Annotated in this window: 38 protein-coding genes and 1 tRNA gene (1 of these 39 running past the window's edge); 21 read left to right on the forward strand and 18 right to left on the reverse strand. The window is 63.8% G+C overall.

What is annotated here, in order from left to right:
* Positions 1–312: 312 nt before the first annotated feature.
* The 4 genes from KF886_23890 to KF886_23905 all read left to right on the forward strand — a co-directional run bounded on the left by KF886_23890 (position 313) and on the right by KF886_23905 (position 4311).
* Positions 313–401, forward strand: a tRNA-Leu gene (locus tag KF886_23890).
* 186 nt (positions 402–587) lie between these two features.
* Positions 588–1016, forward strand: a complete 429-nt coding sequence (locus tag KF886_23895) for a GntR family transcriptional regulator (protein ID MBX3180403.1) — start codon at positions 588–590, stop codon at positions 1014–1016.
* 129 nt (positions 1017–1145) lie between these two features.
* Complete coding sequence (glpK, locus tag KF886_23900) at positions 1146–2636, forward strand: glycerol kinase GlpK (protein ID MBX3180404.1); 1491 nt, start codon at positions 1146–1148, stop codon at positions 2634–2636.
* Between the two features lie 115 nt (positions 2637–2751).
* A complete protein-coding gene (locus tag KF886_23905; protein ID MBX3180405.1) occupies positions 2752–4311 on the forward strand; it encodes a glycerol-3-phosphate dehydrogenase/oxidase in 1560 nt (519 codons plus the stop codon).
* Positions 4312–4697: 386 nt separating this feature from the next.
* Here the strand turns inward: KF886_23905 and KF886_23910 are convergent, their stop codons facing one another.
* Entirely contained in the window at positions 4698–5732 is a 1035-nt protein-coding gene (locus tag KF886_23910) for a low specificity L-threonine aldolase (protein ID MBX3180406.1), read from the reverse strand.
* A gap of 74 nt (positions 5733–5806) precedes the next feature.
* Entirely contained in the window at positions 5807–6973 is a 1167-nt protein-coding gene (locus KF886_23915; protein ID MBX3180407.1) for a hypothetical protein, read from the reverse strand.
* Positions 6974–7176: 203 nt separating this feature from the next.
* On the opposite strand from KF886_23915, the gene KF886_23920 reads away from it, so the two are divergent.
* The 4 genes from KF886_23920 (at position 7177) to KF886_23935 (ending at position 13025) form a co-directional block, all read left to right on the forward strand.
* Positions 7177–7566 carry a hypothetical protein gene (locus KF886_23920; GenBank protein ID MBX3180408.1) on the forward strand — a complete coding sequence of 130 codons (390 nt, stop codon included), beginning with the start codon at positions 7177–7179 and terminating at the stop codon, positions 7564–7566.
* A gap of 61 nt (positions 7567–7627) precedes the next feature.
* Complete coding sequence (locus KF886_23925; GenBank protein ID MBX3180409.1) at positions 7628–12181, forward strand: hypothetical protein; 4554 nt, start codon at positions 7628–7630, stop codon at positions 12179–12181.
* Positions 12182–12379: 198 nt separating this feature from the next.
* Positions 12380–12685: a nucleotidyltransferase domain-containing protein gene (locus KF886_23930; GenBank protein ID MBX3180410.1), complete on the forward strand. Its 306-nt coding sequence runs from the start codon at positions 12380–12382 to the stop codon at positions 12683–12685.
* Between the two features lie 46 nt (positions 12686–12731).
* A complete protein-coding gene (locus KF886_23935) occupies positions 12732–13025 on the forward strand; it encodes a DUF86 domain-containing protein (protein MBX3180411.1) in 294 nt (97 codons plus the stop codon).
* 780 nt (positions 13026–13805) lie between these two features.
* On the opposite strand, the gene KF886_23940 is transcribed toward KF886_23935, so the two are convergent.
* The 5 genes from KF886_23940 to KF886_23960 form a co-directional block, all read right to left on the reverse strand.
* Entirely contained in the window at positions 13806–14039 is a 234-nt protein-coding gene (locus KF886_23940) for a hypothetical protein (GenBank protein ID MBX3180412.1), read from the reverse strand.
* A gap of 13 nt (positions 14040–14052) precedes the next feature.
* Positions 14053–16089: a threonine--tRNA ligase gene (gene thrS / locus KF886_23945; protein MBX3180413.1), complete on the reverse strand. Its 2037-nt coding sequence runs from the start codon at positions 16087–16089 to the stop codon at positions 14053–14055.
* Positions 16090–16264: 175 nt separating this feature from the next.
* Positions 16265–16795, reverse strand: a complete 531-nt coding sequence (locus KF886_23950) for a hypothetical protein (protein ID MBX3180414.1) — start codon at positions 16793–16795, stop codon at positions 16265–16267.
* A gap of 78 nt (positions 16796–16873) precedes the next feature.
* Complete coding sequence (locus tag KF886_23955; GenBank protein ID MBX3180415.1) at positions 16874–17398, reverse strand: hypothetical protein; 525 nt, start codon at positions 17396–17398, stop codon at positions 16874–16876.
* A 385-nt stretch (positions 17399–17783) separates the two neighbouring features.
* A complete protein-coding gene (locus KF886_23960; GenBank protein MBX3180416.1) occupies positions 17784–18008 on the reverse strand; it encodes a type II toxin-antitoxin system Phd/YefM family antitoxin in 225 nt (74 codons plus the stop codon).
* Positions 18009–18209: 201 nt separating this feature from the next.
* On the opposite strand from KF886_23960, the gene KF886_23965 reads away from it, so the two are divergent.
* The 4 genes from KF886_23965 (at position 18210) to KF886_23980 (ending at position 25574) form a co-directional block, all read left to right on the forward strand.
* A complete protein-coding gene (locus tag KF886_23965; protein MBX3180417.1) occupies positions 18210–19544 on the forward strand; it encodes a sulfatase in 1335 nt (444 codons plus the stop codon).
* An 83-nt stretch (positions 19545–19627) separates the two neighbouring features.
* Positions 19628–21478, forward strand: a complete 1851-nt coding sequence (locus KF886_23970; protein ID MBX3180418.1) for an alkaline phosphatase D family protein — start codon at positions 19628–19630, stop codon at positions 21476–21478.
* An 895-nt stretch (positions 21479–22373) separates the two neighbouring features.
* Entirely contained in the window at positions 22374–24884 is a 2511-nt protein-coding gene (locus tag KF886_23975) for a DEAD/DEAH box helicase (protein ID MBX3180419.1), read from the forward strand.
* Between the two features lie 540 nt (positions 24885–25424).
* The gene (locus KF886_23980; GenBank protein ID MBX3180420.1) at positions 25425–25574 is read left to right on the forward strand and encodes a hypothetical protein; all 150 of its coding nucleotides are present in this window, start codon (positions 25425–25427) and stop codon (positions 25572–25574) included.
* 81 nt (positions 25575–25655) lie between these two features.
* On the opposite strand, the gene pheA is transcribed toward KF886_23980, so the two are convergent.
* On the reverse strand, positions 25656–26723 hold the full coding sequence (pheA, locus tag KF886_23985) for a prephenate dehydratase (protein MBX3180421.1): 1068 nt from the start codon (positions 26721–26723) through the stop codon (positions 25656–25658).
* Positions 26723–28858 (reverse strand): UvrD-helicase domain-containing protein, encoded by a 2136-nt coding sequence (locus KF886_23990; GenBank protein MBX3180422.1) that lies wholly within the window; start codon positions 28856–28858, stop codon positions 26723–26725. Before KF886_23990 ends, pheA begins: the two co-directional genes overlap by 1 nt.
* 323 nt (positions 28859–29181) lie before the next feature.
* Between KF886_23990 and KF886_23995 the strand changes: the two genes are divergently transcribed.
* On the forward strand, positions 29182–29943 hold the full coding sequence (locus tag KF886_23995) for an HD domain-containing protein (GenBank protein ID MBX3180423.1): 762 nt from the start codon (positions 29182–29184) through the stop codon (positions 29941–29943).
* A gap of 6 nt (positions 29944–29949) precedes the next feature.
* On the opposite strand, the gene KF886_24000 is transcribed toward KF886_23995, so the two are convergent.
* From KF886_24000 to KF886_24030, 7 genes are all read right to left on the reverse strand, one after another.
* The gene (locus tag KF886_24000; protein MBX3180424.1) at positions 29950–30672 is read right to left on the reverse strand and encodes a TlpA family protein disulfide reductase; all 723 of its coding nucleotides are present in this window, start codon (positions 30670–30672) and stop codon (positions 29950–29952) included.
* A gap of 1229 nt (positions 30673–31901) precedes the next feature.
* A complete protein-coding gene (locus KF886_24005; protein MBX3180425.1) occupies positions 31902–33239 on the reverse strand; it encodes a hypothetical protein in 1338 nt (445 codons plus the stop codon).
* Between the two features lie 288 nt (positions 33240–33527).
* Positions 33528–34223, reverse strand: a complete 696-nt coding sequence (locus KF886_24010) for a transposase (GenBank protein ID MBX3180426.1) — start codon at positions 34221–34223, stop codon at positions 33528–33530.
* A 150-nt stretch (positions 34224–34373) separates the two neighbouring features.
* Complete coding sequence (locus KF886_24015; GenBank protein MBX3180427.1) at positions 34374–35933, reverse strand: arylsulfatase; 1560 nt, start codon at positions 35931–35933, stop codon at positions 34374–34376.
* 37 nt (positions 35934–35970) lie between these two features.
* Positions 35971–38982, reverse strand: a complete 3012-nt coding sequence (locus KF886_24020; GenBank protein ID MBX3180428.1) for a c-type cytochrome — start codon at positions 38980–38982, stop codon at positions 35971–35973.
* A 188-nt stretch (positions 38983–39170) separates the two neighbouring features.
* Positions 39171–40541, reverse strand: a complete 1371-nt coding sequence (locus tag KF886_24025; protein ID MBX3180429.1) for a hypothetical protein — start codon at positions 40539–40541, stop codon at positions 39171–39173.
* Positions 40542–41092: 551 nt separating this feature from the next.
* Positions 41093–42580 (reverse strand): PilT/PilU family type 4a pilus ATPase, encoded by a 1488-nt coding sequence (locus tag KF886_24030; GenBank protein ID MBX3180430.1) that lies wholly within the window; start codon positions 42578–42580, stop codon positions 41093–41095.
* Between the two features lie 226 nt (positions 42581–42806).
* Between KF886_24030 and KF886_24035 the strand changes: the two genes are divergently transcribed.
* Positions 42807–43814 carry a sulfotransferase gene (locus tag KF886_24035; protein MBX3180431.1) on the forward strand — a complete coding sequence of 336 codons (1008 nt, stop codon included), beginning with the start codon at positions 42807–42809 and terminating at the stop codon, positions 43812–43814.
* 1 nt (position 43815) lies between these two features.
* Here KF886_24035 and KF886_24040 read toward each other — a convergent pair whose 3' ends face one another.
* Positions 43816–46107 (reverse strand): glycoside hydrolase N-terminal domain-containing protein, encoded by a 2292-nt coding sequence (locus tag KF886_24040; GenBank protein MBX3180432.1) that lies wholly within the window; start codon positions 46105–46107, stop codon positions 43816–43818.
* Between the two features lie 121 nt (positions 46108–46228).
* Between KF886_24040 and KF886_24045 the strand changes: the two genes are divergently transcribed.
* The 5 genes from KF886_24045 (at position 46229) to KF886_24065 (ending at position 51669) form a co-directional block, all read left to right on the forward strand.
* Entirely contained in the window at positions 46229–46582 is a 354-nt protein-coding gene (locus KF886_24045) for a hypothetical protein (GenBank protein MBX3180433.1), read from the forward strand.
* A 4-nt stretch (positions 46583–46586) separates the two neighbouring features.
* Positions 46587–47999: a hypothetical protein gene (locus tag KF886_24050; protein ID MBX3180434.1), complete on the forward strand. Its 1413-nt coding sequence runs from the start codon at positions 46587–46589 to the stop codon at positions 47997–47999.
* A gap of 128 nt (positions 48000–48127) precedes the next feature.
* On the forward strand, positions 48128–48952 hold the full coding sequence (locus KF886_24055; GenBank protein MBX3180435.1) for a hypothetical protein: 825 nt from the start codon (positions 48128–48130) through the stop codon (positions 48950–48952).
* 104 nt (positions 48953–49056) lie between these two features.
* Positions 49057–50037 (forward strand): ABC transporter substrate-binding protein, encoded by a 981-nt coding sequence (locus KF886_24060; GenBank protein ID MBX3180436.1) that lies wholly within the window; start codon positions 49057–49059, stop codon positions 50035–50037.
* A gap of 48 nt (positions 50038–50085) precedes the next feature.
* Positions 50086–51669 (forward strand): glycosyltransferase family 2 protein, encoded by a 1584-nt coding sequence (locus KF886_24065; protein ID MBX3180437.1) that lies wholly within the window; start codon positions 50086–50088, stop codon positions 51667–51669.
* Between the two features lie 169 nt (positions 51670–51838).
* Here the strand turns inward: KF886_24065 and KF886_24070 are convergent, their stop codons facing one another.
* Positions 51839–54892 carry a sulfatase-like hydrolase/transferase gene (locus KF886_24070; protein ID MBX3180438.1) on the reverse strand — a complete coding sequence of 1018 codons (3054 nt, stop codon included), beginning with the start codon at positions 54890–54892 and terminating at the stop codon, positions 51839–51841.
* Positions 54893–55362: 470 nt separating this feature from the next.
* Between KF886_24070 and KF886_24075 the strand changes: the two genes are divergently transcribed.
* Positions 55363–56355 carry a glycosyltransferase family 2 protein gene (locus tag KF886_24075; GenBank protein MBX3180439.1) on the forward strand — a complete coding sequence of 331 codons (993 nt, stop codon included), beginning with the start codon at positions 55363–55365 and terminating at the stop codon, positions 56353–56355.
* On the forward strand, positions 56352–57671 hold the 5' portion of the coding sequence (locus KF886_24080; GenBank protein MBX3180440.1) for a bi-domain-containing oxidoreductase. Its footprint extends 873 nt past the window's final position; only the first 1320 of its 2193 coding nucleotides appear in the window; its start codon is at positions 56352–56354; its stop codon lies beyond the right edge, outside the window. The genes KF886_24075 and KF886_24080 overlap by 4 nt, the downstream gene beginning before the upstream one ends.

Here is a 57671-nt window from a genome sequence, read left to right on the forward strand (position 1 = left end):
CTTTTTTGGTGGGTTTAGGCTGGAGGGCAGTTGAGAGTTGACAGTTGACAGTTGACAGTTGACAGTTGACGGCAGGGGCGGCAGGCGCGGCAGGGGCGGGGTGGACAAGGGACAGCTTGACGCCTAAAGCCTCCAGCCTCCAGCCTCCAGCCTCCAGCCTACAGCCTACAGCCTACAGCCTCCAGCCTACAGCCTACAGCCTGACGCCTCCAGCCTCCAGCCTCCAGCCTACAGCCTACAGCCTATTCGCGCATCTCCCCACAACAAAAAGTTGATCCGGCGCCCGTCCATTGAGTAGACTATGCGTCCCTTGCCGGAGTGGTGAAATTGGCAGACACGCATGGTTCAGGTCCATGTGCTCTTTACTGGGCGTGGAGGTTCAAGTCCTCTCTCCGGCACCATTATTGACATTGCAGGCCCCAGGGTGGCATAACCACCTTGGGGCTTGTTCTATGGTGCGCCGCCCTGTCGTGCGGGCTGGCGCGCGGTTCGGGGGGAGACACGCCGGTATGGCTCCGTGGGGGGCGCCCTGGCCGGGACGCGAATGCAGGAAATGGGAACGAGGACAGGGGCAGGAGTATTACTTCATGCTGGAATGGATCAATCCCGAGAGCGACATCGCCGTATTCGTGCAAATCGAAAACGAGGTGCGCTTTGCGATCGCCTCGGGAGCCCTCAAGGGCGGCGACAAGCTGCCGCCCGTGCGCGCCGTGGCGGAACGCCTCAAACTGAATCCCAATACCGTGGCGAAGGCCTACCGCGATCTTGAGATCACCGGTCTGGTCTACTCGCGCCGCGGCATGGGCATCTTCGTCCGCGATGGCGTCGCCGCCAAGTGCAAGTCGGATTGCCACGAGGACATCGCGCAGAAGATGCACACGGTAATCGCCGAAGCGAAGGCGGCGGGCTTGAAGGAATCCGATATCCGGAACCTGACCAAAGCCTGCTTCGCCGCCAAGGCCGCGCCCTACGCAACGGCGCCCCGGAGCGTGCTGGCCGCGCTCAAGGGCAAATAAGCCGCTCGCGGAGTTCGCGCAGTTGGTCTTGCGGGCGCCGCCGGTGTATGGTGGAGGCCTGACAGGCGGAGTGTTGCGCGCGGTGTGATGGGCGCGCCTGCGCGCGTCCGCCCCAGCCAGGGGAACGCCATGCGCTACGTACTCGCATTGGATCAGGGCACCACCAGCTCGCGCGCGCTGCTCTTTGGCCCGGACGGCCAGATTGCGGGTGTCGCCCAGACGGAATTCACGCAGCACTATCCCCGCCCGGGCTGGGTGGAGCACGATCCGGAAGAGATCTGGCGCACCCAGCTGGATGTCGCGCGGAAGGTCCTTGAGGAACAGGGGCTTGCCGCCGGGGATATCGCCGCGATCGGCATTACCAACCAGCGGGAGACGGCGGTCGTCTGGGATCGCGCGACCGGGAAGCCGCTGGGCAACGCCATTGTCTGGCAGGACCGCCGGACCGCGAGCCACTGCGACCGATTGCGCGAGGAGGGCCACGCCCGGCTGTTTCAGGAGAAGACCGGCCTTGTGCTCGACGCCTATTTCTCCGGCACGAAGCTCGCCTGGATCCTCGAAAACACCGAGGGTGCGCGGGAACGCGCCGAAGCCGACGAGCTCGCCTTCGGGACGGTCGATTCGTGGCTCGTGTGGAACCTGACCGGCGGGCGCCTGCACCTCACCGACGCCTCGAACGCCAGCCGGACCCTGCTCTTCAATATCCACACCGGCGCGTGGGACGATGAGATCCTCGAAGTGCTGAACATCCCGCGATCCATGCTGCCCGAGGTGTGCGATTCCAGCGCGGTGTACGGCGAGACCGATGCCGACCTGCTCGGCGCGCCCATTCCCGTCGCCGGCATCGCGGGCGACCAGCACGCCGCGCTCTTCGGCCAGCAGTGCATCGAGCCCGGCATGGCGAAGAACACCTACGGCACCGGCTGCTTCGTGCTGATGCACACCGGCGCCGATGCGGTCGCCTCGAAGAACAACCTGCTGACGACGGTCGCCTGGCGCCTGAACGGCCGGCTCGAATACGCCCTTGAGGGCAGTATTTTCATCGCGGGGGCCGCCGTGCAGTGGCTGCGCGACGAGCTGGGCATCTTTCAGGCCGCGCCCGATGTCGAGGCGCTGGCCGCGTCCGTGCCCGACAACGGCGGGGTCTACTTCGTGCCGGCCTTCGTCGGTCTCGGCGCGCCCCACTGGGACCAGTACGCCCGGGGGGCCATCCTCGGCCTCACGCGCGGGTCCAACAAGGCCCACATCGCCCGCGCCGCCCTGGAGAGTATCGCCTTCCAGGCCGCCGACGTGCTGGAGGCCATGGAAGCCGATGCGGGGCGGCCCGTCGCGGAGCTGCGGGTGGACGGCGGCGCCGCCGCCAACGATTTGCTCATGCAGATTCAGGCGGACCTGCTCCAGGCGCCGGTTGTGCGCGCGCAGGTCTTCGAGACGACCGCCCTGGGGGCGGCCTACCTCGCCGGGCTCGCGACCGGATTCTGGAAGGATCGGGAAACCATCGCCGCGCAGTGGCAGGCGGCGGGCCGTTTCGAACCCCAAATGAAACCGGCCGATCGCGACGCACTCCACGCGGGCTGGCGGAAAGCCCTCGAGCGCGCGAAGCACTGGGAGGACGGATGAACGCATCGCTGGCCAATCGCGCACCGGCGCGAGGCCCCACTGCAATTACCGGCCTGTCCATCGCTCCAGTTCCTGCCGTCCGTGTAACCCAGGCCCAGGAGGCGCCATCCACGCCATGAAACGCGAAGACATGATTGCCCAGCTTGAAGATCACCGCCAGCCCTGGGATCTGGCCATCATCGGCGGCGGGGCCACCGGCCTCGGCATCGCCATTGACGCGGCGGCGCGCGGCTACAAGACGCTTCTTCTTGAGCGCCGCGATTTCGCCCAGGGCACGTCCAGCCGCAGCACCAAGCTCGTGCACGGCGGCGTGCGCTATCTCCAGCAGGGCAACATTCCGCTTGTCATGGAGGCGCTCAAGGAACGCGGGATACTCCGGCAGAACGCCCCGCACCTCGTGCGCGACCAGCCCTTTGTCGTGCCCAACTACGACTGGTGGGAGGCCCCCTTCTACGGCATCGGCATGCGCGTGTACGATCTCCTCGCCGGCCGCTATGGCTTCGGCCCGTCGCGCAATCTATCGCGCGAGGAGACCATTGAACGCCTCCCCACCATCGAAACCGAGGGGTTGCGCGGCGGCGTCGTCTACCACGACGGCCAGTTCGACGACGCGCGCCTGGCCATCAACATGGCGGAAACCGCCGCGGAGCAGGGCGCGGTGCTGCTGAACTACATGCCGGTCACCCGCCTCATGATCACCGGCGACATCGTCACCGGGGTGGTCGCGCGCGATGCCGAAACCGATACCGAATACGAGATCGCCGCGCGCGCCGTGATCAACGCCACCGGCCCTTTCAGTGATGCTGTGCGCCGTATGGAAGATCCCGAAGCCCCCGCGCTCATCGCGCCAAGCCAGGGCGTCCACCTCGTGCTGCCGAAGGAGTTCCTCCCCGGCGAGAACGCCATCATGGTCCCGCACACCGACGACGGGCGCGTGCTCTTCGCCATCCCCTGGCGCGGCCACGTGGTCGTCGGCACGACGGACACCCCCATTGACGACATCCCCGAGGAGCCGCACGCCTTCCCCGAGGAGATCGAATTCCTCATGGGCCACGCCGCGCGCTACCTGTCGCGCGATCCCGGCCCGGAGGACGTGCGCAGCGTTTTCGTTGGCATCCGACCGCTGGTCCGTGCGGCGGGCGCCGAAAACACCGCCGCCCTCTCGCGCGATCACAGCCTGATGATCTCCCGGGGCGGGCTTGTCAGCATCGGCGGCGGGAAATGGACCACCTACCGCCACATGGCCGAGGATGCAGTCGACCAGGCCGCCACCCTCGCCGGGCTGCCCGAACGCCCCTGCGTTACGCGCAACCTCAACATCCACGGTTACCATCAGCACGCGAGCGAATTCGGCGAACTCGCGGTCTACGGTTCCGACGCGGTCGAGATTCGCGCGATCGTCCGGGAAGACGCCACGTGGGCGGAGCCGATTCACCCCGCCCTGCCCGTTACCGGCGCGGAGATTGTATGGGCGGCCCGCGAGGAAATGGCGCGGACCCTGGAGGACGTGCTCTCCCGCCGGACCCGCGCGCTCTTGTTCAATGCGCGCGCCAGCATGGAAGCCGCGCCCGCCGCCGCGCACATCCTCGCGCTCGTCCTCGGCCGCGACGAAGCCTGGCAGCACGCGCAGGTTGAAGCGTTCCGCGCACTGGCGGAGGGGTATATGCTGCCGTAGGGGGGGTGAACCCCCGAAGTCCGGGCATCGAGAATCAGTGGAAAACGGCTGTGCCACGCGATTCCGCTTCAGGCGGATTCGTGTGCCCGTCCTCCAGCGCGCCCGGAGCATTCCAGACGCACGCCGGCCCGCGGCTTGTTCCAGCCGCTCACGCTTTTCGTGCGCCATGTCGCCCGCTTGATGAACGACGGGCACACGAATCGGCGGCGCCGAATCGCGTGGCACGGGACAGGCCTCCGTGTTTTCAATACGGGCGATTTATGGATGGGATCCGCCAGCGCGCGGCGTAGTTCAGCCGCTTACGTTTTTCGTGCGCCATGTCACCCGCTTTTGGAAGGACGGGCACACGAATCGGCGGCGCCGAATCGCGTGGCACGGGACAGGGTTCACCCCAGATTCGCAAGGTCCGCCAGCAGCGCGTCCACGTCTTCCGGCGCGGTGTTCCAGGAGCACATGAAGCGCGCGCCGCCGCCGCCGATGAACTCGTAGAAACGCCACCCCTTCGCTCGCAGGACCTTCGCCACTGGGGCATTCAAGCGCGCGAAGACGGCGTTGGCCTCGCGCGGGTAGAGCAGAGCGACGCCCAGGCGCGTGAAACCTTGCGCGAGTTGTTCCGCCCGGGCGTTCGCGTGCGCCGCGTGCCGCAGGTAGGCGCCGCTCTCCAGCACGCCGAGAAAGGGCGCGGCGAGAAAGCGCATTTTCGAGCCCAGCTGACCCGCCTGCTTGCAGCGGTAGCCGAATTCCTCGGCCAGATCCTTCCGGAAAAAGACGACGGCCTCGCCCGCGGCCAGGCCGGCCTTCGTGCCGCCGAGACAGAGCACGTCCACGCCCGCCTCCCACGTGATGGCGCGCGGCGGGACCCCGAGCGATGCGATCGCGTTGGGCAGGCGCGATCCGTCGAGGTGGATCCGAAGGCCATATTTTCGCGCCAGCGCCCAGACGTTCCGGAGCTCTTCGGGCGTGTACACCGTGCCCGATTCGGTGGCCTGGGTGATGCTGATGACGCGCGGCTTCGGGTAGTGGATATCCTGCCGCCGGGTGATCTGGTGTTCCAGCGCCGCCAGGTCCACTTTTCCGTTTGCTCCGCCCACGGTCAGGATCTTCGTTCCGTTGGAGAAGAATTCCGGCGCGCCGCACTCGTCCGTCTCCACGTGGGCGCGCTCGTGGCACAGCACGCTGTGGTAGCTCTCGCAGAGGCTCGCCAGCGCCAGCGAATTCGCCGCGGTGCCGTTGAACACGAAGAACACTTCGCAATCCACCTCGAAGAAATCGCGGATGGCGTCGGCCGCCGCGCGGGTGTAGCCGTCCTCGCCATAGGCCGGGGCGAAGCCCGTGTTCGCGCGATCCAGCGCGGCCCAGGCCTCCGGACAGATCCCGCTGGCGTTGTCACTGGCGAAGGCGTCGTAATTCGGCTCGGGCATGTGGTCTCCTTTTGCTTGGCGCGTTCCTCCCCGTAGACCGCCCGCCATGCATACCGCGGCGCGCCCGCGGGCTGCTAGCGGCGGTTGCCCGGCCTCACGCGCCCGGGCCATTCCGATTGGTCCAGCGTGGTTCCGTCGAGCCCTTTCAGCTTCACCGTCATCCGCTCGCCCTCCCGGGGAATCTCGATCAGGATGTACGACGGATCCGGGCTGAAGAACTTCGATCCCGCGCGGTCCCGGTAGTCGTCGCCGGACTTGAGCCCCGCGTTGAAATAGGGGAAGCCCTTCACCTCGGCGCGCTCCGCGAAGCTGCCAAAGCCAGATAGTGCGGCGGAACCCTGGCGAATGGCGGTTTCCCACGCGCCGCCCGCCGCCGAGCGCACGTTGGCGTTGGACTCGTTGTAGTACGTGATCAGGAAGCGCTGGTGGCGGTTGCGGATCGCGTCGCGGTACCAGCGAAACTGTTCGGAGGCGCGATCGAGCGGGAGGCAGCTTTGCCGGGGCGTGCCGACATCGCGGATGTGGCTCAGGTCCAGCGCGATCAGCCCGACGCCGAACGCCGGCACGTCGAATTGATAGTAGCGCCCGTCACCCGGGAGCGGAAAGAAGGCGCGGAAGGCGGTCGCTTCCAAGTCGTACAGCGGCGATTCGTTCTCGTCTTCCAGATAGCGGATCTGGCGATCGTGGTTTCCCAGGGCCGGCAGAAAGGGCGTCCGCGCGAAGAGATCCGGATAGAGGCCCACCAGGCGCGAGAACGGCGCCGTGTATCCGGGCGCGCCCGGCGACTCCAGCGAGGCCACGTCGATCACCATATCCCCGCAGGAAAGCAGCAGGTGCGGGTCATCCGCCAGGACCGCATCCAGGGACGGCCAGAGGTACCAGTTGGCCGCCGCCGCAATGCGCAGCGTGTCCCCCGAGTAGGACTTCACGGGGAACACCGCGGATTGCGCGTCGCCCGCCGTCACGCGGTAGTACAGCGCGCCCTCGGCGGGGAACGGGATAGACACGTGGTGTAATTGCACGGGCTCGGCGCGCTCGACCGATTCGCCCAGGGCTTCCGTGGGGCCGTACTCCACGCGCGACGGGCCCGGGGCGTCCGTTTCCCAATTCACCATCAGCTTGGACGGATCGCCGGTTTCGTGTGTGAGCCAGAGGCGCGTGATATCGGCCGCGTGCGCGTTTCGGGAGGCGGCGGAAAGGCACAACATCGCAATGAGGCAGGGAAAACGGTGGAGCGACATGGGCGATCCTCAGGGGTTTCAGAGAGTTGTTGCTTGTGGCCCGTATTATCCGGCCTGGCGCGATTGAAGACAACAAAACGGGCGGGGCGCGCGGCCGGCTGGCGCGGGCATTGAACACCGCAACAAAACCGGTATACACTCCACGCAACACAACATTGTCCCAGGGGGCAGTTTGCCTGGGGCAGACACAAGGGGACCAACCCATGCGCGCATCAAGTCTGCACCTCCAGCGCAGCGCCGAAGCCCTCCTCGGCTACCTGCGGGGGATCACCTGCGACGGCCACCTCAGCGACCTCGAAATCGCCAACCTCCAGGGCTGGCTCGAAACCCACGACGCCCTCCGCCAGCACTGGCCCTTCGACGAACTCAGCGCGCGATTGGAATCCATCCTGCGGGATTCCGTCATCGATGAAGACGAGCGCGCCGAACTCCTCGAATGGTGCGCCGACCTATCGCTGGATACCAATCCGGCCTACGATCTCATCGATATGGCCACGCGCCAACTGCACGGCGTCCTCCATGGGATTCAATCCGACGGCAAGGTCACCGAAGACGAGGTGTACGGCCTCCGGGATTGGCTTTCTGCCAAATAATTGCGATCACATCGTTTTCAATGCGAAATCTCTATCCATCACAAAAAGTGTGAGGTAAAAAATGCCACTGCGCGGCGGATCTAGCGACAAATTAGGAAATCGCTATGAAGGTTGGTGGACCGTATCATGCCTTCTTGGCATCCTGGCAAGCGAGGCGGAATCAATCCGCATAGAGGAGCCAGGTGAAGACTCAATAGAATTCGTTCTCGTAAAAAGAGGCAAGAAGGAGTATCACCAGGCAAAGCGGAACACGCCATTGGGCTCATGGACAATTGCAGCGCTTGGATCGACTAAAGTCGGTGTGCTGAAGGCAATCAAGGAAAAGCTCTCAGGCAGCGACTCGAAATTCTTATTCGTGTCTGGAAGCGAATCTCGCGAGCTTAAGGAACTTACTGATCGTTCGAGAGACGCCGAATCGTACGAAGAATTCACGACCAAATTCCTTCAAGCCAAAGCTCATTCTGAGAATTTCCAAAAGCTCCAGCGATTTTGGGATGACGTCGCTCCCGAAGTTGCATATGAACTGCTGCAACGGCTAACCCTGAGGACAATTGACGAGCGAGGTCTCGTCGAAAGCACAAGAAATCATAGTCGGGCACTGTTTCTTGAAAGACCCGAGACCGTTCTGGCTGAACTTCGAAGTATTGTACTTGATTCCGTTCATCAAACATTGACCCGGGACGATCTGATCACCAGCTTGAGAGACTCTGGAATTCAGCTCCGCAGGATTCAAAATCCGCAAGATGTTCCGAACGTTGTCCGTCAGGCAACAGACGCGTACTTGGAGAGTATCCGTCGTAAGTTGATCGGCGGAACACTGATCCCGCGAGAGGCGGTGGAATCCCTATGCCAGAAGGTGCTGGCCAGCACGGAGAGTATGGAGATCGCCATAGTTGGAAAGGCTGGTGGTGGGAAGACTGCGAGCCTTCTTCATCTAGCGCAGGGGCTTGTGGATGGAGGAGTTTCGGTGCTGGCATTCCGATTGTACCCATTGGAGCCCGTTTACAATTCTAAACAGCTTGGCGAAAAAATTGGCTTGGAAGAATCCCCAGCGCTCATCGTCTCCAGCTTGTCGGCCACTGGACCGTCGGCGATCTTAATAGACCAACTTGACGCGCTTAGCATAGTTTCAGGTCGTGGAACGGAAGCGTTCTACGAAACGTTGGAACAAGTCTTAAGCGAAGTGCGTGGATTGAGAACGCCGCATCCGATACATGTCATTGTTGCTTGCAGAAGTTTCGACTGGAGTAATGACGCGCGATTCAGGAGCATGCTGCGAAATAACCACTTGAACTTTGAAGTGTCTGACTTCTCCATGGATGAGGTCGAGCATGTGCTCTCGGACCACAGTTTTGACGTCAGCGGTTTTCAAGAGAGGCAGACTAGACTCCTGTGTCTTCCACGCAATCTATACCTGTTCCTCGAGTCCCACATTGGTTCGGAACGGGAATTTAAGTTTCTGACCGAGAAGGACCTTTTTGACCAATACTGGGACGAAAAGCGAGGAGCGATAAATTCGCGATTGACGTCACATCGAGACAACTGGGATGTCGTGATCCAGAGTATTGTCGAAATCATGAGAGACTCCGAACAACTATTCTCACCGAAAGAAAAGCTTGATGCCCTTGACCAAGTCTACTTGGACGCAATGTGCTCGGAGAGCGTGTTGACTTTCGATGGCAAACGATATGGGTTTGGTCATGAGAGTTTTTATGACTACTGTTTCGCTCGCAAATTTGTTGCCAATGGTCAGAGCCTCTGTGAAGTGCTGAAGGAGGGCAGCCAAGGGCTCTTTGTCCGGTCTATGGTGAGACAGGTCCTTATGTACATGCGTGATTACGATTCTCCGACCTACATTCAACAAGTTGATTCGCTACTGAGTGATAACCACATTCGGATTCACATAAAGGACTTGGTGCTGGGGCTTTTGGCTTCAGCGCCACAACCAAAACTTGAAGAGTGGAAGCTCTTCAATACTCGAATCGATAATCTCTTCAAATTGGCCTCGGAGAATTCGCAATATGGGACCCTGGAAGCGTTAGTTTGGCAGTATTTTTTCTTGTCACCATCGCTTTTCGGAATGGCGCATTCCGAAGGCGACTTGAAGCGGTGGTTAGCGTCAGTCGGCGACCAATCCATTAATATTCTTATTCACTACTTCTACTACGAACAGCGGCATCACGCGGAAGTGATCGCGGAATTGCTGGAACCGTACGTCGGAGTAAGTCCCGTCTGGGATGATCGATTAAGAAGAGTCATGGAAGGCGCCTCGAGTGGAGACAGTAGACGGTCGTTCGACTTATTCTTGAAATTGCTTGAACTTGGGGTGCTTGACTCAGCCCGCGATAGATGGATCGGCAACGGAACATTCTGGTCAATGTGCAGTTCATGGTCGGACAGCAGGCCAGACTGGTTAGCTGAATTGATCGCACGGTGGTTGGCAAGACGACTTCAGTTGTTTTTGGATTCCGGCAGGTCTACATGCCAGCCTGCTTGGAGGGGATTCCTGGAGAATGACAGTGATGTGAAACATATACTCATGGAAGTGGCGCAGAAGGCTCCAGCGGAGTATGTGAAATATGTATTGCCAGTTGTGTTGCAGATCATTGAGGAAGCTGTGGTTAAAGGCAGAGATGAGCTACCACGGGTCGACTACGTGGAGAGGATATATCATGTCAGCGAGTCCAGTATGACCCGAGGCATCCTGAGAGAATCGCTTTTTTCTGCACTTGATTCATTGCGGGGGGAGCGGGGAACCATATTCCTGAATGCCGTACAAGACTTGCGGGGCAGGAACACATATTTTTCGAACCATCTCCTGCTGCGACTTTACACCAGTAGCGCGAGCCAATTAGCGGAAGTTGCGGCGGAACTGCTCTGTAATGAGCCATGGCGTTTGTCCTGCGGATACGCAGACAGCGAGTATTGGGTAGCGGCGAGGCTGCTGGGGGAGATTCTTCCCCATCTTGCGGCGGATGATCGTGAAAGGCTTGAGCGAGTTGTACTGGATTTTGTGCCGAAATGGGAGCGCCAAAGAAAACACAATGGATACTTGCAGCATGGGCAGGCATGCTTTGAACTGCTGTCCGGTATACCTGAGAAGCTATTAAGCCCAACTGGGCGAAAGCGTTTGCAGGAGTTGGTCCGCAAGTTTGGATCACCAAGCGGTCCGCCCCAAAACACAAGCGCGAGCTTCGTAACGTCGCCCGTTCCCCACGATGCAAGTGGGAAGATGAGTAACGACCAGTGGATTCGAGCGATCAAGAAGTACAACGATGAGAGTTCCGGTAGGTGGTTCCAGACCCCGGGTAAGGGCGGACCAGCTCAGTTGGCTGGCGAATTGGAGCTTTGCGTCAAGAGTGAGCCGGAGAGATTTGCAAAATTGGCCCTGGTGTTTCCAAGCGGGACAAATCCCGTGTTTTTTTCCCGTATTCTGCGTGGATTGAAAGTATGCGAAGGTTTCGACAAGGTAAAAACAGAGCTGTGCCGAAGGGTGATCTCCGAGTATAAAGTAGAATGTGGCACGGAACTTGTCGAAATCTTACCGAGTTTTCAAGGTCCAATTCCTGAAGATTTGTTGGATTTCCTGCGGTGGACGATTGCAAATCACCCGGATCCGGCGACCGAATTGTGGGACCAGGACAGCAATGGGGGTGGAAAGTACTACGGAGGCGACATATACGATTGTGGACTGAATACAACCCGAGGCGCGGCGGCAGGCGTCCTCCGCGAACTAGTCCGAAAAGAGCCAAAGCTCATAGATACCTTGAGAGATACGTTGACGAGACTAATCGGCGATCCAAGTATTGCGGTGCGCTCATGCGCGGCGACCACACTTCAGGTTGTTTACTGGCACAACGAAGACCTGGCAGTAGAATTGTTCCAAGAACTGGTCAACACAGACGAGCGCCTACTCGGAACTCATTATGTTCAGGAATTCCTGCACTGGTCACTTCGACACCACATTGAGGATGTGCGCAATATTGTATTGCGGATGTTAGTCTCTGGCCACAGTGAGGTGAGACGAGGTGGTGGACGTCTCGCGGGACTAGCGGAACTATACCATGAGAGCGAGGCAAGTCTAGCGGCGTCAGCGATGGCGGGGGACACGGCATCCCGCTTAGGAATTGCCGAAATTGCCGCAAAAAACCTTGGTATTCAGGATTGCCGGTCTTTGTGCGAAGATAAACTTCTCGTGCTCTTCAATGACGAAAATGAGGACGTTCAAAAGTGTGTGGCTACTTGTTTTCGTTCCTTGGAAGGAAAACCCGTTGAAGAATTTGAGAGACTGATTGAAGGATTTTGTCGAAGTAAAGCGTTCGAGACAGATTCGAGCGAACTTATCGAGTTGCTTGTCCAATCTACCTATCGTGTGCCAGGTGTGCTGGCAAGCACTTGTGAGCGGTATCTGAAGTGGTTTGAAAAGCGTAGCGAAACTGGGGCCAGAGACCTTGCGTATGGAGTAAGCATGAAACTAGTGTCGCAATTGATCTTCCGGATATATCAGCAGCATAAAGGAGACGTATGGGGCACGAAAGCCCTAGATCTGATTGACCGCATGTGCCTTGTGGGGGTCTCAGAGGTTAGAGGCGGACTTTCCGAATTTGATCGGTGACTAGGTCTCGGTCTGTTGACGGGACCGCCAGTTTTTGTTCTTTAATTGTTGGGCATTTTCCCTTGCCTACAAAGGTAAACCTCCACCCCGCCGTTTGGTCTCTCCCGGCTTCCCAAGGCTCCCGAAAAGGGGGTACAATAATCGGGCCAGGCCGCTGTAATGTCACCTTGCTCGAATGAGCCCACGGGAGATTCGGAAATGAGCCAGCCCAGAATCGCCATACCGCAGGAGGAGATCGAAGCCTTTTGCCGGAAATGGCGCGTGCGCGAGTTTTCTCTCTTCGGCTCCGTCCTTCGCGACGACTTTCGCGACGACAGCGATGTGGATGTGCTGGTGGAATTCGACGCGGCCGCCCCGTGGAGCCTGTGGGACTGGCCGTACATGATCGACGAGTTGAAGGCTGTTTTTGGCCGCGAGGTGGACTTGGTGGAGAAGGACGCCCTTCGGAACGAGCAGCGCCGCAGGGCCATACTTTCGGAGCATCGGGTGCTTTATGCCGCTTAGCGAACGGGATACGGCGCTCCTGGAGGACATGCTCGTCCACGCCTGATTGATAAGCGCGTTCGTCGAAGGGATTTCCGTTGATCAGTATCTGGCGGACAGGAAAACCCAGCTTGCCGTTGAACGGCTCATAGAGATCATCGGGGAGGCGGCCCGGGGAATGTCCAAGGCTTTTCGGGACAGCGAACCTGACATACCCTGGCGGGGCATAATCGGACAGCGAAACGTGCTGGCGCACGAGTACGGCGAAGTAAAGCAGGAACGCATATGGAATGTCGCGCCGCGAGAAATTCCCATCCTGATAGGGCATCTTGAACGGCTGACGTCCGCGGATCCCGAATGATGCGGGGGTGGGAAGCCGCCATTGATCGTGACGCAACGATTACCGCACCCGCGCCGCCGATGGAACCGTGAGGCAAGGGGGAGGCAGGCCGGATTCTCATGCCGCGGTTCTACTGATGTAGCCACAAAGAGCACAGGGCAGCCTCTGGCCGCAACCAAAAAAATAATCACCACGAAGGGCACGAAGGGCACGAAGGGCACGAAGAGAAAGGGAGAAGGGCTTTAACCGCAGAGAACGCAGAGAACGCAGAGGATGGCTCTTGTACGCAGATGAAGTAGTTGGTTGAATGGGGGTGCGTTTTTGACCACGAATGGACACCAATGCACACGAATGCGCCTCGAGCGGCCACTGGCCGCGATCAGGATTTGTGACCACGGATGACACGGATGACACGGATAGCAATTGGTTCCGGTCGTTGAGGCGTGCCGGCGGCTGCGTGCGACTTTCGACGCAGCCTGTTCGGATTGTTCAGCATCGGAATTGTAGCGGGGTTGATCGGGTGGCGGGCTGCTTCTTCTCGTTTTGTTCGAGTTTCGCTTCAATCCGTGTCATCGGTGTAATCCGTGGTCAATAGAAGAATATCGGCCACGATATTCATGGGACGACCCGGAAATTCTCCTTGGAGTTTCCAATTCGTAAATGCTTTTACAACAGATTGTTATGGAGATTTTGCGCGCAAGAACTTGCAGAAAAAACAAGAAAATGACGGATGGTAGTACAAAGTGCACAAGGAAACGCTGCAATGTTCTTTGTGCTCTCTGTGAACTTTGTGGCTAAAACCTATTCTTCCAGCGGCAGGGCGACGTCCTCGAAGTTGTCCATCATGCGATCGCCGCGCATGCGCTCGAGGGCCATGTGGGCGTCGCCGGCGCTTAGGGTCACCTGGTCTTTGCTGCAATAGCGCCGCCAGGTGATGTTGCCGTTTTCCTTTTCCTTGTTGCCGATGATCCAGATACTCGGCACCTTGTGGGTGATGGCGTTGCGGATTGTTTTGAGTTCTGAGACCGCCAGCACTGCAGTTGTAGAACTACCTAAGATACATTTTCCCTTTACAAACGGAACATTCTAGTTCTTTGCAGTTCATGTATTCGGCCAAGTCCAAGGCGTAAGTGATGTTATCGGCCTGAGAATCTGGAGCAACATTGGCGTTGTATTCATTAAGGTCGTGCGCACCATCCACATCATCGGGAGAGCTTTGAGATCTTGGAAAATACAACGTTCTCAAGCCACAATCGGGATTTGAACATACGTAAAGTTTGGTCATCCTGAAATTGTCCATTGTCCGTTCTCCTCGAAGTTGTTCCATCAGCTTTTTTGCATTTTCGATGCTCATAGTCTCTTGGTCTTTGCTGCTATACCGCCGCCAGGTGATGTTGCCGTTTTCCTTTTCCTTGTTGCCGATGATCCAGATGTTCGGGATCTTGTGGGTGATGGCGTTGCGGATTTTTTTGTTGAAGCTCTCGTTGCTCTCGTCGATCTCGGCGCGGAAGAGGCTTTCGCGGAGTTCGCCGGCGATCTGGTGGGCGTAGCCGGCGACGTCGTCGTTGACGGGGATGAGCTTGACCTGCACGGGGGCCATCCAGGTGGGGAAGGCGCCGCCGTAGAGCTCGATGAGGAAGCTGATCATGCGCTCGTGGGTGCTGAGGGGCGCGCGGTGGATGATGAACGGGGTCTTGTGCGATCCGTCGGAGTCCACGTATTCGAGGTTGAAGCGTTCCGCCACCACGAAGTCGAGCTGGCAGGTGGAGACGGTCTCTTCGCGGCCGAGGAGGTTCTTTACCTGGATGTCGATCTTGGGGCCGTAGAAGGCGGCTTCGCCTTTCTCCTCCTCAAACTCCACGCCGAGATTGTGCAGCACCTCGCGCACGACGGCCTCGCTCTGGAGCCATTCCTCGGTCTTGCCGGCGAACTTGTCCGACGCGGGGTCGTGGAGGCTCAGGCGCACGCGGAAGTTGCCCATGCGCAGGTGGCCGTAGTAGTAGCTGTACATGTCCATGACGGCGCGGAATTCCTGCTCCACCTGCTCGGGGGTGCAGTAGATGTGGGCGTCGTTCATGCACATGGCGCGGACGCGGAGCAGGCCCGCGAGGGAGCCGTGCTTCTCGTAGCGGTAGGTGTTGCCGTATTCCGCCAGGCGGAGCGGGAGGTCGCGGTAGGAGTGGGGCCGCGCCGCGTAGATCTTGTGGTGGTGCGGGCAGTTCATCGGGCGGAGGTAATATTCGTCGTGATCGTCCACCACCATGGCGGGGTACATGGAGTCGGCGTAGTAGGGGAGGTGCCCCGAGCGGTGGTAGAGGTCGCCGCGGGTGATGGCGGGGGTGCTCACGCGCTGGTAGCCCGCGCGGAACTCGATCTCGCGGGCCCACTGCTCCAGTTCGTCCCGCACCACGGCGCCATTCGGCATCCACATCGGCAGGCCCACGCCCACCTCCTCGTCCATGAAGAAGAGGTCGAGTTCCTGGCCCAGTTTGCGGTGGTCCCGCTCCATGGCGAGCTTGCGCCGCTCGATGTAGCCGTTCAATTCGGCCTTTGACTCAAACGCCAGCCCGTAGATGCGGGTGAGCATCGGCTTCTTCTCGTCGCCGCGCCAGTAGCTGCCGGAGATGCGGTCCAGCTTGAAGCAGGCCTTCGGCACCTCGCCGGTGTGCGCCAGGTGCGGCCCCTCGCACATGTCGATAAAGGGGCCATTCACATAAAAGCCGAGGCCCTCGGGGCCCGCTTTCCCGGTTTCCACCAGTTCCCGCGCGTATTCGATCTTGTAGGTCTGGTCCGTCGCCGCGAGCAGTTCCCGCGCCTCTTCCAGCGACCTGTAGGACTGCTCGAAGGGCTGTTTTTCCTTGATGATGCGGCGCATGGCGTTCTCGATCTGTTCCAGGTCGCGCTCGCCGATGGGTTCGCCGCCGAAGTCGAAGTCGTAGTAGAACCCGAACTCCACGGGCGGGCCGAAGGCCATCTTGGCCTGGGGGCGGATTTCGAGCACGGCCTGGGCCATGATGTGGGCCAGCGAATGGCGCACTTTATAGATAAAAGACTGCTTCGGGTCGTCGTGGGGCTGGCTGCACATGGTTCGGGGGGTCCTGTAAAAGTCGAAAAGGCGCCCGGCCACGTGAACACGGCCGGGCCTTAAAAGGGCGTCTGGAAAGCGCGTAGAATAGCAAGATCGGCGCTGTTAAGTCCATTGGCCATGCGCATTTTGCCACCTGACATGCGGAACGCTCTGCGTCAGTGGCGGCGGCAGATTAGATGTATTCCGCCGCGGCACGACGACGCCAGAAGTTGGCCAACGCCTGATCGATGCTCTCCCGCTCGAACTCGTCGGCTTCGCGCATGAACTCCAGATAGGCGACGATGGCCGCCGACTGCGCCTTGTCGAAGACGGCCAGCCTGTGGCTGGAAGCCTCGAAGCATGTCCGCTCCCCGTAGCGCTGCGGGTTGACCTTCGTCGCCCGGCCGGCGTCCGTCAACCCGTGGGTCAGGTGGAACACCGGAGTCGTCGACCCCAGCCGCCCGTCGAGGTCCGCGATCAGGTATGCGGGGAGGTAGAACCGAAACGCCTCGTCGGAGAAGAAGCTCAGCGCCGAGTGGTATCCGTCCGGGGCCTGGTCCAGAAAAGCGGGATCGAGCGCGCTCCAGTCGGTCTTCCCTTTGAACTCCTGCTCCAGCAGGTACGGCTCATCACCTTCATCGCCCCGGCGCAAACACCAATCGCCCGGGTACTCGACTCCCGCAAACGCGGACCGGATCATCGACTTCAATGTCTCAGCGTCCACCAAATCTCCCCCTTTGAGGGCTCCGGTTCAGCAACAGGCCGCGCAGCGGACCGTCCGCTGCAACAGGTCATGAGTATTTCATTCAAAATAATCGATGAAAACATCTTTTTTGAAGTCTTTAAAGCACACACGATACCAATCATGGGAGTCGTCAAATATTCTATAAATATCTTCATATAGTGACGCTATGTTCTCCAAATTTTTCTCCACCTCTCCCAGAGTTGTCTTTTTGGTCAATTTGTGGACAATCTGATTTCGACGTTGATTGAAATCACTACATTTGCTGATAAACGATTCTTTTTCAGGAAACTCTATCCCATCACCCAATTCCGCTAAGGCAGAGCCAAACATCGGTCTATTTCTTTTTGGAAACTTTATCTTTGCCGGGTGAATGGATAACTCGATAAAGAACCTCGAATCTGCAATTAGCAAACGCACCATTTCTTCACAGAGTTGATGATAAATAAGCAAGGCAGCAAGATAGCCCTCGATTGTGTTCTGCTTGATCGCCCTGCTTGCCAGGTCGTCAAGTTCCTGCATGAAGTTCGGATTCTCGAAGGAAGGCCAATGCTCTGAATTGTTGATTTGTTGTATCAAATCCATTCATATACCCCTTAAGACTCATAAGGAAAACACGCAAGGAGCGGCTTGACTGGCGAGCAGCGGCTTAACTATATCACAGCGACGGGCACCCTTGACGGTCTGGATTTCGACTTTGATCGCAAGAAATTTCGTTGGGAGCGCCCGCCACACCCAGTTGTTGGACATGACCGCCCACGCCACCCCGGCGCGGGAACCGAACTGGCTGTTCGGGGTCACCCAAGCATCCCATGGCGAGGGCACCGCGATTCATGGGAAGCAATTGCGGCAGCCAAGTCATGCTGCGCTACTTGGGGAGTGCCGCCACGTCGTATTTACAGCGCCGGATCGTCCGCAAACCACCAGAGCACGGCATGGTTGCCCAGCAGCAAGTTCAGGTTTCCTCCCCTCAGAAGGAACTAATGACTTCCTGGGGCAGTTCGTCAAAGTCGTCAGCTATCCAGATTTTGCCCGCCCAGCGACCTGGCTCACGAGGGGCTTTGATTTCCGTATAGGCGACCAACTTTGCCACAGGCTCGCCGGCGTTTGCGATGACAATTTCCTCACCTTCCTTGACTTCCCGAAGAAGGCGCGACAGCTGTGTCTTGGCTTCGTGAATGTTGACGGTCTTCATGGCCTATTCCTTAATTGACTAAACTAAGTTTAGTCTAAATTGGAAGGTTGGTCAAACCCGATCTTTGTGCCCCTTAAGCACTTTGTGGTTGGCGTCTACATTCCTATCCACCGGTCCCGCGGCAGAGTAGCGCGCCCAAGTGCCCTTTTTTGCATTGGGTGCGGGTAATGTAGCATGGGGCGATAAGGAAAGGAGCATTGTATGTTTGCGCAAGTACAGGGAATTCGTTGGGGGCTGGCCGGTGCGCTGGCGGTGCTAGTACTGTCCGGCTTCGCGCGAGCCGCGGAGCGGCCGCCAAACTTCATCGTCATCCTCACCGACGATCAGGGCTACGGCGATCTGGGCTGCTACGGGGCGGAGGGCATCAGGACGCCCGAGATCGATCGCATGGCGGCGGAGGGCACGCGGTTCACGTGTTTCTACGCGACCGCGCCGATCTGCACGCCGACGCGTGCGGCGTTGATGACGGGGAGCTATCCGCCGCGCGTGGGGCTGGGGACACCGCTGCACACGCCGGACAGGTACGGGCTGAATCGGGAGGAAATCACGCTGGCGGAGTTGCTGAAGGAGGCGGGCTACGCCACGGGGTGCGTGGGCAAATGGCACCTGGGCCACCACGAGCCCTTCCTGCCGTTGAACCACGGCTTTGACTTCTACTACGGCACGCCCATGGGGCACATGTTCTTTACCACGGTCGAGGAATCCAAGCGGACGGATCACTTCCTGCGGAACGGGGAACGGATACCGCACCCCCCGGCGGAGGACTTGACGGAACTGTTCACCGACGAAGCCGTGGCGTTTATCGAGCGAAACCGCGAAAGACCGTTCTTCCTCTACCTGGCGCACACCATGCCGCACATCCCACTGCTGCCCCCGGCGGATTTTCGCGGGAAGAGCGAAGGCGGCGTCTACGGCGACATCATCGAATCGATCGACGCGAGCACCGGCCGGGTCTTGCAGGCGGTCCGCGACGCCGGGCTGGCGGAGAATACCTACGTCATCTTTACCTCGGACAACGGCCCGAATCCCGGCGACGGATCGCCGGGGCCCTACCGGGGTGGGAAGCATGGCGCGTACGAAGGGGGCGTGCGCGTTCCGGGCATTGTGTGGGCGCCGGGGCGCGTGCCCGCGGGGGGCGTCTGCGATGAACTGGCGAGCACGATGGACCTGTATCCCACGCTGGCCAGGCTTGCAGGCGCGGAGGTCCCGGCGGATCGGATTATCGACGGTCGGGATATCACGCCGCTGTTTCACGGGGAAGCGGGCGCGAAATCGCCGCACGAGCAGTTTATCTACTATGTGCGGGAGGGGAAGACGGGCGGCATCCGCGTTGGAGACTGGAAGTTGCTGGTGGATGTGAAGGCGGGGCCGTGGAATCATACCGGGGAGGCCCTGTACAACCTGGCGGAAGATCCGTCGGAACAGAAAGACCTTGCGGCGGAAAGGCCGGAGAAGGCCGCTGAATTGAGGAGGAAACTGGAGGCCGCGGACGGGGAGCTCCGCAGGAATGCGCGGCCGGCGGGAGTGCTGAAATGAACGGATGGAGGGAATTCCGAGCGCGGCCTGGATATCTCCGGGCGCCGCGATTCCAGTTCGCCGCATTGTTGGTGTCTATTGCGGTGTTTTTTCCACCGGAAAAGACTTTCGCTCAGATCCGGGCGCTCGGCTGGCCGGATGCGACGGCGAATGACGTAATCCCGTACGACGGCAGCGGGCTGACCCATGGCCCCTTGCTCGGGCGCCCGGCGGCCACGAGCATGCGGGTGTGGGTGCGGACGGCGGCGCCGGGACCTTTCCGGGTGGTGTATGCCCCTTCGCTGCCGCTCTCGGCGGACGGGCCGGGCGTTGCGGGCGAGACGAACGCCGGGGACGACAACACCGGCGTCGTGGACCTGACGGGATTGGCGCCCGACACGCGGTACTACTACGGCATCGTACTTAACGAACGCATCGTGGATACCCGGAACGATTTCGCGCCCGGCTTCCCTTCCTTCCGAACGCTGCCGGACTGCGCGTCCTACGCGGACGAACGATACAACCCGGACGGCCGCTTCAATTTCAGCTTTGGCGTCGGCTTTGGCGCGCGGCAGACCTCCAGCGAACCCATGTACCGCGATGCGCCGGGTTTCCACTCGCTCAATGCGCGCTATGCGGACCGGCTGTCGTTTTTCATCATGAACGGCGACTACATCTACGAGGAATTCCGAACGGCACAGAACCGCCCGCACGAGGCGGAGATGTTCCGCGCGGACTACCGGAGCTACATGGAGCACGGGCTCGCGATGACGGAATTTCAGCGCCGCGTGCCGTGGCTCTACACCTACGACGACCACGAGACCTTCAGCGACCTCGAAGGCGCCGGCGAGATCGGCCTGAAGCAGGGCAAGTGGCTCTACCGGGATCGATCGCTCGGCCCCTGGTATGAATACGCGGGATGGGCCAACTACCCCGGCCCGCAGCGTGGCGAAATCTACCGGGGCGAGGCGGAGGTCAAAGCGGGCGGCGATGTGCTGCACGATCCCAACGCCGATTTCACGCAACTGCGCCCCGAAACCATCAGCACCCTGCTCGTGGACATGGGCCAGAAGAACCAGGGCGTCTACGGCTTGGTGGAAACCATCGACGCGCATCATGTCCGCGTAACGCCGGCCTTCGCCGAGAATGAAACCTGCACCTACAGCATCGGCACACACCACTATTTCGACTGGCGCGTTGGCAACTGCCATTTCTTCGCGCTGGACACGCGCGGCGAGCGCACGCGCTACCTCGCGAAGAAGGTCAACGATCCCGATCGCTTCCTGCTCGGCGCAACGCAGGAGAAATGGCTGCTGGACGGCATCGCGGGAACCGACGCCGACTTCATCTTCATCGTGTCGAGCGTGTCCTGGATGATCTACCACACGAACTTTCACATGTATAAGGATCCGGCGGAGATCCCGCCCGGCCCCGCGGCCAAGGAGGACGGCTTCCTCGGGGCGATCCAGGAGCGGGATCGCCTGTTGGCGGCCCTGGATGCCATCGAGAAGCCGGTGATCATCTTCACCGGCGACCTGCACAACGCCTTCGCCGTTCAAATCAGCGACAACGTGTGGGAATTCATGACGGGGCCCTTCAATTCCTTCAACCACCCCATTCTCACCGCCGGCAATCCGCCGCCGCCCTACGGCGGCTGGTTCGACTCCGCTGGCACGAACGTGAAGATCAAGTGGGTGGCCGGATTCCCCAATGAAATGAGCTACCAGCGCCTTACCAACAAGTACTACGGAATCGTACAGGTAAACAACGCCCTCAAGTCGGGCCGCCAGGAGGGCCCGGGCCTCCACTGGGTCGCCTACGACGAGCCCCAGGTCATCGTGCAGTTCATCGACGCGTACACCGGCGAAATGGTCTACGCCGAAGGCATCTCAACCGCCGATGCGAAGCCCGCTTCACAGGGGGGACGCGGGGCGGCCAAACAAATCGATCAGTGAACGCGCGCAACAGAAACATTCTTGTCGCGTATGGTTATTCGCCCGATCATTGATCGGGCGTCCGCCACGGCAATCGCATTTAAACGTCCAACTCGAGCCGAGCGCCACATGAACCACCTTCAATGTTATAAAGGGCGCGTGTTGGAGCGCTGGCATTTCGCCTGTGGCGAATCCCTGACCTTGCCGGCACAGATGCCGGCGCTCCAAAACGCTCACAATCGTTGATTCAAGGTTCCAAATCGAATCAAATCTACGCCCATATACCGAGATCGAGTTTAAATGCGGCTCATCCGGTTTGAGGGTACATCGGCAACGATGGCGGCAAATAGGAGTAGTTTGCTGGGTTCTCTTTTCCGGGCGGCGATGCTATGAGCGGATAGAAGATTCTCTGGAGCTTGTCTGTAGCGCAGACGGTATACTCGGCAGCAGAACTGGATGCCAACGCATTCTTTCGGCCCGAAGGGCCAACGCAGTTTTCAGCCCCGGGCAACGCCCGGGGTTTAAGCGACGGGTTTCTTATACGCCCTGAAAGGGCAGCGCAGTTGCACTTCAGAACCGCTGGGCTGGCTCACCACTGCGCTGCCCTTTCAGGGCGGGGAACGTGGTGTCCCCGTGTTCCCTGGGCGTTGCCCAGGGCTGGGAGCTGCGCTGGCCCTTCGGGCCGAAAGACCAGTCGATACGATTACTCCGACAGAGGCCCCAACCAGCATACATTGGCGGTTCCGGATAATTCGGGCACGGAGAAACGCCTGTGAATAGTCCCGTACGCTCAAACCGGATGATCCTTAAATGCGATTGCCCTGAGCGTCCCGCGCCTTGACGCTCCTTTGCCCGCGCGTGTAGCGTATGGGTCCGCGAGAAACACCCCTTCGCCGGAAGAAAGGACCGCCGCCCCATGCCCGCCAAGACCCTATCCGCCAGGACCCTATCCGCCAAAGCCAAGCCCCGCCGCAAGGTCGCCAAGAAGCCGCAGCGCACGTCCCGCACGCGAAAGCCGCTCTCGATGACGCTGGAGGCGTGGCAGGTGGCGCTGCGGCGGGAGTACGGGCGCGAGCAGAACTTCCGCGAGCGTAACCTGGGCGAGGACCCGATCTTTTCCTCGTTTACGGTGCACAATCCCGGGAGCGGGCGGACCTACCGGGTGGCGATCCGCGGGGCGAATCTGGGGGACAATTTCTGTTCGTGCCCGGATTTCGCGGTGAATACGCTCGGAACGTGCAAGCACATCGAGTGGCTTCTCGCGAAGCTGGCGCGCAAGCGCGGGGGGAAGAAGGCGCTGCGCGAAGGCTACCACCCGCCCTATTCCGAGGTGTACCTGCGCTACGGCGCCGAGCGCGCGGTGCACCTGACCCGCGGATCGGCGTGCGACGTGCGCGCGGCGCGCCTGCTGGATCGCTACTTCGACGCCGAAGGGCGCCTCGGCGAGAAGGCGGCGGAGTCGTTTGAAAAATTCGTGCGCGAGGCGCGGCGGCAGCCCCACGAAATCCGGATCTACGAGGACGTGCTATCCTTCGTCGCCGCCCGCCGGGACGACGCCCACCGCGCGGCGCGTATCGCGAAGGACTACGGGGGCCGGGGTGGGGCGGCGCGGCTGAACAGCCTGCTGCGCGTGAAGCTTTACCCCTACCAGCGCCAGGGCGCGATCTTTGCGGCGAAGGCGGGCCGCAGCCTCATCGCGGACGACATGGGCCTCGGGAAGACGATCCAGGCGATCGCCGCCGTCGAAATTCTGGCCCGGGTTGCCGGGGTCGAGCGCGTGCTCGTGGTCTCGCCCACGGCGCTGAAGCACCAGTGGCGCCAGGAGGTGGAGAGGTTCGCCGGGCGCGACGCGGCGGTGGTGGAAGGCCTGTGGCCGCAGCGGAAAGCCACGTACGCCAGCCCCTCGTTCTACAAGCTGACCAACTATGAGACCATCGAGCGCGACATGGAGCTCATCCGCGAATGGGCGCCGGATGTGGTCATCCTGGACGAGGCCCAGCGCATCAAGAACTGGGACACCCGCCGCGCGCGGGCGATCAAGCAGCTCGATTCCCGCTTCGCCATCGTGCTCACGGGCACGCCGCTGGAGAACCGGCTTTCCGAACTGCATTCGATTATGGAGTTTGTGGACAAGTTCCACCTCGGGCCCCTGTTCAAGTTTCTCCATGCCCACCAGCACGTGGACGAATCCGGGCGGGTCATCGGCTACCGCGATCTCGACAAGGTCAAGGAGAGCCTGGCGGGCGTCCTGGTGCGCCGGCGCAAGGCGGACGTGCTCCAGGAGCTGCCGGATCGTTCGGATAGCTACCTGTTCGTGGATATGACCCGCGAACAGCGGCAGGTCCACGACGACGCCGACTATCTGGTGAAAAAGATTCTGGCGAAGTGGCGGAAGTATGGCTTCCTGACCGAAGAGGACCAGCGCCGGCTCATGTGCCTATTGCAGACCATGCGCATGGCCTGCAACAGCACCTTCCTCGTGGATAAGGAAACCGACCACAGCACCAAGATGGACGAATGCGCGCTGCTGCTTGACGATGTGCTTGCGGATCCCGAGAGCAAGGTGGTTATATTCAGCCAGTGGCTCGGGACCCACGAGCAACTTATCCGGCGGCTCGAGGCGGAGGGGCGCGGCTACGCCTACTACCACGGATCCCTCGACGGGAAGAGGCGCAAGGAGGCGCTGGAGCGGTTCAAGGGCGACGCGGATTGCCCCATCCTTCTCTGCACCGACTCCGGCGGCGTGGGCTTGAACCTCCAGGAGGCTTCCGCCGTTATTATCATGGACCAGCCGTGGAACCCCGCCGTGCTCGAACAGCGCATCGGGCGGGTGCACCGGCTCGGCCAGCACCGACCCGTCTCGGTTTACCATTTTATTTCGCGCGGGGGCATCGAGGAGGGGATGCTCGACACGCTCAAGTTCAAGACCTCGATGTTCGAGGGCGTGCTCGACGGGGGCGAGAGCGAGGTCTTTCTCGGCGGCACCCGCATGCAGAAATTCATGGAAACCGTCGAAAAGGTCGTCGCGGCCACCCCGCAGGATGCGCCCGTCGCCGAAGCGGGCGACGCGCGCGACGGCGGGCCCGCGGAAGCGCCGGCGGCGGATGCGGACAGCGGGGCTCCGGTGGAGCCTGCCCGCGCGCCGGGCGCCGCGACAACGGAACGGCCCGCCGCAGCCGAGGAGGCGCCGTGGAATGCGCTGCTTCAGGCCGGCCTCGCGCTGCTCGGCGAGATCGAGAAGCGCGGCGGCCAGGGCGCGGCCCGAAGCGCCGGTGGAAACGGCGCTTCCCGTTTCGTTCACGAGAACAAGGAAACCGGGAGGCCCGAACTGCGCCTGCCCATGCCCGACCCGGACACCGCCGCGAAAATCGGCGAGCTTCTCGGCGGGATCGCGGGCGCGTTGCAGCGCCTCGGCGGGGGGCGGTAGCCGCGATAGGGGGGAGGCGTCGGCCATTCTATCGGAATGCTCTCCGGGTCGTGGGTGTCGTGGAGCTGTCGCGGCGGGGCCGAGTTGCGCCGTTGCCCGCGACGTTCGCGACTCGCCGCCCGCCAACGATTCCGGTTCGCGGGGTTGCGGGAAGGGCCGACGACATGGTAGTCTTGCGGTTTGCGGCGCGCAATTTGCGCCGCGGCTGTCCGGCGCCGGACAAAATCGGCCCGGAATCGGGTATGGACATACAGGCGCGTTGCCGGGATGCGACGCGGTTGGGGACGCTGATTCAATTCGAATTGGCCGAATTCAAACTATTGACATTCCGCCGGCAGATCGTGTAAAGTACGCACAAGGTCTAGTGGTGGTCGGTTCATATTTGTGCCAATTGCCCAAACCTGTAGTGTCCGGCCCATACGAAAACATTCCGTGTGTAACGTTTATGCCGGATGTAGGTAAGGTGTGGTGACCGCGCTCTGGAGGCGCGATTGCTCGAGTACAACTTAAGTTGTGTGTCAGAATGAAGGAGAAATGATCATGCACAGTGACGGAAACCTTTTCGAGAACATCTTCAACGCCATCGCCACAGGCATCGAGAACAGCATTGCTGCTTTCGTGACCGGCCTGATCCTTGGCCTGATCAACCCCATCCTTACGGGTATCGGCCTGCCGGCGATCGAACTGTAATTTACACGTTCGACAGGCCGCCTGCGCAACGCTTGACGTTGGGCAGGCGGTTTTTTTTGTGTCTTGGAGGGGGATGGGTGGTCAGGAGGGCAGGGGGGCCCGGGGGAAGGAACCGAGCACCTTCAGGGTGTGCACCTGGTCCTCGAGTTTCGCCAGGGCTTTCTGGACGGGCTCGTCGTCGATGTGGCCCAGTATGTCGATGAAAAAGACGTATTCCCAGGCCTTTTTCTGTGACGGCCGCGACTCGATCCGGGTGAGCGAGATGCCGGCTTCGGAAAAGGGCACGAGCAGGTTGAAGAGGGCGCCGGGTTTGTCCTTGATGGACACCATGATTGACGTTTTGTCGTCGCCGGTGGGCTTCACCGGCTGGCGTCCCAGCACCAGGAAGCGGGTGAAGTTGTGGGGCGCGTCCTCGATGCGTTCGGCGAGGAGCTTCAGCGAATAGGTCGTGGCGGCCATCTTGCTGGCGATGGCGGCGGCCCCGGTTTCCAGCGCCGCGCGGCGGGCGGCCTCGGCGGTGCTGGAGGTTTCGATGAGCTCCGCGCCGGGCAGGTTCGCCCGGAGCCAGTTGCGGCACTGGAGCAGGGCGTTGTCCTTGGAGTAGACGCGCTTCACCTCTTCCAGCGGGCAGGCCGCCAGGAGGTTCTGCGTGACGTGGAGGAGCATTTCGTTGATGATCTTGAGGTCGGACGAGATGAAGCGATCCTGGGTGTCGCTTACCGAGCCGCCCATGGAGCTTTCCACGGGCACGATCCCGTAGTCGACGCGGCCGCGCTCGACCTCGGTGAAGATGTCGGTGAAGGAAGGCAGGGGATGGTATTCGGCGGAGCCGCCGAAAACCTGCATGGCGGCCATGTGGCTGAAGGTATCGCGCGGGCCGAGGAACGCGACGCTGATCGGGCGCTCCAGGGCGATCATGGCGCTGATGATTTCGCGGTAGATCGCGGTCATGGCGCTGTCCGGCAGCGGCCCTGTGTTCAGGCGGGCCAGCTTCTCCATCACGTCCTTTTCCCGCTCGGGAACGTAGATCGGGGCGTTCGATTCCTTTTTGATCTCGCCGATCTTCTGCGCGTAGCGCGCGCGTTCGTTCAGCAGGCGGACGATGTCCCCGTCGATCCGGTCGATTTCGTTGCGGCATTCTTCCAGCATCAGCGGCCTTTTCCTTCCAGTATTTCCAGCGGCGCCTGCTTGACCATGAGCAACGCCGTACGGCCCGTCTTGAAGCGGATCCGCGCCTTCAACTTGTCGCCCGAACCCGAGGTAAACATTACCGTACCCGGGCCGAACTTTGCATGCCGGACCTGCGTGCCGATTCTCAGCGCGGGCTCCGGCGCGTCCGCTTCGTTCGGCGGCGCGGCTTTCACCACCGGGGCGGTGGTGCGCGTGTTGAGGTGCTCCAGGCGGTTGCGCCCGGCCTCGCCCACGAATCGGGACACGGTGCGGTTCGGGTGGGTGCGCCCGTAGAGCATCCGCGAGGTGGCCGCCGACAGTACGAGGCCCTGGCGCGCGCGCGTCATGGCCACGTAGCAGAGCCGGCGCTCCTCTTCGAGGTTGTCTTCCTCGCCGAAATCGACGCCGAAGGGCAGAAGGCCCTCCTCCAGACCGATCAGGTACACATAGTCGAATTCGAGGCCCTTCGCGCTGTGGATCGTCATGAGGGTGACGGCGGGCACGTCGCTGTCCCAGGTGTCGACGTCGGCGATGAGCGAGAGATCCTGTAGAAACGGCAGGAGGCCACGCTCGCCTTTCGCGTCGCGCGTGCGGCAGGAGACCACGAATTCGTCCAGCGATTCGAGGCGCGTGCGGAAGTCCTTCTCGTCGCTCTGCTGGATGAAGTCGCGGTAGCCGGTTTCGTCGAGCAGTTTTTCGACCAGGTCGCCGAGATCGAGTTCCTTCGCGTCCAGGGCGAGGTCGTCGATGAGGTGGACGAGTTCGCCGGCGGCCTTGCGCGCGCGCCCCGGGAGGGTCTCGTCGAGTTCGGTGTCGCGCATGACCTGCAAGAGGGAGCACTTGCGGAGCTGGGCGTATTCCTCCAGGCGCTCCTGGGTGGTCGCGCCGATGCCGCGCGCCGGGACGTTTATAATGCGGCGCAGGGCCTCGTCGTCGATCGGGTTGGCGAGCACCCGCAGGTAGGCGAGCACATCCTTGATTTCCTTGCGGCTGTAGAACTTGATGCCGCCGACCACGGTGTAGTGGATATCCTTCGCGCGCAGCGCCTCCTCGATCAGGCGGGCCTGGTTGTTGGTGCGGTAGAGCACCGCGACCTGCGCGGGCGAATAGCCTTTCCGGGCCATGTGCCGGATGACGAAATCCGCCTCCTCCTCGCCGGTCTCCGCCAGGTAGAATCCCACCCGGTCTCCCGGGCCGCTTTCCGTGCGCAGCGTCTTGCCCAGGCGGTTGATGTTGTGCTGGACCACGTTGTTGGCGGCGTCGAGGATCGTCTGGGTGCTGCGGTAGTTCTGCTCGAGGCGGACGACCGAGGCGTCCGGAAAGTCCCGGGAGAAATCGAGGATATTGTTGATATCCGCGCCGCGCCAGGAGTAGATGCTCTGGTCCTCGTCGCCCACGGCGAAGATATTGCCGTGGCCCTCGCTGAGGTAGCGCGCGATCAGGTACTGGGCGCGGTTCGTGTCCTGGTATTCGTCCACGAGCACGTGTCGGTACCGCTGCTGGTAGCGTTCGCGGACGTCCGGGCAATCGCGCAGCAACTCCACCATCAAGACGAGCAGGTCGTCGAAATCCACGGCCGAGGCGGCCTTCAGCGCGGCGTGGTACGCGTCCCAGAGGTAGCGGCAGGCGATCTCGGCGCGGTCGTCGGGCTCGGCCTCGTGGTCCGGGGCTTTCACCTCCTGCTTGAGGTTGCTGATCCAATGGAGTGCGTCGCGCGGGGAGACCTCGGCCATTTCCCGGGGCATCGCCTTGACGAGCCGCTTCATGAGGCTGAGCTGGTCGGCGGCGTCGAAGACGGTGAAGTTCCGGTTTCGGCCCAGGTGTTCGATTTCCCGGCGGAGGACGAAGAGCGCGAAGCTGTGGAAGGTGCCGAGCCACGACGCCACGCGATCCACTTCCAGACGGCGGGCGAAGCGTTCGCGCATTTCCGCCGCCGCCTTGTTGGTGAAGGTCAGCGCGAGGAGGTAGCGGGGGTCGACGCCCCGCTCCTCGACGAGCCAGGCCATGCGTTCGATGATGACGCGCGTCTTGCCGCTTCCGGCCCCGGCAAGCACGAGGAGCGGGCCGTCCGCGGCGGTTACGGCGGCTTTTTGTTCTCTATTCAGTGAAATCATTCGGATCGTTACCGGGAATCGGGGTGCTTTTCGAGGGTGCGGGCGGCGGCGCAACCACACGGTGGCCCGCCGCGGCTGAGGCGGGCTTTCGCCTGCCACGCAATCGGCAAAACGGCGCGCCCTTGCGCGCGCGGGTATTGAATCAAGGCGGGAGACGGTCCCGAGCTTCCGCCCGAGGGGCACTTGCCCATTCAGGCCGGACGCCACCGCGCGGGCGCCTGATCCTACGTCAGCCCGGGGCCTATTTCAAGTTGCCGTTTGGCGTGCGGGCTGGTACCATGGCGCGGAAACCAGGCTGTGTCACGCAGAACAGGGAGAGTGGAATGCTCAAGCGCATCGCCGTCGCAGGTACCGAAACCGTGGATAAGGCGCTTGCCGCCGAGGCGGCGGAACAGGGCCTCCAGCTCAAGCCGATGCCGTTGGGCGCGGCGCTGCCGCCGGGATCCGGCGCGACGCTGGCGCCCGCCGAGCCGTCATCGCTCGCGGCGGCCGCGGCGATGGCGCTGGCGCACGACAGCCTGCTGGTGTTGCTGGCGGAGGCGGTGGACAGCCGCGAGGGGCTCGTGATGGGATCCTCGGAGCGCCTTCGCGATCACGCGACGCGCTTTTCGAAGGCGCTGGGGCTCAACGCGGATGAGCAGTTTTCGCTCGAACGCGGCGCGCTGCTCCACGATGTGGGGAAGATCCTGTTGAGCAACGAGGTGTTGCTGAAGAAGGCCGTGCTCGATTATGAAGACTGGCTGCTGCTTCAGGCGCACACGACGATGGGGGCCGACCTCCTCCTGGAGCACCAGATCCATGCCGACGTGGCCGATATTGTCCGTTACCACCACGAATGCTGGAACGGCGAAGGGTACCCGAAGAACCTGGAAAAGGGCGCGATCCCGTTGCTTGCCCGGATCATGAAGGTGCTGGATGTGTATTGCTCCATGACGAGCCCGCGGCACTACCGGAGCGGCCACGCGAGCCACGAGGAGGCCATCAAGCACCTCAAGGAAGAACGCGGGGAGCGGTTCGACCCCGAACTCGTCGACGCGTTCCTGAAGTCCGATGTGGGCCGCCCCTTCGACTGGGCGGGGGAGTGAGGGGCGCTATTCGGCGGGCGGGATGGGCGTCCTGCCGGGCTGGGTTGGTTCCAGGGGTTCGGGCGGGGCTTCGGTTTCGGCCGGCGGCGCCGGTTCACGTTGCGCGGGCGGCGCCGGCTCGCTGGTCTGCGCCAGCGATTCGAGAAACCCGCGCGCGTCGGGGCTGTCCCAGTCCATCGCGCCGGCGTGGCGGAACACGATGAAGCCGTCCGGCGCGATGATGTAGGTCGTGGGGGTGCTGTGCGCCTCGAAAGCCGAGGGGATCTCCGCTGATTTTCCGGTAAAGACCGGGAACTCGACGCCGTGCAGCGCGACGGCGTCGTCCAGATCGGCATCCGGATCGAGCGCCACGGAAACGAAGGCCAGGTCGAGGTGTTGCGTATCGTTGTAGAGCGCGTTCAGGCCGGGTATTTCGGCGACGCACGAGACGCACTCTGGACGCCAGAGGTGCAGGAAGATCGCGCGGCCCCGCAGCGCGCGGAGGTCCACCGGCTCGCCCGCGGCGTCTTCCAGCATCCAGCCGTAGTCCGCCAGCAGCCGGACCGGTTTCAGTTCTTTCGTTTCCGCCATTTTGTGGATGGCCTCTTTCTGGTAGAAGGCGTAGAGCCCGAGCAGGGCGGCCAGCAGCAGGGCCGCGCCGGTCACCACGCCCACGCAGCCCACGGTGACAACGTGTTTCCAGGTTGACGGCTTTCTTTCCGGCGGTGTGGGATTGGGTGGTTCTGTCATAGTTCACGGCGCCTTCTCTGCTGGGTGGAAATCGACTTTGCGGCTCCATTCTACCGTAATTTGGCCGGATAAGGGGAGCAGGGCAACCCGGGGTTCGCTTCGACCCGCGCTCCCCGTGGTTCGCGCCTCCCGCCGCTACCCCGACCGGGACAGGCGCGCGCACCGGCGGTGTTCGGGAAGGGCGGCGGTCGCATGCGCGGGACGCCGGTCTATGTGCGTGGGGTCGAGGTGAGCAGCGCGCACCCGTCCCTTGGCGGCGCCACGCAATTCCGCCTCCGGCGGATTCGTGTGCCTGGAGCAACGCCAACCGACCGCCGCCATCAACATCCTACACGAGCGGCGAAATCGCCCCATGAATCCAAGCCTCTCCGCAGGTGTGCCACGGACAAGCCCGCAAGGGCTTGCCCGTGCCAAGTCTTCCCCGGGGACCGACACGCCAAAACCACGACAATCATGCCTCCCACCGCTACCCGGACCGGGACAGGCGCGCGCACCGGCGGTGTTCGGGAAGGGCGGCGGTCTCTTGCGCGGGACGCTGGTCTATGTGCGCGGGTTCGAGGTGGCCGGCGCGCACCCGTCCCTTGGCGGCGCAGACGTCCACAAGAGCGCCCGAGGGACGTACCCGCGCACAGGCGCCAGACGTTGCGGCAGGCGCCCTCGCGTCCAATGGCGCCCGGAGCGTCAACGCGTCACGCCGCGGCGCGGGGGTATGTCCCGGTCGGTGGCGGGCCGTCGCGCGCGGGATGCATCGGCATCAAGGGGCGAAATTGCTGCCTGCTCCTTGCTTTTTCAACGCATGCCCCCACCACTTCCGTGCCACGGGGTTCGGGGCGTCCCGCACCAGTTCCAACTGCCCGCCGCCGCCGCAGCTCGGATCAGCGCCAAGCGTCCGCCGTGGCGAATATTCGAACTCCGTAACCTTACCCCGCGGGTCCGTCATCTCAATCATGGCACCGAAATCATCATTGACGTAACAGGTGGTGATGTCCAGACCAAGAGATAGATTAATGGGTGGCTGTCCCTAGTTATTCGTGGGCCGTCGACTTCGGAGCGCCACACGAAGTCCTGCTTGAAGCCATTGTTGCACTTGACGGTTGAATCTGCCTTTCCGAAATAGATCGTCGTGCAAGCGCTTTCATGGCCTATAGCGAACGCTTCCGATAGTTCCCGGTGGGTTGTTGTCGAAGAATTCGGTAATCGAGGAATAGCCTGCGCCAACGCCGAGGCAATCAAAGCTCTTTCTTGCGAAGCTCGGCGTTTGGAAAACCATCCGTCACGTCTACAAGGCGCACGCCATCCATCGCGATGCCGTTGGGCTTGTGGCCCGTCAGGCGGACGCAGAAAAACACGGCGGTCTTGGATTCGCCGAGAACGATGTCTTTCTGCGGAATTTCGCTCTCTTGCCCTCCGGTCTGGTTCATGATCCAGTCGTCCGTGTGCTCCATCGTCTGGTCAAAGCGCCACTTCGAAATTTGTTCCCCGTTCGCCTCAAGTTCCGCCCAGGCGTCCGCCGTCACGATGCGCGTGGCGTTGTCCATTTCGTAGGCCCGCTCCGGGTCCACAACCCCCGTCATGATCTCAAAGGCCCACTCACCCTCGAATTCCTGCGCCTCTTCCATAATGTGACAACGCAACGCGGGCCGAAAGATCCGGCCCGGCGTCTGGGCAATGAAGAATCGATACATGCCGCCATGGCTATTCGGGCTTTCGCTCAGAATTGACTGTGCGCACCGGCTCACGAGCTCTCGAGTATGGCCCATCATCCCCGCTTGGGTTTCCGTGACGGACTCCATATCAGGATAGATCTGTTCTCTAAAGACTAGCGGCGAATCCTGCGAATTCCAGCCGGTCCAATTGGACGCGATGCCATTGGTAAAGGGGTGGTAGAAATACTCTATCTGGTCGGTCTCGCACGTGTATATATAAGAAGCGTTCGTCGGGAGGCCATCCTTGAATCCAACAATATACGCATAGCGATATATGTTGGAGCCTAATCTTCCGGCAGGCACGGAGTGAAAGGGCCTTGGATCCTTGATATCCCTCGTGCCGCTAACTGGAACACCCCCGCCTCCCAACCCACATGCATAGACCGAGGTGTAGCGATGTTTCTCGTGCCAGCGGAACGTGTGGCGGTGCTGTTTCGCGTCATAGCCCGCGCTAACACTGCCCACGGGCGGTAACAGCCCGAGTCCCGTTTCTGTACCGCCGATGACGACCTCCCCGCGAGAGCCCGCCAGGTATAGGCCAGGTATCCGCGACCATTTTTGACGGTAGTCTGGATCAAGACGTGTGGCGACCGAAGCGAAGAAATCTTCCACGGGAAAAGCCAGCAAGCCTTCCCTAATCGCTGCCCGAATTAGGTCATGGGAATCGCCGGGCTTCGTGACGACCTTGATCGAGGCATGGGCCTCATGCCGCTTGTGGACAATTTCAAGCGTTCCACCGCTGGCCGCCCCGGTAAAATTGAACTCGGCGCTCGGAGTCCAAGACCAACCTTGAGCGGGTGACCAAAGAGCAACACCCAAGGACACCGCGGCGATAAACGTATGTACAGTCAAGAATCGCATGTATGGGGACCTCCATTCCTCAATATGCGCATTTTCACAGCTACCAGTCACGCTCATGGGGAGGAACATACCCCGCTTCTGCCAATGTCATGCCGCAAGGTCCATTGGCGACAATTTTTTCGCCGCTGTCTGTACTCGAATTTCCCGTATAAAACTCTTTGAAGCTGGACTCCCAATCCATTACCTTTGCGTAATTTGGATCACCTGTGTCAATGACCCCTTCATTGCAAGCTGACCCTGCACACGGATTATCACGTGTTGGATGGGGACACAAATAGAAACAGACACCTAGTTTCTCCTCCCGCCACCCGTCTTTATCTTCCGCGGGCGGCCGACGGGCAGGGCGCGGAGGCGGCGGCCGAGTTGGGCTTCCAGCATACTCAGGAAGCCGGCCGTGCCCAGGGGGCGGCCGGTGTGGGTGTTCCGGCGGAAGGTTTCGGCGAAATCGGGGTCGATCCCCTGCTCCAGCACCGCGCGCCAGCGGGCTTCGTTGCCGTGGATCTCGCGCCAGCGGTCGAGGTCGAGCAGGCCGTCGTCCTTTCGCTCCCCCACATGCACGGCGGCACTGGACCACGGGTATCGCCAGGGCTTCCGCACCATCTTCGCGCGGACCGGATTTTGTTCCACGTAGTGCATCGCGTTGCCGTAGTGGGCTTCGTCGAGCGTGCAGGAGTGGAAACGCCCCTGCCAGAGATGGCCGCTTCGCTGGTGCAACTGGTTGATGTACTGGCTGTAGCGGAAGTGCGTACGCCCGATGGCGTTGGCGAGGGCCTCCTCCACCTCCGGCACGGCAATGATATGCACGTGGTTGGTCATCAGACAGTAGCCGTGGATGCGGAGCCGATAACGCTTCGCGTATTGCCGCAGAAATTGGAGGTACACCCGCCGGTCGTCGTCCACAAAGAAGACGTCCTGCTGGTTATTACCGCGCTGGGTGATGTGGTGGGGCTCTCCCGCCACCACGATGCGTGCGAGTCTTGGCATGGAGCAAGTATAGCGCGGGAGCGGGTATTTGTCAAGAATAGGTGGCTGTCCCCGGTTGTTCCGGGCGATTCCGAGCCGGTTTTTCTGGATTTCCCTGCGTGATATGGGTAGTTTGTCGCAAAATGGGATCGATCCATCCCCCCCGCGCCCTCACCGCGGCGGGGCCCACCGTTCCCGGGCGCGGGCTCGAATATCGATCGCGTCCGTGTCGTTGGGCTGTGCGGGGCCCGCCGTGCTCCGGCCCTCCTCCACGTAGCGCTCCAGCAGCGCGAGCAGGCGATCGGCGATGTCGGGATGCGCGTCGCGGACGTTGCACGTTTCTCCCGGGTCGTCTTCCAGGTTGTAGAGTTCGAAGACGGGTGGCGTGTCATAGTCGACGAGGATGACCAATTTCCAGGGGCCCTGCCGGATCGCGAATCCGCCCCGCGTATCGTGGTGGACGATCGCGTCCCGCGGCGGAACCCCGACGCCGCCGGTCAGGACGTGCAGCATGTTCACGCTGTCCTCGCCGGCGTTGTCCGGCAATCGCTCATCCACGATGGCGGCGGTTGTCGCGAACAGATCGTTCAGCCCAATCAACTGATCGTTCCGCGTTCCCGGGGCCACGACGCCCGGCCAGCGCACGACCAGAGGGACTCGGTGGCCCCCTTCCCAGATCTGCGCCTTGCGCCCCCGGTATGGCCCGCTGGATTGGTGGCCGTGCTCCAGGAGCGTGTCCATGCCCGTGTAGTGAGAGGCGCCGTTGTCGGCGGTGAACACGACCAGGGTGTCCTCCGCGACGCCCGCTTCCTCCAGCGCCTGAATCACCCGGCCCGCCGACCAGTCGGTCTCCATGATGAAGTCGGCAATCGGGGCGATGCCGCTGGCGCCGCGAAAGCGCGCCGACGGGGAAATAGGCTCGTGCGGCGAGGTCATGGAGAAAAACAGGAAGAAGGGTTCCGCGGCGCGCGCGCGTTCGTGAACATACGAGACCGCGCGATCGGTGATCGTTGGAAGTATCTCGTCGAAGCGCCAGCCCGGCGCCATGGGCGCCCCGTCGTATCCCACGATAATTGTGTCGTCGGCCGTATTCCTGTCCGTGGGCTGCACAACAACGCGGTCGTTTTCGATGAAGGTGAACGGCGGAAAATTCGGCACGTCCGTACCGAAGTAGTAGTCGAAGCCCCGCGTCGTCGGCCCGCCCGCGATGGGCGCGTCGAACACCGCCTGTTTCTCCGGCCCGTCCCCCTCGCCGGCCCAGTCCCAGCCAAGATGCCATTTTCCGATGCACGCCGTGTGGTAGCCGCGCCCTTGGAGCATTCCCGGCAGCGTCAGCCGGTTGGGCGCGATGAGCGGGGGCTCGTACGGGGCGATCACCCATCGCTGCAGCGTCGTGCGCCACGCGTAGCGGCCCGTCAACAGCGCGTACCGGCTCGGCGTGCAGACGGCGGAGGCGCTGTGCGCGTCCGTAAACGCCATGCCCTCGCGCACAAGCGCGTCGAGATGGGGCGTCGGAATCTTCGCGTCCGGATTCAGCGCGTTAATGTCGCCCACGCCCAGGTCGTCCGCCAGAATGACGACGATATTCGGCGTCCGCTTCGCGGGCGGCGGGCCAGTCCGCCCGGTATGCGCGCACCCGAAAAGCATCGCCGCGCCGGCCGCGCCGGCAAGCCCGCTTAGAAAGGCCCTGCGATTGCACACCGTTCCCGAAGTCATTGGCTCCCAATGCATGGCGAACCTTTCGGCGCTATGGCGTTCGAGCGGTAGTTCACCGCGCCGGCGCGAGGCGCAGGCCACGGATATCCGCCAGCTCCTGTTTCAGCGGGCCGTCGGGGCGCAGGATGATGAGGTTGAGGCCGGCGCGCAGGGCCAGCCGCCCGCTGGGCTGCTCCTGGAAGCGATCGTAGCCGCCGGTGTCCGGCACTTCACCGCGCGCGCGGCTGCCCTCCGTCTCGATCGCGTAGAAATCGCCCGCGGACCGGCTGTCGGCGGCAAGCAGCACGGCGACGTCGTAGTCGCCCGCTTCCGCGACCTCCACCCGCCACTCGGCGATGTCCTCGGCGACGACCCACGGCGCGAGCACGTCGAGCGCGGGGCGGTAGGCAAGGCGCTGCCCGAAGACTGAGGCCAGGCGGGCGGGCAGGTCGATCGCGCCGTCCTCTCCGGGGCGGATGGCCTCGGGCGCCTCCTCGGGCGCGACGAGCGCGAGTTCCTCCGCGCGCCAGGGCAGCGTGCGCCCGGCGGACTCCTGGCGGACGGCTGCGGCGAGCGCGGGGTCCACGGGCGCGGCGGCGTTGCCCCAGGCCCGGCGGATGTAGCTGAGGACGCTGGCGACCTCCTCGTCGGTGTAGACGCCGAACGCGGGCATGCTCAGGTTCCAGGTCTGCCCGTTCACCTCGATGGGGCCGTAGAGCCCGTTCAACACAATGCGGATCAGGCGCTCCGGCGGCCCGCCCACCCATTCGCTGTCGACGAGGGGCGGCGCGACGCCGGGCACGCCGCCGCCGTGGGGCTGGTGGCACGAGGTGCAGGCCTGGGCGTAGAGCTCCTGGCCGGCGCGCACGCGCGCTTCCTCTTCCGGCGTGAGCGGGGGCGCGTTCCGCGTCAGGGTGTCGGGCAGGGTCGCGCCGGGCCACGTGAACTGGTTGAGCGCCGCCAGCACCCGCTCGCGCGTGTTCACGTCGGGCGCGCGCAGGAGCCCGGTCAGCGCGGCGGGCTCTTCGGCCAGTTCGAAAGGCTGGGGATAGCGGATCCTCGCGAAGGCGTCGAGCAGCGCGTCCCGCCGCCACGCCTGATCCTCCGGGGTGGCCTCGAACAGCGTGAACAACGCCGCGACCCGCGCCGGCGCGGCCTCCTCCAGCACGCACTGCGCGATGAGCGAAACAAACGCGCCATCTTCCACGCCGAGGTCCAGCCAGCGCCGGAGGAAATCCAGCTCGCGCCCGGCCAGCCCGGTCAGCGCGGCGGTGCGGAACAGGGGATGCGCCTCGCGCGCGACGAGATCCGCCAGCGCCGCCTCGGCCTCGGGCTCGTCCAGCGCGCCCAGGGCCATCGCCGCGTGCAGCCGCGCCATCGGGCCCGGATCGGACGCCACAGCCAGCACATCCGGCAGCATCGCGGAGTCCGCACCCGCCAGGCGCGCGGCGGCGGCGCGCACGCGTTCATCGCCGCTTGCGAGCGCCGCCCGCAGGCTGTCCGCGTCGAGGGCGTCGAGGCCGTGCAGCGTCCAGATCGCGTGCAACTGCGCGAGCGGATTGGACCCGCCGGCGGCCGCGCGCAGCAAGGGGACCGCGGACGCGTCCGCGCGCTCGACGAGCAGGCGCTGCGCGGTCAGGCGATGCCAGCCGTTCGGGTGGCCGAGCGCCGCCACGAGTTCTTCCGTCGAAGCCGTGGAGAGCGCGGGGGATCGCCGGTCGATGGGCCGGTCCTCCGCGACCACGCGCCAGATGCGCCCCAGGTCGTTCCCCTCGTTCAGCTTCCGCTCTTCGATCTGTTTCGTGAGCCACGGCACCATGAAGATCACGTGCTCGATGATCCCGTGGTACATGTCGGCGATGTACAGGGCGCCGTCCGGCCCCACCCGCGCGTTCACGGGACGAAACCGCTCGTCCGTGGACGCGAGAAATTCCTGCTCCGGCGGGTAGTGCCGTGCGGCCTCCGGCGCGATCCCCTCATCCAACACGAGCCGCCCGATCAGGTGCCCGCCCGACTCCGGCACGAACACATTCCGTCGCGCGTCCTCGGGGAACTGGTGGCCGTCGTAGTAGCAGGTCCCGCTCGCGATGGTGTAGGTCTGGAGGCGCCCGTCGTCGCGCAGCTCCAGCGCGCCCAGGGTCACCGCGGGCGTCACGCGGATGGGGAAGACCTCCTGCGCGTTCGCCGCAAAGTCCACGTTCACGCCGAAGCCCCGCCGGTCCGCGCCGCCCCGCTGAAACACGCGCACGAGATGCGGGTTCCGCAGCAAGACGTCCGCCGGCAGATAGTCGCCGAAGAGCGCCCGGTTTTCGTAGCACGTCATGAAGCGCCCGGTCTCGTCAAACGTCACGCCGAACTGGCCGCGCTTGATGGTCGCCTCCTCCTCCAGCGCGCCGTCCCGCCAGCGGTAGCGCTTCCCCCAGTCCGCGCAGTGCAGCCAGTTGTCGATCCCGTAGCGCAGGCCGTTCGCCGTGTGTTGCGGATTCCCCGCCACGCCCATCTCGCCCACCTCAATGCGCCGGTCGGCCTGGAGGTCGCCGTCGGTGTCCTCGCAGAACCAGAGGAGCGGCGGCTCCTGCACCAGCACGCCGCCCTCCACAAAGGCCAGCGATCGCGGCATCACGAGGCCATCCAGAAAGACCGTGTGCTTGTCCGCGCGCCCGTCCCCGTCCGTATCCTCCAGCACCACCACGCGGCAGATCGGGTCGTCCTCGCCGCTGCCCGCGAGATCGCGCATGTAGCCCTGGTACTCCACCACCCAGATGCGCCCGTCGGGGTCGAACTCGAAGAAAATCGGGTTCTGCACAAACGGCTCCGCCGCCACCAGCTCCACGCGGTAGCCCGGGGCCACCCGGAACGATTCCAGCGCCTGCTCGGGTGACAACACCGGCGCGGGCGGCACGTCGATGCGCTTCAGCAGTTCTTCGCCCCGCTCCCAGTCCGCCCAGCCCGTCAGCGCGGAAGGCGGGCGCACGCGGGGACGCTCCGCCGGAACGCCCTCCTGCGCCGGCGCGGACGTTACGAAGGGAATCACGGCAATAATCAGGAGGCCGGTTGCGCGATACAGGGTGTTGCTTGTGTTCATAGAACCCATTCTGTCGTGAATAGTGGCAATTCTGGCCCACCCTCACAGTTTTTCAGGGACGGCAGGGACATCAGGGACTTCAGGGACGGCAGGGACGTCAGGGACATCAGGGACATCAGGGACATCAGCGACATCAGCGACATCAGCGACGGCAGATTGTACGATTCTGAAGTCCCTGCCGGCCCTGCCTACTTTGACAGCCGGTCGAGTATATTCTTCGTGATCCGCTCCACTTCCGGCGTTCCGCCCCGCAGGCCGTGCGCCCAGTCCGTCGTGCCCGAGGTGAACACCGTGCCGCCCCCGGGGGATGTGTACAGCCCGAGGCACGCCGCGCCCGTGCGCCCTTTTTCCCAACGCTCATACCACTCGCTGTCGCCCGGGTGCCAGCGCGCCGGCGCGGTGCAGAGCACGGTGAAGCTCTCCGGCGTCCCGTCCCGGTGCGTGGGGTAGGGCAGGCCATCGCGCCATTCGAGCTCGGCGCCGTCGCACTCGTACCCGGCGATCGTGTTCTCCCCGCCGAACTCGTCGCCCCGCTTCAGGCCCGTGCCCTCGAAGATCCAGTGCTCCGGACGGTGCACTGTCAGCGCGCCGCTCCCGTCCATGAATTGGTCGTGGCTCTTGTGGAAGCCGCCCCAGAGGAAACCGACGCCGGTGAGCTGGTTCTCCGGACGCCGCACCAGGTGGTGGCTCCAGAGCGTGGTGAGCAGCGTATAGTCGCCCGTCGCGAAAACGGGATCCTTGAAGTAGTTTTCCTTCCAGCACACCAGCGCGCGCCCCGCGTCCTCGCTGCGGACCTGCCAGCAGCAGGTGTTGCCGCTGAAAAACGCCACGTTTCCGCCTTTCGCGATAAACGCCTCCAAATGATCGCGCATCGGCGTGGACCAGTACTCGTCGTGGCCCACGCTGAGCACGAGCCGGTAGTTCTCCAGGAGTTCCGGCCGGAATTCAAGGTCCGAGTTCACCGCGAAGTCGAGCGTGTAGCCGTTGCGCTCCGCCCACTGCACGAACGGCAGCTCCCAGTTCGAGAACTGGCTGCCACCGGGGCGATCGAAGGATACGCGATTGCCCTGCACGCCCGCGCGCCCGTTGTACGCATACAGGCTCAGGCCGCCCCAGTTGTTGTAGGCGTTGTAGGTGTTTGTGGTGAGTTGCAGGAGGATCTTCGTGTTCTGGCCGGGCGCCGCCGGGCGCACCACGAAGTACGCGCTCGACTCCGCCGTCCGGCGTCCCCGGTGCGTGAACTTCCCGCCGCCGTCCGACGCCCGAAACACCACGTGGTAGTAGCCGCTGCGCCACTCGGCGGGCACGGTCACGCGGAAGGACTCCGGCCACTGGCACCCGTGGGAGGAGGCGTTCTCCGGAATCGGGTGGGCTTGCCCGGGGAGATCCTTCCCGATCCAGACGGTCTCGTTTTCCGCGCCGAGGCGCACGATCTCCGCCTCGAATTTCGTCGCGCCGGACGAAACGTGAAAGCTGACCTCCTCGCCCGGCGCAACGCTCAACTGGCCGGCGTAGCCCTCGATAAACAGCGGCGTCGCCGCATCCGCCCCGGCGGACACCCCCGCCAGCAACCCCGCGCAAACTACAAACACCCGAAGTGCGGCGCGCAACGCCGCGAAAGCATGAATCATCGTGTAACTGTCCCGTGTATCGTGCTGCGGCGCGCGGCATGCCACCGCCGGAAACTGAGCGCACGCCCGGACGGCGCCGCCAGCGCGCCGCCGCGTTCCCAACATCCCGGGCCGCTCAACGGAAACAGTTAATCAGAACCCCTCCGGTGAATCAAGGAAACCGAGCTCCGGGCAGGGGACGCACCCCGCACAAACGCCACCAAGGGACGTACCGCCGCACAGAAGCCAAACCCCACCCGGCAAACCGACCGTCCAACCCAACTCCCACGCACCAGCCACAATACCCAAAACGCGGGGGTATGTCCCGGCCCGAGCCCACCGCGTCACGCGATGGCGCAACCAAGGGACGTACCGCCGCACGGACGCCATACCCCACCCAGAAAACCGCCCGTCCAACTCAACTCCCAATCCCAGCCACAAAACCCAAAACGCGGGGGTATGTCCCGGCCCGATCCACCAACGCCACCCCGAACGCCTCCCTACTTCAACAGCTTACCAGTCGACGACATAATGCCCGACATCACCCGCTCAAAGGCCTCGGCGTCGGCGCATGCCGAAATCGCCTCGGCCTTCTCGACAATACCGGCCTTGAAAAGCTCCACCGCGTACTGGTCGAAGCTCTTCATCTCGCTGTCCTGCTCCATGATGCCGTGCAGTTTGTCGAGATCGCCCTCGACGATGGCGTCGCGCACGATGGGGCGTCCGCCGATGAGGACTTCAACGCAGGGAATACGCCCGCCGCCCTTGCGCTTGAGCAGGCGCTGGCAGACCACCGCCGCCAGGGTATACGCAAGCTCCTGGCGGACCAGATCGCGCTCGCTCTGCGGGAAATAGCTGATCATGCGGTTGATCGTGTCGATCGCCGTGGTGGTGTGCAGCGTGCTGAACACCATGTGCCCCGTTTCCGCCGCGCTCAGACCCGCGCGGATCGTGTCCACGTCGCGCATTTCGCCCACCAGGATCACGTCCGGGTCTTCGCGGAGCGCCCCGCGCAGCGCGTTTGCGAAGGAGAAGGTGTCCCGGCCCACCATGCGCTGGGAGATGATGCTCTTCTTGTCCTTGTACACGAATTCGACCGGATCTTCCGTCGTGATGATGTGCGCCTGGCGCTGCTCGTTGATGAAATCCACCATCGCCGCCAGCGTCGTGGACTTGCCGCTGCCCGTAATCCCGCACACGAGAAAGAGGCCGCGGTGCATCCAGCAGATCTTCTCGACGGTCTTTGGGAGGTCAAGCTTGTGGAGCGGAATCGGCTCCTCGGGAATCAGGCGGATGGCGAGCGCCATCGCGCCGGATTTGATATAGCCCGAGCAGCGGAGGTAGCCCACCCCCGCCGCGTGGTACTGAAAGCTGGATTCCTTCTCGGTTTCCAGCAAATGCATCTCGGATTCCCCGCCAAGCTCCAGCACGATCTGCCGCATGTCGTCGGCGGAGATGATGTTCAGATCCAGCGGCAGCAGGTCCCCGTCGATCCGGATATAGGGCCGGTTGCCCGCGCGCAGGTGCAGATCGGAGGCGCCGCGCTGCTCCATCATTTCAATGAGCACGTTGATGTTGAAGTCCGACTTTACGAACTCGTCCGCGCGGAGCGTCCAGGTCATGGATCGCAGGCTCTCGGCCACGTACCGCTCGATTACCCCGTCGATGGGCGCCAGATGCTTGACCTGGCGCAACTCGAAGGGCGGCACCGTGATCGTGCACTTGCCGTTCTTCCGTTCAACGCGGCATTGGATATTGGTCTCCTTCAGGGCGGCGTCGATCTCCTCCATGTTCACCCCGTCGCGGAGATCGAAGGTTACCTTGAGCACATCGACGCGCCTGGTTAGATCCGGCGCCTTGGCGACCATCGTAGCGTTGGCCGTGGTGAAGGTCACCGCGGTGGGCATACCCATCTCGCGAATCAGGTTCTCAAGACCGATCTTGAATACGTCAAAGACGGTGCTGTCCGACTTACTACCGATAAACATTCGGGGGGGCCTTTCTCTGAAGGAAGCGTGCGCTGAAGGGCGTCGCGGCGACGCAGGGGGCAGTCTAGCACGCGTTCTGTAAAACTGTCAAACGGTTGAACCGTAAGTATTGCGCCCCGGTCACCGCCTGTGGTACAGTTTTTTACCGTATTCGCAGACTCGCGCCCCCGGCGCCCCCGTCCGGCGTTCCCGGGATGCGCGCGACCGCCACAACCGGAGCCCGCCCATGCCGGTTTCCCTTTTGTTCGTCATCGGTTCGCCCCGTTCGGGAACCACCTTGCTGGAGCGCATGCTCGACGCGCATCCCGCGGTCCAGGGCGGGCCCGAACCCCACCTGCTCACCCCGCTTGCGCACCTGGGCGTATGGAATCAGGTCGACAAGGCGCCCTATGACCACGTGCTCGCGGCGGAATCGCAAAAACTCTTCGTGTCGAAGCTTCCGAACGGGGAGGAAGACTACTGGAAGGCCTGCCGCGCCTACTGCAACGTGCTCTACGGCCAGTACATGGCCGGGTCGGCGGCGCGCCTGTGCCTGGACAAGACGCCAGCCTACGCCCTTATTCTACCGTTTGTCGCGAAGGTCTTTCCAGACGCCAACTATGTTGTGCTGACCCGGCATCCGGCGGCGATCTTCGCGTCCTACGCGAACTCCTTTTTCGGCGGGGACTACGCCGCCGCCCAGGCCTACAACCCGATCCTGAACCGTTACGCGCCGGCGCTGGCGGCCTTCCTCCGGCAGGACGCCGTACCGTTCATCCATGTCCGGTATGAAGACCTGGTGGCGGACCCCGCGTCCGGTTTCCGGGCCATCTGCGACCACCTTGGTATTCCCTTCGAAGAAAGCGCGATCGCGTACGGCGCATCACGCCGCACGGACGAAGGCGGCCTGGGCGATCCGATTGGGGTGAACCAGCACGACCGCCCCACCACGGCCTCGGTCGACAAGTGGGCGCGCGAACTGGCGGCGGACCCCGCGAAGCGCGATTTCGTGCGCGGCATTGTGGACAGCCTCGACCCCGCGGACCTGGCAACCCTGGGCTACCCGCCTGAAAGCCTGTGGGCGCCGCTGGAGGCCGCCGGCGGCGCGACGCAGCCAAAGCCGCCCCGGCTCAGTTGGTATCGCATCCAGCGCAAGCTGATCGTGGGGCTCCGTGGCCAGGCGCAACGCCGGCCGCTGTTCCGCAAGGCGCTTCAGCGCGCCCGGCTCGTTTGCGACGTGCTCCTGCGGGAATAGCCTACCGCGCGCCCCCGCGCCGGATTTCCGGGGCGTCGAAGGTTGCGTGGAATTCCTCCACCCCGCCCGGCTCCAGCACCACGTCGAAAAGGCGTCCCGTAACCCAGGACCGGAACTTCACCGATCCGCCGCGCGTTGCCTCGATGCGCACCGTCTGCGCGCGGCTTCCCGATCGGGACGCGGACACGATCCACCCGCCGCGCGCGCGCAGGTTGGTGAAGGACAGGGCGCGCCAGCGCTCGGGCACGGCGGGAAACACCTCGATAACCCCGGCGTGGCTCTGCAACAGCATCTCCTGGAGGCCGGCCGCGTACGCAAAGTTGCCCTCCAGCGTGAACGGGCGGTAGGTAAAGTCGCTGATGCCCGCGCCGCTCTGGTCGCCATTGCAGTGGAAACTGTTTCGCAGCACAAAGGCCGTGGCGAAGGTGCGGAGCGCTTCGGCCGCCTTTTCGCCGTCGCCCGCGCGCGCATACATGCTCGCAAGCCAGGAGAAGCTGTAACCGGTCCATTTCTTCGTGCCGTGCGCCTCCAGATCCGCCAGGGACGCTTCTATGATCCGCGCGTCGGCTTCGCCGTTCGCGCGGTCGATGAGGCCGAGCGGGTGAATCGCCATCAGGTGCGAGAAGTGGCGGTGCGAATACGGAAGCGGGTAATCGGGCGCGATCAGGAGCTTGCCGTCGTCCCCCAGGCTCCACCCCGGCAGTTCGTCGCGCACCGTTCGCCAGCGCGCCGCATCGTCCGGGTTCCCGGTCAGTTCCGCCAGTTCCGCCGTGGCCCCGAGCAGCCAGCGCATCAGCGCCAGGTCGTAGTTCGTGATCCCGTCAAACCACGCCTCGGGTTTGTTGTCGTTCACCTCCGGCGAGGAACTTAGCGGCAGCGTGCGGCGCCCGTTCGCGCCCTTCTCGGCGGTCACCGCTTCGATAAACACCGCGCAGTCGCGGAGGTAGGGATAGGCGCGGTTCCGGAGGAAGTCCACATCGCCGCTGAACTGCCAGTGCAGGTAGAAATGGTGCGCAAGCCACGACGCCGTCGTCGCGGAATGCGTGTACTGCCGCCAGCCGCCGATCTGGTTGTTGTTCAGGTCGGCCGTCATCGGCACGTTCATGCCCGGCATTTTGAAGAAGCGCTGCGTCCAGTCCCGGCACGCCTCCCGCGTCTCCCAGAGCCAGTCCACAAAGTTCTGGCCCTCCTCCAGGCGGTTGCCGCTGTAGGCCGGCCAGTAGCTGAGCTGCGTGTTCAGATCGTGGTGGTAGTCGCCCTTCCACGGCGGGAGCTTGCCATCGTCCGCGGTCCACGGCCCCTGCAGCGTGATCGGCGGGGATCCCTGGCGGCTGGCCGCGCCAAACTTGTATGTATCGAGGTACCACTGCCGCTCCACCACCGGATCCGGAACCGCCACCAGCGACTTCCCCCAGTAGTGCTCCCACCACGCCGCGTGGCTCGCTTCCAGGGCCTTGCGTTCGCCGCCAAAGGCCCGCGCCACCTGCGCCTTCGCCGCCTCAAACGGGTCGGCGCCCCCATTGTTCGTCGCAATGCTCCACGCCCCCTCCCACGCGCCATCGCGCTCGCGCCAGCCGAGGTAGACCGCAAACGTGAAGCCGCCCCAGCCTTCCTGGATCCACGCCCGCCAGCCGTCGCCGCTCCGGGTCTCCGGCGGGCCGTAGCCGAGCTGCGCCAGATCGCCGGCGCTGATGGCGGGCTTCGCTTCGCCGGGCTCCTGGCCGCCAAAGGCTGGGGCCTCCAGGGCGACCGCCTCCGGCTTCAGCCCGGTCAAGCGGATGAAGCCGACCGGCTCCGTGGCGTGAATCCACACGCGGGCGGCGCCGCCCTGGAACCGCACTATCGCCGCCGGATTGCGCGCGCCCAGCTCGGCCCGCTCGAAGGCCGCGCCCGCGGGCAGGGTCAGGGCGATCCGCCCTGCGGGTATCTTCGTGGGCGCGGGCCGGTGGTAGGGGTTGTCGTAGAGCCGCAACAGGTCGTCGATGCGCCCCTCCTTCTCCCATTGTTGCATCGTTGCGTAGTCGTATTCCTCGCTGTGGTATTCGGGCACCGGCCGCAAATCCCACAGGTCCGTGCGGTCAAGCGAAATGCGCAGCGGTCGGCCATCGCCCCACACCAGCGCCCCCAGCGCGCCATTGCCCAGCGGCAGCGCCTCGTCCCAGACCCGCACCGGCGTGTCGAAATCCAGCAAGGGTTCGTGTTTTTCGAGACGTTCAAGGCCCGGATAGGAATTGGCCCGCGCGAACGGCGCGAACAGCAGCGAGAGGGTGAGGAGCGGCAGCAGGTACTTCATGGCGGTTCCCCGGCGGCTGTTACAAACACCGCCTGTTGGTATACGATGGTCAGGGGGGTATTGTAAGTTTCGGGAGCGCGCGGCGCAATTAACGCGCGACACGCATTGGGAGATTCGTTCCATGGAAATGACGTGGCAGGCGTTCAAGGCCGTCATGAAGGAAGTGCTGCACGAGGAGATGGGCGCCGGGCGCCATTTCATCGCGAAAAAATTCGACGGGGGCATGCTCGTGCTCAAACCGGCGGACCCCGCCCACCAGGCCAAGGAGATTCCGATCGACGTCTTCTTCAAGAAGATCACGTCGGTGCGCGAGAAGCTGCGGGTGCTCGAACAGAAGCTCAACAACCACGCCGGGCTGAGCGAGTCGGAAAAAGCGGAGTTGCAGTTGTACATCACGCGGGCCTACGGCAGCCTGACGACGTTTAACGTGCTCTTCAAGGAAGACGACGACAAGTTCGTTGGCGCGAAAGGTTAGTACCATGCAGCACCGCTGTTCTTACGCGATTCTTGCCGCCGCGCTCGCGCTTTCCGCCCTCCACGGACACACCGCCGAAATGACCATCGACCCGGACGGGATGGCCGTGGTGAATGGCCAGCGGACCTTCATTATCGGCCTCTACGAAAACCCGTCCGATGACGCGGCGCTCCAGGACGCGGTGAAATCGGGCGTCAACCTCGTCTATGCCTCCCCAACAGGGGAATCGCTGGATCGCCTGCATGCGGCGGGCGCCTGGGCGTGGCTTAACACGGGCTACAACATCGATTTCAGCGAGGACCGCGGGGCGCGCGAGGCCCGGCTCACCGAGGCCGTCCGTGCCCACGGCGATCACCCCGCGCTGCTGGTGTGGGAAGTGCCCGACGAGGCCCTGTGGAACGCCTGGTATATGGCGGATGTCTGGCGGGGCAACGAAGAGCCGAAACAATTGGACGCGGCAATCGGCGCACTGGAGGATGCGGACCTGGCGGCGCGCCTGCGGGCGGACCTGGATCGGGTCCTCGACTTTTACCGATTCGGGCGGTTCGCCGAGGGCGAGGCGCTGGCGGATTCCATCTGGACCGCGCTCGGACAGGCGATTCCAAGGCCGGGCTTCGGCCGCGCAAACGCCCCCGAACGCGCGGCAAAACTCGGCGAAGGTATGATCGAAGGCTACCGCGCGCTGCGCACGCTGGATCCGGCCCACCCCGTGTGGATGAATCACGCCCCCCGAAACACCATCGAAGACCTGGCCTTCTTCAACCGGGGCGCGGACATCGTGGGCTGCGACATCTACCCCGTGCCGGAATCGGCCATGGCGCGGCACTCGGACCTGGCGAACCGCACGATGGGATCGGTGGGCGCCTACACGTTGCGCATGCAGGCCGCCGCCCCCGACAAGCCCGTATGGATGGTGCTTCAGGGCACGGGCTGGGGCGACTTTCAGACCGACCGGACCGACGAGGAGCGGGCCTTGTTGCGCCGCCCGCGCAAGGACGAAACCCGCTTCATGGCCTACGACGCCATCGTGCACGGCGCGCGCGGCGTTCTGTACTGGGGTTCGCACTACGTGGAGAAGGACTCCGAATTCTGGCGGGAATTGCTGGAGGTGATTGCTGAACTGAAATCATTGCAGCCGGTGCTCGCCGCGCCCGACGCGCCCGCGCCGCCGGTGGCCATTGGCCCCACCAACGGATCGCTGGACCGCTCGGTGGCCATCCGCAGCAAGGCCGCGCCCGACGGCGTGTGGCATATCGTGGTCAATGAATTCGAACGGCCCCTTCGCGTGCGCGTGGCGGCGGAAAACGCCGGGGACTACCGCGCGCTGGAAACGGACACCGTGCTGACCGCGGAAGGAGGCGAGATCGTCCTTCAGATACCCGCCTACAGCGTGGCGGTGCTCCGGCCCGCGCCATAGCCCGCTGCCCCGCGCGAAAGCCGAAACCGGCCGCGGGCAAAACTGGCGTAACCCGGCCCCGACCAGTACAATAGGCGCTGCCGGCGGATGCAGCCGGGCAGACGCAGATGACGTTTGAGGTTCCGGGCATGAGCTCCATTCTGGAAGCCCTGAAAAAACTTGAGGCGGAGAAACACGCCCAGGCGGCGCCCCCGATCCGCGAGCCGGAGCTGGCCACCGCGCCGGACTTCAGCGCGGCATCGCTGCTGGCTGGATCCGCGCCCGCCCCGCGCGACCGCGTTCACCTGGCCCCGGTAACCCTGGTGCTGGCGGGCGGCGTTTTCACCATGCTCGTCATCGGCGTGTCTGTAGTCCTCTCTATTCTGCTGCTTCGCTCCGCCCAACCTTCCGCCGCCACAGGTTCGCCGCCACACGTCGCGCCGGCCATGATGGCGGCGGCGCCCGCGCTCGCGCCGCCTGCCCCCGACCCGGCCAGCGCCCCGGCGGAAACCCGGCCGCCGGAGGAACCCCCGGCGGAGGAAGCTCCCCCGGCGCCTGTCAAGACCGCCGCGCGCACGGAATCGCGTCCGCCCCGCCCCGCTCCCAGGCGGGAAGAGCCGGTCAGCGAATCCCCGGCCGTCGTCGCTTTCACCGAGGAGGTCCGCTACGAGCGCTTTGTGCCCGAGCCCGCCCGGGACGACACCCGGCCGGCGCGCCCGGTTCCGGAGGACATCCGGAGCCTGCCGATGCTGAGCCGGAGCGAGAAAGCGCAATACCGGCTTGATACGCTGAAATTCAATATGTTGAACGAGGCGAACGCGCAGCGCCCGATGGGGAGCGCGGTGATCAACCTCGAAAAGATCTTTATTGGCGAGACGCTTCCCGGAACCAATGCGAAACTGATCGACGTGCGCAACCACGGAATTGCCGTGGAGATTCAGAGCACCCGGCAGCAGTATTACATCCCGAGGTGAGCCGCGTAACCCGAAACGGAAGGATTTTGACCATGCAGGTTGTACCGTTTTTCACCACAGGTTCCTGGAACGTCCGCCCTGCGCGGCGCCTGGCGGGCGCGTTGATGCTCGCGGTGGCCGCCGGCCTCGCGCTGCCCGGCTGCGGCGGCCAGCCCGCCGGCGCGCCGGCGCCCGGCGCGGCGCAACCCGGCGGAGAGCCGGCCGGCCGCGCGCTGCGCATCGCGGTCATCCCCAAGGGCCTCGCGCACCAGTTCTGGTTGACGATCAAGGCCGGCGCGGAAGCGGCGGCGGCGGAGGGCGGCGCACAGGTCATCTGGCAGGGCCCCGCGAAAGAAACCGAAGTCGAAAAACAGATCAACATCGTGCAGGACATGATCGCCACCCGGGTGGACGCCATCGTGATGGCCGCCTGCGACGAGCAGGCCCTGATCCCGACCGTGCAACAGGCCGTCAACGCGGGCATCCCCGTGATCACTATCGATTCCGGCGTGGCCTCCGATCTGCCCGCCTCCTTCGTGGCGACCGACAACGTGGCCGGCGCGAGCATGGCCGCGGACACCCTGGCCGATCTCATCGGCGGTAGCGGCAGCGTCGGGCTGATCCCTTTTATCAAGGGCGCGGCGACCTCGAACATGCGCGAAGACGGCTTCCTCGAAGGCATCGCGGCCTATCCGGATATCCGGGTGAGCGCGACACTGTATTGCCAGAGCGACGTGGAGAAGGCCATGTCCGTGACGCAGGACATGCTCGTGCAGGATCCGAACATGAAAGGCATTTTCGCCACGAACGAACCGGCGGCGATCGGCGCGGCGCAGGCGCTGAAGGCGGCGGGCCGCGCCGGCGAAATCAAGCTGGTGGCCTTTGACGCCGCCGAGGAGGAGATCCGGGGCCTTCAGGACGGTTCGATTCAGGCGCTCATCGTACAGAACCCTTACCGCATGGGTTATCTCGGTGTGAAGGCCGCGCTGGACGCCATCGCCGGCAATCCGGTGGAAAAACGCATCGACACCGGCGTCACCGTTGTCACCATGGCGAATTTCAACGACCCCGAGATCCAGAAGCTGCTCTTCCCGATGGCGCAGTAACGTGAGCGCCTTCCGGGTATCCCGGAGCGAGTCCCGGCGGGAGCCGCAATGAACCCCGTTACCGAGTACCAGGAAAACGCGCTGCAAGCGCGGGCCCACGAGGAGCGGGTCTTTGCCGGCCTCCTGTTTTTCCACGCCGCCCGCCGCGCCCTCGACAAGCTGGACGCGCTGGCGACCGATCTCGACCCGAAGAACGAGCAGGACCTGCTGGCCTTCGAGCTATTCCAGGGCACGTCGCCCGGCGCGCTCCTGCCGCTCGCGGACGCGGACACGGAACCGTGGATCCGGCATGCGCTGTTGAAGGCCTTCCTGAATCGGGGCGACACCGACGGCGCGCTCGGCCTCTGGAACAAGTGCCTGCAATGGCAGGTTCCCGATACGCTGTCGGCCAACCTCCTGATCCCATACCTGCTGCGCGAGGGCGCCTTCGAACAGGCCGGGACGGTGTCGGCGGTCTCCCTGAAACTTGCAAACGCACAGCGCGACGTCACGCTCTGGAAGGCCCAGGCCCAGGCCGCACAGCGCTACACGGGCGACCTTTACCTCGATCCGCTCCCCCGGGAGTGCAGCGTCGCCGTGGCGCTGCCGCTGCGGGACAACGCGCCGTACCTCCGGGACATCCTCGCGGGGGTGGTGGAGCAGTATTACCCAATCACCGAATTGATCCTCGTCGAGGATGCGGAGGATCCGGCCTTCGAAGCCATCGCCGGCGCGCCGCCCTGCCGCGCCGTGCGCGCCCAGCCGGGCGAATCCTGGATTGCGCGGGCCCTGGCGGAAACGCGGGCCGAATTCCTGGCGACCCTGCCCGCCACGTGCGCCCTGGCGATCGACGCGCTCCCGTATTTCATGCTGGCGCTGGAACATGGCGCGGAACGTCCCGCCTGCGCCGGCGGCCGCGTGGAGGACTTCCACCAGGACAAGCCCGGAGACCGCTGGCGCGTCGCGCGCCTCAACCCCGCGGCCGGCATGGCGCGCTCCACCGCCGCGGAAGCCGTCGCCAACGAGGCCCTCTGCATCGATACCGCCGCGTTTCGCGCACTCAATATCTCCGTACCGCGTGAACCCGAAACAATAGGAACGACGACCCGCGAGGCGGGCGGGGAAACACACTACATTCCGGAGGCGGTGGCCTGTTGTCTGCGCGAGGACACCATCGAAAGCGCCCTGGACACCTTCTGGCAGCGCCGCCTGGCCGAACGGCTTCGCGCCGGGGCCTTCGCGTCGCCCGCCGCGCTGGTAACCGATCTGGCCACGCTCAAGGAAGCAATGGTCGCGTTCATCAACGACGACATCGACCAGGGCAACACCAGTCTCGTCTTTCCCGACTTCTTCCTCTTTTTTCACAACACCGTGCTCGACTTGCAGTATGGCGTGAAGCGCGGCCTACTGGACGAGGCCGCCGCCCGCGCCGTACAGGACGCGTTCCTCGGCGCCATCGGCCCGATGGACGCGCGCTACAAGCGGGACCTGCGCGGCAAAGTGGAGAAAATGCTTGGAAAGCGCCTGATCGCCGCCGCCCCGGCCAGCGAACTGCCGCCGGATCTGCGCGCCGCGCTCGAAAACGCGGTGAAGTCGCTGGAATCCCTCTTCGAAGCCTTTCCGCAGGACCTCTACCTCGCGATATATGGCTAGGAACGTACTCCCCCAGACAAGCGTGTCCGTTTGATCGCCGCAAGGTAGCGCGCGGGCCAGCGTGGCAGTTGGCAGTTGGCAGTTGGCAGTTGACAGTTGACAGTTGACAGTTGACAGTTGGCAGTTGGCAGTTGGCAGTTGACAGGCGGGGGGCATCGGTCCTTTGGGGTCAGTTGTCTAGGTAGCCGATGGCGTCGAGGGCTTCGAGGGTGGCGGCGTCGATTTCCACGTGGGTGGGGTCGATGGCGTTTTCTTCGCAGATTTTGAGGTAGCCGTCGATGGTCTGGTCGAGCTGGGACTGGATGGGGGCCAGCGCGGGCTCGCCGTCGCGGCTGGTTTGTTCGCGGGGGTCGGCGACGAGGTCGTAGAACTCGCGGGGGGCGAGGTTGCGCTTGTTGCCTTCGTTGGCGCGGATGAGTTTGTGGGTGGGGGTTTGTACGGACTGGAGCACGATGCCTTCGAAGTTATTTTCGGCGTAGCTGTAGCCGATGTTGGCGTTGGTGGGGTTGCCGGCGGCGTCGAAGAGGGCCTGGCCCTGCATCATGGCGCCTTTTTCGAGTCCGGCGAAGTGGAGGAAGGTGGGGGCCAGGTCGAGGTTGCGGGCGAAGTGGGGGTTGACCTCGCCGGCGCGGGCGTTGCCGGGGAGTTTGATGATGAAGGGGACGCGGGTCTGCTCTTCGTAGAGCGTCTGGCCGTGCCACCAGCCGCCGTGTTCGTGGAATTCCTCGCCGTGGTCGGCGGTGAGCACGATGAGGGTGTCGCCGTAGAGGCCGCGGGCCTTGAGCCCGGCGAAGAGCTCGCCCAGGGCGGCGTCGAGGCGTTCGATCTCGAGGATGTAGGCGCGGCGCATTTTCTCCAGGTAGATTTCGGGGTCGGGGTTGCCCAGGCGCTTACGCCCGTAGCCGCCGTCGGGGGAATCGGGGTCCATGAAGGGGTCGTGCGGGTCCATGAAGTGCGCGAAGAGGAAGAAGGGGGTTCCGTCGGGGGCGGCGCCGCTGTCGAGCCACCGCAGGACCTCGTCCTTCACGGCGGGGGCGGGCTGGTAGTAGTCGGTGACTTCGATGGGGCGGCGGAGGCGGCGGTTGGCGATTTCGCGGGCCTTGAGGAGCACTTCGTACATGGCGAGCTTTGCTGCGGAATCGGTGGCTCCGAAGCGGAGTGATTTCTTGAGGTCGACGTACTCGACGAAGCCCTGGTCGTAGCCGAAGAGGGCGGTGATGTTGGGGTTGTTGGCGAAGCCCTGGGTGTAGTAGCCGCCGGCCTGGAGGAGTTCCGCCACGGTTTCGACGTCCTCGGGGAGGCGGGCGGTCTTGGTGAAGGCGGTGTGGCACTCGGGATACATGCCGGAGAAAATGGAGCCGAAGGAGGCCTTGGTCCACGAGGCCTGCGCATAGCCGCGTTCAAATCGGATGGCGTCGGCCAGGAAGGCGTCGATATTCGGGGTGCGCGTTTCGATTTCGGGGTTGTAGGCGGGGAGGTAGTCCGCGCGGAGCGTATCCACGGCGATCAGGATGAGGTTGGGGCCGTTTGCGCCGGGGACCGGAGTGAAGGGGGCGGCCGCCAGGGCCGGGGCGAGGCTGCGCGCGAGGGCCAGGCCGGCGAGGATGAAGATCCCGTAGAGCGCGACGCCCGCCGCGATCCGGGGCAGGGGGCGCGCGGTGACGCGGTCCAGCGCGCGCGCGAGGAGGAAGAGGAGCGCCGCGCCCACCGCCGCGAGGGCGAGCGCGCCGCCCGCGAGCATGGCCAGGGCGGCCGCGTCCGGCATGTGTCCGTCGAAGACGTCGCGCCGCACGCGGTAGAGCCCGATCACCGCGCCGCCGGCAAAGGCCGCGGCGGCGAAGGCGAGCGCATAGGTCCAGCGCACGGGCGGGAAGCGATCGGCCAGGAGATAGAGAAAGACGAGGCCCAGGGCGGCGCCCTTTCCCGCGGCGGCGAAGATCAGGCCGTAGACGAGGACGGGCCATAGGAAGATCCCGGCGTCGGCCAGGCCGGGGAGGGTGCGCCAGACCCAGCCCGCTTCCACGAGTCCGACGGCGGCGCCCGCGATCAGGCCGGCGAGCGCCCCGGCCCAGAGCGCACCCAGCACGAGGCCGCGGTATTGCTTGAGGACCTCCGGGGGGAGCTGGTGGTCCGCTTCGCCATCCGCGCCCGCGCCGGCCGCCGCGCGGACCTCGGCGATCTCTTCGAGGAGCGCCTCGCGGTTGGGGCGTCCGGTGAGGATGAGGAGGGGGAGGCTCAGGATGAAGGGGATGACCTCGCCGAACCACATGCCCAGGTGGCCGAAGAGCAGGGCCTGCGCGTGGCCGGCGCCGGGTCCGAGCAGGGTGGTCATGACGACTTCGCGGACGCCGACGCCGCTGACGGTGGGGGCGAAGACGGAGCCAACGATCAGGAGGGGGCTGGCGAAGAGGATTTCGAGGATGCCGGTGTTTTCCGCGCGGATGGCGGAGGCCGTACCGAAATACATGAGGCAGATGCCGAGGTGGACGCAGAGGCCGAGGCCGAGGGCGCGGAAGAGGGCGCCCCGGTGCGCGCTGTAGGCGGTTGCGGCGACGGCGAGCTTGTTCACCTTGCCGCGGAGGGATCCCGGTACGGGCAGGGACGCGACGAGCACCTGGATGATCCGGGGCTGGAGGAGGAGCAGGAGCGTACCGGCGATGAAGCAGGCGAGGACGAGGAGCACGGCGGCGAGGAGGGCCAGGTTAATCGGGAAGAGGCGCAGGCCGAGGGGCAGCGTGAGGAAGACGAGCGAGAACAGCGCGATGAAGCCGGTGAGCTTTTCCACGGCGATGACCGTGGCGCATTTGATCACCTCGCCGGTGTGCCGGGAGGACTCCACGAGCCGGTAGCCGTCGAGCCCGAGTGTGCCGGGGAGGACGAGGCCGATGGCGCGGCCCCAGAACCAGCACTTGGTGAGGTACCAGTAGGGGATATGGACGCCCTGCGCGCGCAGGAGGATGCGCCAGCGGGTGATGCCGGCGAAGATGCCTGCGAGCTTCATGACCATCGCGAAGCCGAACCAGAAGGCGGCGGTGGCGGGGTCGATCGCGCGGACGGCGGCCCATACCGACGCGGGGGTCAGATCCTTGAAGAGGCCGCTGTCGAGGCCGAAGGTCTGGGGGCGGAAGAGGAAGACGAAGAGTGCGGCGATAAAGGCGAGCTTTGCGCCGATGACTGCGATGGTTTTCCAGTTTTTTCGGAGAAAGGGTAGGAATTTGGACATGAACTCAGACGGCTTTCCTGGGGCACTGCGGGTAGGTTCTGCGAGAAAGCGGCAGTGTAGCATATCGTGAAAATGAAAAACGCGGCGGGGAGGAAGGAAGGGAAACCTCTCCCGCCGCAGAAAGACCACGGGGCCGGTCTCGGGAACCGGCCTGCGGCCTGGTTAAGGGCATTGTTTGTGTGTATGGCTGTATTTTATACCGAACGTTAAGTACCTGCAAGTTCTTCAGGCTTTAGGCTGGAGGCTTTAGGCTTTAGGGGGATAGTGGACGGAGTGGACGGAGTGGACGGAGTGGACAGAGTGGACTGAGTGGACTGAGTGGACGGAGTGGACTGAGTGGACTGAGTGGTTGGGGTGGATGGGGCGGATGGGGTGGTTCGATTGGTTTTTGGCGGTTGTCATTTTGCCGGGGTGGCCGTTATACTGCGTTTTTATGGCGGGCCGTGTGTGAAACCCGCTTCCGAGGAGCTATGGAAACCACCCCCGTCGCCGCCGATACGAGCACGCCGAGTGTGAGCGTGATCTGTCCGATGTACAACGAGGGCGGGGGGATACGGGACCATGTTCGGCGTTTGGTGGCGGCGCTTAACCGGCTGCCTCGGTCGTGGGAACTGATTGTCGTCAATGACGGGAGCACGGACGATTGCGGCGAGAAGGTGGCGGAATTGGCCGCCGACGAGCCGCGCATCCGGCCCTACGGCTACCCGCGCAACCGGGGGCGGGGTTACGCGCTTCGAACCGGCTTCGGGCATGCGCGCGGGCGGATCATCGTGACCACGGAGTCGGATCTGAGCTGGGGGCCGGATATCGTCGAGACCCTGCTGGAGGCGCTGGAGGCGCAGGGTTGCGATGTGGTGGTGGCGTCGCCGCACGCGCCGGGGGGCCGGCTGGAGAACGTGCCGCTTTACCGCGCGCTCCTGAGCCGGGTGGGCAACCGGATCCTGCGCTTTGCGTCCGCCTCCCAGATCACGATGCTCAGCGGAATGACGCGCTGCTACCGGCGGGAGGTGATCGACGCGTTGTATCTCGAATCCGATGGCAAGGAGATCCACCTGGAGATCATCTCCCAGGCGGAGGCGCTTGGCTTTCGGGTGGGTGAGGCGCCGGCGGTGCTGCGCTGGGAGAAGGGCGCGCGCAAATCGAACTTCAACGCGCCGCGCTACATTTACTCGCACCTGATGTTCACCTTCAGCCAGGCGCCGTTTCTGCTGATGGGCACGGCGGGGCTGATCAGCATATTGGCGGGCGTGTTTCTGATGGCGGCGCTCGCGTACCAGTCGATCGCGCACGGCATCCGCGCGGGCGGGCGTCCGCTGTTGATCGTCGCCTTGCTGCTTATTGTGAGCGGGGTGCAGTTTCTCCTGTTTTCCTTCAGCGCGGGGCAGGTGGTGCAATTGCGGCGGCTGGTGCTGCAATTGCGCAACCGCGTGCTGGCGCGGGACCGGACCCGGGGCGGCGCATGAAGGTATTGACGCAGAATTTCAAGACGGGGGCGCTGGGTGTGGACGAGTACCCCGTGCCCGCGTGCCCGGTGAATGGCGCGCTCGTGGCGACGACCTGCTCGGCGGTGAGCCTGGGCACGGAGCGCGCGGTGTACCAGCTGGCGGCCGCGCCGCCCTGGGAGAAGGCCCGGCGGCGGCCCGATTTGGTGAAGCAGGTGTGGAACCGCGCGAAGAACGACGGGCTGCTGAATACGATCAGCGTGGTGCGCAACCTGGTGAGCAGTCCCGTGGCGCTGGGCTACAGCAGTTGCGGCGTGGTGCTGGAGGCGGGTTACCGCTGCGCGGGGGTGCGGCCGGGCGATCGCGTGGCGTGCGCGGGCTTCGAATTCGCGAACCACGCCGAGGTCAATGCCGTGCCGCACACGATGCTGGCGGGGATCCCCGATGGCGTGCCCGACGAGGCGGCCTGTTTCGCCACGGTGGCGAGCGTATCGCTGCACGCGCTGCGGCTTTGCGGCGCGCAGACGGGCGAGACCGTGCTCGTGCTTGGTCTGGGATTGCTGGGCCACCTGAGCGCGTCGCTGGCCGAGATACAGGGCGCGTCGGTTTTTGGCTACGACCCCGACCCGGCGCAGGCCGCCTCTGCCCGCGCGCGGTATCCTCGGGGCCAGTTTTTTGATGATCCGGCGGCGCTGGCGGGCCACCTGGGCGCGGGCGCGGATCACGTGCTGGTGTGCGCGGCCGGCGGGGGCGCGTCGCTCTTTCGCCTGGCCGGGGAATTGGCCCGGGATCGGGGCACGGTGGTCGTGGTCGGCGACGTGGAGTGCGCCCTACCGCGCCGGCTGTATTACGAGAAGGAATTGCGAGTCCAGTTTTCGCGCGCATACGGTCCGGGCCGTTACGATCCCGCCTACGAGCGTGCCGGCCAGGACTATCCGATCGGGTATGTGCGCTGGACCATGCAGCGGAATATGGAGGCGATCCTCGGGCTGATCGGGTCGGGCCGGCTCGATGTCGCGGGGCTTATCACGCACCGGATCCCGATTGCGGACGCGGCGGACGCGCTCAAGCCGCTTTTTGAGGGCGGCGGCGATCGCGCGCTGGGCATTGTAATCGAATACCCCGGCTATGACCTGGCGTCGGACGCGCCAATCCCGCTGAAGGCGGATTCCGGCGCGGTGCGGTCCGGCGCGTCCGGCCGCATGACGCCCGCCGGAAAGCAGGCGGTGGATTCGGTTCGTATCGGGTTGATCGGCGCGGGGCGTTTCGCGCAGGGGGTCCTTATACCAGCCTTCCGGCGCGCAGGCGCCGATGCCTTCACCCGGATCGCGAGCGCG

This window comes from Candidatus Hydrogenedentota bacterium, from assembly GCA_019637335.1.
GTDB lineage: Bacteria > Hydrogenedentota > Hydrogenedentia > Hydrogenedentales > JAEUWI01 > JAEUWI01.

Bases quoted from the DNA above. Each gene is read 5' to 3' on its own strand.
- KF886_23895 (MBX3180403.1), top strand. From the start codon at position 588: ATGCTGGAATGGATCAATCCCGAGAGCGACATCGCCGTATTCGTGCAA.
- glpK (MBX3180404.1), top strand. From the start codon at position 1,146: ATGCGCTACGTACTCGCATTGGATCAGGGCACCACCAGCTCGCGCGCG.
- KF886_23905 (MBX3180405.1), top strand. From the start codon at position 2,752: ATGAAACGCGAAGACATGATTGCCCAGCTTGAAGATCACCGCCAGCCC.
- KF886_23910 (MBX3180406.1), bottom strand. From the start codon at position 5,732: ATGCCCGAGCCGAATTACGACGCCTTCGCCAGTGACAACGCCAGCGGG.
- KF886_23915 (MBX3180407.1), bottom strand. From the start codon at position 6,973: ATGTCGCTCCACCGTTTTCCCTGCCTCATTGCGATGTTGTGCCTTTCC.
- KF886_23920 (MBX3180408.1), top strand. From the start codon at position 7,177: ATGCGCGCATCAAGTCTGCACCTCCAGCGCAGCGCCGAAGCCCTCCTC.
- KF886_23925 (MBX3180409.1), top strand. From the start codon at position 7,628: ATGCCACTGCGCGGCGGATCTAGCGACAAATTAGGAAATCGCTATGAA.
- KF886_23930 (MBX3180410.1), top strand. From the start codon at position 12,380: ATGAGCCAGCCCAGAATCGCCATACCGCAGGAGGAGATCGAAGCCTTT.
- thrS (MBX3180413.1), bottom strand. From the start codon at position 16,089: ATGTGCAGCCAGCCCCACGACGACCCGAAGCAGTCTTTTATCTATAAA.
- KF886_23955 (MBX3180415.1), bottom strand. From the start codon at position 17,398: ATGGATTTGATACAACAAATCAACAATTCAGAGCATTGGCCTTCCTTC.
- KF886_23960 (MBX3180416.1), bottom strand. From the start codon at position 18,008: ATGAAGACCGTCAACATTCACGAAGCCAAGACACAGCTGTCGCGCCTT.
- KF886_23965 (MBX3180417.1), top strand. From the start codon at position 18,210: ATGTTTGCGCAAGTACAGGGAATTCGTTGGGGGCTGGCCGGTGCGCTG.
- KF886_23975 (MBX3180419.1), top strand. From the start codon at position 22,374: ATGCCCGCCAAGACCCTATCCGCCAGGACCCTATCCGCCAAAGCCAAG.
- KF886_23980 (MBX3180420.1), top strand. From the start codon at position 25,425: ATGCACAGTGACGGAAACCTTTTCGAGAACATCTTCAACGCCATCGCC.
- pheA (MBX3180421.1), bottom strand. From the start codon at position 26,723: ATGCTGGAAGAATGCCGCAACGAAATCGACCGGATCGACGGGGACATC.
- KF886_23990 (MBX3180422.1), bottom strand. From the start codon at position 28,858: ATGATTTCACTGAATAGAGAACAAAAAGCCGCCGTAACCGCCGCGGAC.
- KF886_23995 (MBX3180423.1), top strand. From the start codon at position 29,182: ATGCTCAAGCGCATCGCCGTCGCAGGTACCGAAACCGTGGATAAGGCG.
- KF886_24000 (MBX3180424.1), bottom strand. From the start codon at position 30,672: ATGACAGAACCACCCAATCCCACACCGCCGGAAAGAAAGCCGTCAACC.
- KF886_24005 (MBX3180425.1), bottom strand. From the start codon at position 33,239: ATGCGATTCTTGACTGTACATACGTTTATCGCCGCGGTGTCCTTGGGT.
- KF886_24010 (MBX3180426.1), bottom strand. From the start codon at position 34,223: ATGCCAAGACTCGCACGCATCGTGGTGGCGGGAGAGCCCCACCACATC.
- KF886_24015 (MBX3180427.1), bottom strand. From the start codon at position 35,933: ATGCATTGGGAGCCAATGACTTCGGGAACGGTGTGCAATCGCAGGGCC.
- KF886_24020 (MBX3180428.1), bottom strand. From the start codon at position 38,982: ATGAACACAAGCAACACCCTGTATCGCGCAACCGGCCTCCTGATTATT.
- KF886_24030 (MBX3180430.1), bottom strand. From the start codon at position 42,580: ATGTTTATCGGTAGTAAGTCGGACAGCACCGTCTTTGACGTATTCAAG.
- KF886_24035 (MBX3180431.1), top strand. From the start codon at position 42,807: ATGCCGGTTTCCCTTTTGTTCGTCATCGGTTCGCCCCGTTCGGGAACC.
- KF886_24040 (MBX3180432.1), bottom strand. From the start codon at position 46,107: ATGAAGTACCTGCTGCCGCTCCTCACCCTCTCGCTGCTGTTCGCGCCG.
- KF886_24045 (MBX3180433.1), top strand. From the start codon at position 46,229: ATGGAAATGACGTGGCAGGCGTTCAAGGCCGTCATGAAGGAAGTGCTG.
- KF886_24050 (MBX3180434.1), top strand. From the start codon at position 46,587: ATGCAGCACCGCTGTTCTTACGCGATTCTTGCCGCCGCGCTCGCGCTT.
- KF886_24055 (MBX3180435.1), top strand. From the start codon at position 48,128: ATGAGCTCCATTCTGGAAGCCCTGAAAAAACTTGAGGCGGAGAAACAC.
- KF886_24060 (MBX3180436.1), top strand. From the start codon at position 49,057: ATGCTCGCGGTGGCCGCCGGCCTCGCGCTGCCCGGCTGCGGCGGCCAG.
- KF886_24065 (MBX3180437.1), top strand. From the start codon at position 50,086: ATGAACCCCGTTACCGAGTACCAGGAAAACGCGCTGCAAGCGCGGGCC.
- KF886_24070 (MBX3180438.1), bottom strand. From the start codon at position 54,892: ATGTCCAAATTCCTACCCTTTCTCCGAAAAAACTGGAAAACCATCGCA.
- KF886_24075 (MBX3180439.1), top strand. From the start codon at position 55,363: ATGGAAACCACCCCCGTCGCCGCCGATACGAGCACGCCGAGTGTGAGC.